The following is a 57,671-nucleotide window of genomic DNA, read 5'->3' on the forward strand; positions in this document are numbered from 1 at the left end:
ACCGCGCTCACCACCATCAGGGCGACCAGCAAGGAGGCGCTGGGCGAGGTGCGGCAGGTGCTGGGGTCGTTGCGTTCGCCGGGATCGGCCCCGAAGGCGCCCGCGCCGGGTCTGGACCGGGTGCCGGAACTCGCCCGCCAGGCCGCCTCCGCAGGCCTCGACGTGCGGGTGACCACCGAGGGTTCGCCCCGGCGGCTGGCGCCGGGCGCGGACCTCGCCGCGTTCCGCATCGTCCAGGAGGCGCTGACCAACATCGTCCGGCACTCCGGGGCCCGGTCCGCCCGCGTCCTGGTGGACCACCGGCCCGGCGCGCTGCGGCTCGTCGTGGACGACGACGGCCCGGCCACCGGGGACGGCGATTCCGGTGGCGGCAACGGCCTGATCGGGATGCGCGAGCGGGCGGCGGCGCTCGGGGGCACCGTCGAGGCGGGCCCGCGCGGCGACGGCGGATTCCGGGTGGTCGCCACCCTGCCGCTCCCGGACGCCGGCGCGACGGCCGGGCCGAACGAAGGCGCTACGACAGACGAAGGCGTTACGGCGGAGGAAGGCGCTACGACGGGGAAAGGCGTCTCGGCGAATGAAGGCGCTACGACGAACGACGGCGCGGCGACGAACCAAGCGGCGCCAGGGGAAGCGCCGGCAGGAGAAGGCGAGCGATGATCAGGGCGCTGCTGGCCGACGACCAGTTGCTCGTGCGTGCCGGATTCCGGGCGCTGCTGGACGCGCAGCCGGACATCGAGGTGGTCGGTGAGGCGGCGGACGGTGCGGAGGCGCTGCGTCAGACCGTGCGGCTGAGGCCCGACGTCGTGCTGATGGACATCCGCATGCCGGTGCTGGACGGTCTCGCGGCGACCCGGCGTGTCACCGGTGACCCGCACCTCGGAGACGTCAAGGTCGTCATCCTCACGACCTTCGAGCTCGACGAGTACGTCTTCGAGGCCATCCGTTCCGGCGCCTCGGGCTTCCTGGTGAAGGACACGGAACCGGACGAACTGCTGCGCGCGGTGCGGGCCGTGGTGTCGGGCGACGCGCTGCTGTCGCCGGGGGTGACGCGCAGGCTGATCGCGGAGTTCGCCGCGCGTTCCAAGGAGCCCGCCGCCGCCGTAGCGCTCGATCAGCTCACCGAACGCGAACGGGAGGTGATGGCGCTGGTCGGCATCGGGCTGTCCAACGACGAGATCGCCCGCCGCCTGGTCGTCAGCCCGCTCACCGCCAAGACCCACGTCAGCCGTGCGATGGTCAAGCTCGGGGCCCGGGATCGTGCCCAACTCGTCGTGCTGGCCTACGAGTCGGGGCTGGTGCGGCCGGGATGGCTCGGCTGAGGCGGCGGCGCCGGTCGTAGCGCCACAGTACGGAGACGACCCGGGCCAGGCCGGTCGTGCAGCCGGTGACCGTCGCCGTCGTCCACCACACCGCCGCCGCGTGCCCGTGCGCCCGGCCCAGCAGGACCGGCGCCGACAGGGCGAGCACGACCAGCGTGCCGAGCAGTGCGCCGGTGAGGAGGGCGAACGCGATCTCCACCGTCGTGCCGTCGCGCTCGGCCGCGTTCCCCGAGCGCGTGGCCGCGTTCCCCCTGTCCGTCATGGGGGCACCGTGCCAGACGGCGGGGCACGCAGCGCCGTCGCAGGGCCGGATTCCGGCCACGGGAGGGGCCGCCGGGGCCGACACGCCGAGCACTGGCCACGCGGGCCCGGACGCGTGCGTCGACGTGGGCTTTGTCGGCCGGAACCAGGTCCACCTGTCGACCCTGTTTTGTTCACCCCTGGTACAAAGTAAGAATAGGACCGTGACGCAGACTCGCACCAGGCTTGAGAGGGGACGTGCGGCGCTCGGCCCCGCGCTGACGCTCGTGCACACCGGCAGTGCCCCCACCCGCGCGGTGCTCACCGCCGAACTGGGGGTGACCCGGGCCACCGCAGGCGCGGTCGCGGCCGAGCTGGAACTGCTGGGACTGATCCGGGTGGACACCCGGCCCGGCGTCGCGGCCGGCACCCAGGGGCGGCCCTCGCACCGGCTGACCGTCGACCCCGACGGGCCGGTCGTGCTGGCCGCGCAGGTGCACGCGGACGGCTTCCGGGCCGCGCTGGTCGGGCTCGGCGGCTCCATCGTGGCGACCACGCCCGGCTGCATGACGGTGCCCGCCGACCCCGCCCACGTGCTGGGACTCGTCGTGGCGGCCGGCGCCGACCTGCTGAAGTCGACCGGGCGCGTCTGCCTGGGCGCCGGGCTCGCCGTGCCGTCCGCGGTCGCCGAGCCCGAGGGCACCGCGCTCAACCCGCTGCACCTGGCCTGGCCCGCCGGCGCGCCGGTGCGCGAGGTCTTCGCCGAGCAGGTCCGCGCGCACGGAGTGACGGGGCCGGGCGGCGCCCCGGTGGCCTCCTTCGTCGGCAACGACGTCAACGTCGCGGCGCTGGCCGAACACCGGCACGGCGCCGGGCGGGGCGCGCAGCACCTGCTCGTCGTCGCGACCGGACATCGTGGTGTCGGCGGCGCGCTGGTGCTCGACGGCCGCCTGCACACCGGCAGTTCGGGTCTCGCCCTCGAAGTCGGCCACCTCACCGTCAACCCCGAGGGCGGGCGGCCGTGTCACTGCGGCAGCCGGGGCTGCCTGGACGTCGAGGTGGACCCGCTGGCCTTCCTGGAGGCGGCGGGGCGCGTGCCGGGTCCCGAGGTCTCGCTCCTCGACCAGTCGACGGCGCTGCTGCGCGAGGAGTACGCCGACCCCTCGGTGCGGGTGGCGGCCGAGACGCTCATCGACCGCCTGGGGCTGGGACTGGCCGGGCTGGTCAACGTGCTCAACCCGGACCGGATCGCTCTCGGCGGCCTGCACCGCCGCCTGTTCGAGGCCGATCCCGAGCGGCTGCGTGCGGTGGTCGCCGACCGCAGCCTCTGGGGACGCAGCGGCTCGGTGCCGATCATGGCGTGCGGCCTGGACCACAACAGCCTCGTCGGAGCCGCCGAACTGGCCTGGCAGCCGGTGCTCGACGACCCACTGGGCGCCCTGTCGGCCTGAGGCCGGCCACGGACGCGTCCTCGCGTCCGGCGCGTACTCCCCGAGGGGTACTCCGGGTCGCGCCGTGCGTACGACGACTTCGCGGCCGTGCGGCGCGACGCTCGAAGTGTCCGGAAAGGGACCTGGCACATCGAGGAGTTGACCGGAATGAACACGTTGGCGTCGTGGGGTCACGGCGGACCCGGACCGTGGATCCTGCTGGTCCCGCTGCTGTGGGCGGCGGTCGTCGTGGGCATCGTGACCGTGGTGCGGCGCGTCGCCTGGCGCGGTCGCGGCCCCTGGGAGCGCGGCGGCCCCTGGGACCGACGTCCGCACATGGTGCGGCCCGACGAGCAGTCGCCGCTGACGGTGCTCGGACGCCGGTTCGCGGCGGGGGAGATCGACGAGGACGAGTACTGGCGCAGGCTGTCCGTGCTCGACCCGGAGTTCGGCACGCATCGAGGCGAGGACCGCTGAACCGGGGCCGCGATCAGGCGAGTTGACGACGGCAGCGCCGACAGGCGGGCCGGGGGCGCGCCGTCCCGCGTCCGAACGGCCGGGCGAGGCTCTGCGAACGGACCCGGTGAGGCCGTGTGAGCGGCCCGGTGGGGAGCCCTCGGCCGGTAACGGGCCATCGGGGCTCCCCGGCCGGTGAGGCGTGGAGGCGTGGAAACGCGGAGGCGTGGAAACGTGGTGAGGCTCGTGGTGCTCCCCCCCGGTCGCGATCGCCGTCCGTCAGGCGGTGGCGATCGCGACCGGCTGCGGCCTCGCGTCCAGCGCGATCGGGTGGGGCGTCGGCACCGGTGCGGGGGCGGTGCGGGCGGGCACGGCGACGGGCGTCGGCGCGGTCACCGGCTCGCGGAGGGTGAACCACACGACCTTGCCGTCACCGTTCTCACCGGGCCGGGTGCCCCAGCCGTCGCTGAGCGCGGCGAGCATCGCCAGCCCGCGGCCACAGGTGTCCATCGCGTCGGTGCGCAGCCCGATCCGCGGCGGGCGCGGGTCGTGGTCGGAGACCGAGACGGTCAGGCGCCCTTCCCCGTAGGACAGTTCGACCGTGCAGTGCTTGTCCGGCTGGGCGTGGCGGTGGACGTTGGCCAGCAGTTCGGTGATGCCCAGCAGCGCGGTGTCGATGATCGGGTCGAGCTGCCAGTAGCGAAGCTGCGCAGAGACGATTCTGCGGACCTGCCCGATCCGGTGCGGCAAGGCCTCGAGTTGCAAGGCGCACTGTCGGGTTCGCTGGGTGGTGATCACGGCTGCGACTCCCTCCGCGGTGGGGCCGACCTGTTCCGGGACCGTGCCCCGTACCGCTCGATTGGGAAAGCCTGTGCGGTAGACACTGAGAGTGACAGGATCTGTACTCCGTGTGTGTGACCAGGTTGGCCCCGGTGACCGCATTCCGCAACTCCCGGCACGCCAGTCCCTTCGGTTTCGGCTCCGTACGGGTGGGCGACCGGCGGGATTCAGCCTCGTCCGCCTCCCGGCGCCCGCCGCGTCGCACGCTCCCGCGCACTGGCGAGGACGCCCAGCAGACGTGCCTCGGCGTCGGCCGCCACGTCCCCCTCCGCGTCCCTTCGCGCGTCAGCGTCCGCCCGCGCCGCAGGTTCCGCTCCGAGCCAGAACGCCTCCGCCGCCTGCGCGTTCACCCCCCCGTCCCACCCCGCGTCCCCGTCGAGGCGCAGTGCGTAGCGGCGGCCTGCGAGCGCCACTCTGGCCCGGCCGCGCGGGCCGTACCACCGCGGGGCGCTCGCCTGGACGTCGGTCAGCGGGGCGCTGTCGATCTCGCGGCCCCGGCTGGTCAGCAACGCCAGCCTGCCGTCCCGCACCACGACCGCGCCCGCCCGGGTCAGGGAACGCGGCCCTCTGCTGATCCGCACCCCGCTCGCGCTGAACTCCGGCTGCGTCACGGCACACCCCCTCAGGCGGTTCGCGTCCTGCGGCAGTCTGCCCCCGTCGGCGGGAGCGCACCAGGGCGCACGCCGGATCGCGACGCGCCCATTGACCAGGGGCTGCCTATGATCGTGCCAACCCCGGCGATCCGGCCGGGCCTGACCTGCCGGGGGACGATCGGGAGGCGGAACGCATGGACACCGTCGAACAGGCCGGTGCGAACGGCCGGACGGACCCCGGGGCACCGCTGCCCACCCTGGACGTCGACCGGTCCGACCCGGGCCACCGGACCTGGCTGAAGGAGGCCGTCCGCCGGGTGCAGGCGGACGCCAACCGCAGCGCCGACACCCATCTGCTGCGCTTTCCGCTGCCCGAGCACTGGGGCATCGACCTGTACCTGAAGGACGAATCGACCCATCCGACCGGCTCCCTGAAGCACCGGTTGGCCCGCTCGCTGTTCCTGTACGGGCTGTGCAACGGGTGGATCAGGCCGGGCAAGCCGGTGATCGAGGCGTCCAGCGGCTCCACCGCCGTCTCCGAGGCGTACTTCGCGCACCTGATCGGAGTCCCCTTCATCGCGGTGATGCCCCGCACGACCAGCCGGGAGAAACAGCGGCTCATCGAGTTCCAGGGCGGACGCTGCCACCTGGTGGACGACGCGCGGACCATCTACGAGGTCTCCGCCCGGCTCGCGCGGGAGACCGGCGGCCACTACATGGACCAGTTCACCTACGCCGAACGGGCGACGGACTGGCGGGGCAACAACAACATCGCCGAGTCGATCTACCAGCAGCTGCGCAGGGAACGCCATCCGGAACCGGCGTGGATCGTCGCCACCGCGGGCACCGGGGGCACCTCGGCCACCATCGGCCGCTACGTCCACTACCAGCAGTACGACACCCGCATCTGCGTCGCCGACCCGGAGAACTCGTGCTTCTTCGACGGCTGGGTCAGCGGTGACGCCGACGTCGACTGCGAGCGCGGCTCACGCATCGAGGGCATCGGGCGGCCCCGGATGGAGCCGAGCTTCGTACCGGGTGCCATCGACCGCATGATGAAGGTGCCCGACGCGGCCTCGGTCGCGGCGGTGCGCGCGCTGGAGCACGCGATCGGGCGCAAGGCGGGCGGCTCGACCGGCACCGGGCTGTGGGCCGCGCTGCGGGTCGTCGCCGAGATGCTGGCGCAGTCGCGGACGGGCAGCGTGGTGACGTTGCTGTGCGATCCGGGCGACCGCTACCTGGACAAGTACTACTCCGACGAGTGGCTGGCCGCCGAGGGGCTGGACATCACGCCGTACGCGGCCACCATCGACACCTTCCTGGCCACCGGGAGCTGGCCGGCCTGACGCCGGGGCACCCGCCGGCGGGCACCCGCCGGCGGATCAGGCCGTGACCCGTCCGGTCAGGCGCGCGTCGAGGGCCCGGGCCGCCTGGTGGAAGGAACGGCCCATCGCGGCGCGGCCGGCGTGCAGCAGCACCCGCACCGGGGCCGCGCCGTCCGCCGCGAAGGTCCACCGCAACCGGGTGCCGCCCGAGGGCAGCGCCGTCAGCAGCCACTCCTCGGCCATCGCCGTCAGACCGGGCACGTTGACGGTGTCCACGCGGTACGCGTACCGCTCGTCGGGATCGCAGGCGAGCACCGTCTCGGTGAAGCGGACCCCGCCCACCAGCGCGATCCGGCGCCCCGCGTCGACCGGACGGGCGGAGGCCACCGCGCCGAACCAGTCGGGCCAGCCCGCGGTGTCCTTCGCCAACGCGTGGAAGACGTCCGCCGCGGGCGCGGCCAGACCGGCCGCGTAGTGGTGGCGGACCGGGGCCGAGGCGATGAAGTCGAGCTCGACGGGCCGCAGGCGTCGCACCATCGACAACAACCTCCAGGGCGGAAAGACGGCGGTGACCCGCCGTACGATACCTGACGTACTGTCACCTGTCAGGGGCGCCGCGTGACCGGATCAGGCCCGCGACGCGGACCGGGGGTCGTCCGCCACGACCAGGTCCGTCAGGTGCTCGGCGATCTCCGCGCGCAGCCCCTGGGGTATGCCCGAATCGGTCACCCAGGTGGAGACCTCCTCCAGCGAGGCGAACGAACTCAGGCCCACCGTGCCCCACTTGGTGTGGTCCGCGATCACCACGACCCGCCGCGCCGAGCGCACGAACTGCCGGTTGGTCTCCGCCTCCGCCAGGTTCGGCGTGGACAGCCCCGCCTCCACCGACATGCCGTGCACGCCGAGGAAGAGCAGGTCGAAGTGGAGCGAGCGGATCGCCCGGTCCGCCACCGGCCCCACCAGCGAGTCGGAGGGCGTGCGCACCCCGCCGGTCAGCACCACCGTCGCGGCGCCCGGCCGGCCGGTGGACTGCGCGCTCGCCCCGGCCCGCCGCTGACCGGAGTGGAAGACGTCCGCCACCCGCACCGAGTTGGTCACCACGGTCAGGTCGGGCACGTCCAGAAGATGGTGGGCGAGGGCGTAGGTCGTGGTGCCGCCGGACAGCGCGATGGCGCTGCCGGGGGCCACCATCGCGGCGGCCGTGCGCGCGATGGCCTCCTTGGCGCCCTGTTCCAGGCCCGACTTCGCCTCGAACCCCGGCTCGTGGGTGCTGGCCTCGGCGACCGGGACCGCGCCGCCGTGCACCTTCTCCACCACGCCCTGGTGGGCGAGGGCGTCCAGGTCGCGGCGGACGGTCATGTCGGAGACGTTGAGCTTGCGGGTCAGTTCGTTGACCCGGACGCCGCCGCGTCGCCTGACCTCGTCGAGGATCAGGGCGCGCCGCTGCTCGGCCAGGAGGTTCTGGTTGTCGCCCACCCGTGCCCCGTCCTTCCTCACGACCCCACGACTGCCCGCACCGGTGACGCCCCGGTGTCCGTACCCGGTGACACCCCGGTGGTTCCGGACATCTTCCCACGCGGGAGGCGGTTCGCACGGTGCCGGGCGCACACCGGTGGGATTCCCGTACGGCACCGGTACGCGCCCGGCACGCGGGATTCAGGACAGTTCCGGCAGATCCCCCGGGTAGAGCAACTGGAGGTCCTCGTGGGTCGGCGCGGCCAGCTGGGCGACCCGGCCCGCGTGCCGCTCCACCATCGCCTCGAAGGTCAGCCGCGCGGTGCGGCCGTTGCCGAACGAGGGGCCCTTGGGCAGCGCGGTGAAGTACGTCAGCAGCGCCTCGCCCGCGCCCTCGCCGAGCCGGTACTCGTGCTCAACGGCCTGCGCCTCGACGATCCGCAGCAACTCCCGCGGGCTGTAGTCGCCGAAGGTGATGGTGCGTGAGAAACGTGACGCCACCCCGGGGTTGGAGGCCAGGAACCGCTCCATCTCCGCGGTGTACCCGGCGACGATCACCACCACCGCGTCGCGCTGGTCCTCCATCAGCTTCACCAGGGTGTCGATCGCCTCCCGGCCGAAGTCGCGGCCGGAGTCCTCGGGCGCCAGCGCGTAGGCCTCGTCGATGAACAGCACGCCGCCACGGGCCCGTTCGAACGCCTCCTGCGTCCTGATCGCGGTCGAGCCGATGTGCTCGCCGACCAGGTCGACCCGGGAGACCTCGACCAGATGGCCGGTCCCCAGCACCCCGAGCGCCGCGAGGATCTCCCCGTACAGCCGGGCCACCGTGGTCTTGCCGGTGCCCGGGGAGCCGGTGAAGACCAAGTGGCGGCGGAGCGAGGGCGCCTTCAGGCCCGCCTCCTGACGGCGCCTGCCGACCGCAATCAGGTCGATCAGCGCGCGCACCTCCCGCTTGACGCTCTCCAGCCCCACCAGGGCGTCCAGTTCGCCCAGCACCGTGTCCGCGTCGCGACCGGCGACGGGCGCGGGGGCGGCGGGGGGCTCCTCGCCCCGGCGCGGTCCCGGGACACCGCCGAGCAGGCCGTACGACTGGACGGCGGGCGCCGTGGCCGTGGCGGTCGCGGTCGCCGGGTGGGGCGGCAGCCCGGCGGCGGAACCGGACGCGGTGGCGGGCGGGAGCGCGCCGGAGGCGCGGTGCTCGGCGCTCTCGTCGCTGGTGCACTCCTCGACCAGCGGCCCCGGCTCGGCGAACTCGTAACCGCCGCGCCCGCAGCGCTCGGTGCGGCAGCGGGTCAGCGTGGTGCGGCAGCCGTCGATGACGTGGAAGCCGTAGCCGCGGCTGCCGGTGACCCGGCAGGCGGTGAACGTGCCGCGGGCGCCCGCCGAGACGTAGAAGCCCGACTCGCCCGCGTTCTCCACCACGCAGCGCTCTATGGCCGGATCGGCGCCCTTGGTGACGATGACGCCGGTGGCCGTCGAGTCGATGGTGCACGACGCCAGCGTGCCGCCGCTGCCGTGGTCGCGGAACCAGGCGCCGGTCGCCGCCTCCCTGATCCGGCAGTCGTCCAGCTCCACGGTGGCGCCGTCGCTGACCGAGACAGCGGTGTTGCGCACCTGGGATATGTCGCTGTCGAGCACGTCGGCGCGCGAACCCCGGTCCAGCACGAACAGCGCGTCGGGCACGTCGTGCACCCGGCAGGAGTCCAGCACGGCGGCGGCGCCGTCGCTGATCCACACCGCCGGGTAGTCGCCCGTGCTCTCGTGGATCTCGCACTGGTTGGCGTCGGCACGGGTGCCCGGGTCCCACACCGACAGGCCGTTGCGGCCGAAGCGGCGCACCGTCGAGCGGGTCAGCGTGAGCACGGAGCGGGACCGCAGGTCGATCGCGTTCTCCGGCACGTCGTGGATGTCGCAGTCGGCCAGCGACAGGACCGCGTCGGTGTCCAGCGTGACGCCGTCGCCGGTGGTGCGGTGCACCCGGCAGTCGGTGAGCTGGCCCGCCGCACGCGACGCCACCCGCACCCCGGTGCCGTTGATCTCGTAGACCTCGCAGCCGATCGCCTCGGCCGCGGTGCCCTCGCCGGTCAGCTCCAGGCCCGCGCGGCCCGCGTGGTGGATGCGACAGCGCTCCAGACGCGGCGCCGCGCCCCCGCGGGCGGCGAACCCCGACTGGCCCGCCGAGACCACCTCGCACTCCTCGAACAGCCCGCCGGAGCCGTCCAGCACGCTCACCCCGAGGCCCGCCGGATTGTCCACCGTGCAGCGGCGCACCGTGGGCCGGGCGCCGTCGCGCACCTCTATGCCGACCGCGGAACGGGTCACCACCCGCAGGTCGGTCAGCTCCGGCGCGCACCCCTCGACCAGCAGAGCGGGGACGGAGGTGTCCTGGCCCTCGACGCGCAGGTCCTGCACGACGGCGTCGGCGCGCACGGTCAGCGCGACCCCGCCGGGCGGCGCGATGCGCACCGAGCCGGGGCCCTCCGCGCCGCGCAGCGTGACGGCGCGCTCCACCACGAGGTTCTCCCGGTACGTGCCGGGGACGATCGCGACCACGTCGCCGTCGCCCGCCGCCTCCAGGGCCGCGGCGAGGGATTCGTACTCGCCGGTGCGGCGCCGCCACCGCGAAGAGCCGGTGTGCGTCACCTGAGCCACGCCCTGTGCCATGGTGCTGTTGCGCCCCCACCTCGTACCGCTGCGGACCGGGGGACCACGGTAGCGTGCGTGGCGGCCGGGGCCGCACCCGTGACCTCAGGAACCCGTACAGATGGGGGAGTTCGGGCGGCCGGGACCGGATCGCGCGGCCGACGGGGCCCACGAGGCCGCGGACCGTCCCGGCTCCTTCTCAGCCCTCGGCCCCCGCCCGGCCCCAGTCCTGGCTGACCCGCGCCCACTCGCGTTCCCACTCGGCCAGCCGGGCCCGCATCATCCGCCAGCCGATCACCCGGCGCACCGCGAACGCCAGCGCCGTGACCGCCGCCGCGGCGGCCAGCCCTGCGGCCACCGCGTTGGTGACGGCCGTCATGGTGTCCATCGGGCGGTCGGCCAGACGGCCCGCGTCGTCGGCCCACAGGGTGATCGCCGCGCCGGGCGGACGGCCGCCGACCAGCCGTACGGTGGCGTCGTGCACCGAGCCGTCCGGCATGGTCCAGCGCACGACGGCGATCCGGGACACCGACTGGCCGGTCGCCGGATCGGTGTCGGCCGCGGGCGGCGTGCGGCGGGCACTGCTCAGCACGGTGGCGCGCACCTCGTGCCGGTGGGCCTGCTCGACGGCGACCTGGTGGCGCAGTTGCGAGCCGACCGTGCCGCCCGCCGCGAGACCGGCGGCCGGCGCTCCCACCGCGACCACGGCCAAGGTGGCCAGTCCCGCCCACGCTTCGACGACGTCGCCCCGGCGCCGCAGCGGATTGGCCCGCCACCGCCACAGTCCTGGTACCGCTCGCATCGCACCACACCCCTTCACCCGGTCCAAGTACCGCGCACGGCACGAGGCATGCACGAGAGCGGGCCGGAATCGGACGGAATCCGGCACGCGTCACCCCGACGTGGCACCGGACGCCGGCAGGGTCACTCGGTCAAGCAGTCCCTCGGTCGCTCGAGGGCCTCGGTCACTCAAGAACGGAGAACGTGTCACCCACGCGCAGTGTTCCGGTCGAGCACGGTATGAGTTTGACCCCGAACATCAGTCCGTCACCGATCCTGCGGTGCCTGGCGAGGGTGCGCAGCGGCTCCCTGCCGCGCGCCGCCGTCGCCTGGTCGGTGGTGGTGATCACGCAGCGGGCGCAGGGCTTCGCGACCCGGAAGACCACCTCCCCGATCCGCACCACGCGCCAGCCGTCCTCCGCCCACGCCCCGGTCCCGTCGATGACGGCGTTCGGCCGGAACCGATCCATCGGCAGCGGTCCCTCCTGCACCCGGTCGCCCTCCGCGACAAGGGAGTTGAGGGCGCCGAGGGAGGCGGAGGCGGCCAGCAGCAGTGGATGGCTGTCGGCCAGGCTCACCGTCTCGCCGGGCAGCGAGTACTCCGGCTCGATCGGACGGCGCCGGGCCGGGTCGTCCAGATAGGCCAACCGTGCCCGGACGCCCAGGAATGCGGAGAACCAGGCGCCCGCCTCGGCCCCGGCCGCGACCACGTCCACCGGATCACCGAAGATCCGCGCCGGCTCCGCGTCGCCGGCCGCCGGGGCGGCGACCGTCAGCTCCTCCATCCCCTCCGCGTCGAGCGTGATCCCGCCGTGCGCCGCGCCGCCCCCGGTCGCCGGGCGGGCGCGCGCCAACGCCAGCCGTGGCTGCTCGCGTTGGGTGATCGCCCGGCCGTCCTTGTCGACCACCAGCCATCTGCGGTCCCCGGCGAGCCCCCACGGCTCCACGGCCGCCTCGCCGGGCGCCGGTCCCTGGACCGACTTGACCGGATAGATGTGCAGTGCGCTCAGCCGCGCCGTCGTCATGCGGCCATGGTGCCAGCACAGCGCCGTTCAGCGGTCGTCACGCACGGTGAAACGTGCCGCTCACCGTGGTGTCCGCCCCGCGCTCGGCTCAGTAGCCCTGCCCCTGGTACGGGCGGCGGTACGGGTCGTCGCCGTAGCCCTGGTAGGTGCCGGGGGCCGGCTGGCGCGGCGGGACCGCCTGACGCGGCGGGACGGGCCGGGGCGGCACCGGCCGCGCCGCCTCGTAGCCCGTGCCGCCGCCCTGGTAGGGCGCCTGGCCGGGGGGCGGGTAGCCGTTGGCGTAACCGCGCGGGGCACTCGCCTGCTGCGGGATGTACGCGGCGGCGGGCGCGGACTGCGCCGGGTAGGCCGCGGCCGGGTACGCGGACGGCAACTGGCCGGTGTACGTGCCCTGGTGCGGTGTGTGGTGGGAGGGACCCGAGGGGAGCGCCGGGAGCGCCGGCAGCGCGGGGAGCGAGCTGCCGGTGTCGTACGGCGAAGGAACCCGGATCGGAGCGATCTGAGGGGTGCCCCGCTCCGCGACCAGGCTGTCGTAGATGGGGGTGTCCGGGAAGGCCGACGAGGCGTAGTAGCCGCCGCCGTAGGTGCCGCGGGGGGTGGTCATGCTGCATAAGTTAAGCCCACGATGTGCTGTTAGGGGAGCCCGATAAGCGGGTTGTTTATGGCGTCCGGTGCGCACTGCGATACCCAATCGATGCGAATCCACGAAAATCGGTCGCCGCACGCCGTTTCGATCGTGTAAAGGCTGAGCCTCCGCTGTGTTCGATCATGGGAAAAAGCCCGTGTGGGAGGGGGGTTACCGACAGCTGACGGGCCGTCGGGCAGTGCCGGGTGCGGTACGAAGGCGGGGCCGTCCCGCGCGGGCGTGTTCCGTCCCGGGACACGTGGGGCCTAGGTTGGGCGTACGGCACGCGGCGGGCACCGGGCACGAGGGGGAGCGATGTCGATGAACAAGGGCGCCAACACGCCGGTCACGGCGTCGGGCGTATGGATCGAGGTCGGCCGGGCGGCCGGTCCCGGGCTGCCGGAGGCGGACGCCGCGGCGCTGCTGCTGGCGGACGGCCGCGTGCGCCACGACGGCGACGTGGTCCTGCGGCACCGCCCGGCGCACGCCTCCGGCGCGGTGCGCCACGAGGACAGGCGGACCGGGGCCGGGTCCGTGGCCGACGTGTTCGCGGTGGACCTGGGCGCGGTGGAGCCCGGCGTCGAACGGATCGTGCTGGCGGCCACCGCCGACGGCGGGTCCTTCGCGAGGGTGCCAGGGCTGTACGTCAGGTTGACGGACGCGGCGGGCGGCGCCGAGATCGCCCGTTACGACAGCGCCGACGCGACGGTGGAGACCGCGCTGGTGCTGGGGGAGCTGTACCGCAGGAACGGGCAGTGGAAGTTCCGCGCGGTCGGGCAGGGCTACGCGAACGGACTTACTGGGCTCGGCGAGCACTTCGGCGTCTCGCCGGCCGCCGTGCGCCCGGCGCCCGCGGCCACCGCCCCGGTCCCGCCCGCACCTCAGCCCTCCCCGGCCCCGGCCGCTCAACGGCCCGCCCCCGCCCCGCCGACGCCCCAGCCCGCCCCGGTCCCGTCCGCGCCGCGAGCCACTCCCGTCAGGCTCTCGAAGGTCACCCTGACGAAGGACGCCCCCTCCGTCTCGTTGACCAAACAGGGCGGGATCTCCGGGGTGATGAGGGTGAACCTCAGCTGGCGGGCCGCCCCGGCCCGGGGATGGCTGCGCAAGGCCGGCGCGGGCGGCTCCGGCGTCGACCTCGACCTGTGCGCCCTGTTCGAACTGCGCGACGGAACCAAAGGCGTCGTGCAGGCGCTCGGCAACGCCTTCGGCACGCTGGACCGCCCGCCGTACATCCACCTCGACGGCGACGACCGAACCGGCGGCACGAGCGGCGAGAACCTCACCGTCAACCTCGACCACAGCGCCGCGTTCCGCCGCATCCTGATCTTCGTCACCGTCTACGAGGGGGCCCGCAGCTTCGCCGGGCTGCACGCCACGACCACGCTGACACCACAGCACGGCGCCCCGGTGGAGTTCTTCCTCGACGAGTGCACCGTCCCCTCCACCGTCTGCGCGCTCGCCCTGATCACCAACGAGGGCGGTGAACTCGTCGTGCGGCGCGAGGCGCGCTACCTGGTCCCGGCCCGCGGCGTCAGCCCCCAGCGCACCGTCGACCAGGCCTACGGGTGGGGCATGCGCTGGAGCCCGGGCCGCAAGTGAACCAGCCGCGGCCTCAAGGGCGTTCGGCCGTCACCTGGCCTTCCCGCTCCGGCTTGGCGTACGTGCGGCCCTTCCAGGCCGCGCCGCGACCCCGGTAGTGCTGCACGGCCGAGTCCGCCGTCATCGCCGCGTACAGCGACGCGGTGAACGGCAGCAGCGGCGCGAGCCACAGCGGCTGGCGGTAGTAGCGCAGCATCGGCATGTACGTGCCCGCCATCACCGCCCACGCCGCCGCGCCCACGGCGCACAGCGCCCAGCGCCCGGCGACCGCGCCCGCGATCGCCGCGACCGGCGGCACCACGTAGACCAGGGCCAGCCCGAGCAGCGTCCCCAGCAGCAGCGCCGGGTTGTGCCGCAACTGGGCGTACGCGCTGCGCGAGACCATCCGCCACAGCTGGGCCAGCCGCGGATACGGCCGCACGCTGTCCACCCGCTCCGCCAGCCCCAGCCACACCGTGCCACCGGACCGCTTGACGGCCCGGGCCAGCGCCACGTCGTCGATGACCGCCTGCCGGATCGAGTCCGGCAGCCCGGCCCGCTCGGCGGCGGCACGCCGGACCAGCACGCAGCCCCCGGCCGCCGCGGCGGTCCGCCCGCGCGGCCTGGCGATCCAGCGGAACGGGTACAGCTGAGCGAAGAAGTAGACGAAGGCGGGCACGATCAGCCGCTCCCACGCCGTCGCCACCCGCAGCCGCGCCATCTGCGAGACCACGTCCATCCCGCTGCCGTGCGCGGCGGCCACCAGCTCCCGCAGGGAATCCGGCTCGTGGGCGATGTCGGCGTCGGTCAGCAGCAGGTACTCCGGCGCGGACGCGGCCGTGGCGGCGGCCACCCCGTGCCGCACCGCCCACAGCTTCCCCGTCCAGCCCGCGGGCGGTTCTCCCGGCGAGGTGACCGTCAGCGGCAGCCCGCCGCGTTCGGCGGACAGCGCGCGGGCCAGCTCACCGGTGCCGTCCGAGCTGCCGTCGTCCACCAGGAACACCTCGGCGCGCCCCGGATACTCCTGCGCCAGCAGCGACGGCAGGCTCACCGGCAGCACCTCGGCCTCGTCCCGGGCGGGCACCACCACCGCCACGGACGGCCACTGACGGGGTACCGCGCCGGGCGGCAGCCGCACGTCGGTGCGCCAGAACATCCCCTGCGCCAGCAGCAGCCACACCCAGCTCAGCAGCGACACGACAGCGATCACGGTCAAAGCGCTCACCGGCGCAGTCTGCCCCACCCGGCGCCCGCCGGAACCGCGGCCCACCGCGAACGCGTCCACGCCGGCAGGAAACGATCACGGTAAAGTTGCGCGGGCGGTCCACGAGACGCCCGTACGTAACCGAACCACCCCGGTACGTGCGCGCCGCCGGACATGAGCGGACGCGGACGCGCCGGCGCAGCACCGGAAGGGCACGCCAGTGAAGATCGCGCTCATGGACTCGGGCATCGGCCTGCTGGCCGCGGCCGCCGCGCTGCGGGCCGCGCGTCCCGACGTCGATCTCGTGCTGTCCAGCGACCCGGCCGGCATGCCCTGGGGCCCGCGTACCCCGCAGGACCTCACCGCCCGCGCGCTCGCCTGCGCCGAGGCCGCCGCCGCGCACCGCCCGGACGCGCTGGTCGTCGCCTGCAACACGGCCTCGGTGCACGCCCTGGAGGCGCTGCGCGCCCGTCTGGAGCCGTCCATTCCGGTGATCGGCACGGTGCCCGCCATCAAGCCCGCCGCCGTCGCGGGCGGCCCGGTGGCGATCTGGGCCACCCCGGCCACCACCGGCAGCCCCTACCAGCGGCGCCTGATCGCGGAGTTCGCCGACGGCGTCCAGGTCACCGAGGTGGCCTGCCCCGGCCTCGCCGACGCCCTGGAGCGCGCCGACGACGCGGCGATCGACGCGGCCGTGGCCGCCGCCGCCGAGCGCACCCCCGCCGACGTGCGCACCGTCGTCCTGGGCTGCACCCACTACGAGCTGATCGCCGACCGCATCCGCGCCGCCGTCCGGCGCCCCGGCGCCCCGGCGGTCGCGCTGCACGGCTCGGCGGCCGCGGTCGCCGCCCAGGCCCTGCGCCGCACCGGCGCCGACGCCCGGCCCGACGCGGAGCCGACCGGGGGCCTGACCGTCCTGCTCGGCGGTGAGCCCGGCGAACTGCCCGCCGCCGCCCTGGCCTACCCGCAGGGCCGCGCGCTGGCGGGCCCGCAGGCGTCCGTCGCGGCCGAGGCGCGCTGAGCGCCCCGGGGGCGACGCCCGCCGCGGTGCACCCGGCCGCCGCACACCGAGTGCCGCCGGGTGGTCCCGCGAGTACGCTCCCAGGCATGGAGGACTCCAGCGGCGGCCCCCGCGACGCGGTGGGCGCGACGACACCTGTGTCCGCGGCCGAGGTGTGGACCGGACGCGCCAGCAATCGCGCGCAGTGGCTTCTGGCCGTCGCCGGGGCCGGATGCCTGGCGCTCGGCATCGAACTGGCCGTCGACTCGTCCTGGGCCTCCGGGCTCACCGCACTGGTGATGTCGGTCGTCGGCTGCCTGGCCGCGGGTGTCCTGGTGCTCTTCGGAACCCTCGCCTTCACCCATGTGCGGGTACGCGTCGACGGCGACTGCGTCGAGGTGCGTTGCGGCCACATCGGGGTGCCGCGCCGCCGCATCCCGCTGGACCAGGTGGACTCCGCGCGGCTCGCGCCGTGGATCAGCCCGCGCAACTGGGGCGGCTGGGGCTACCGGTGGCGGCCGGAGATGGGCACCGCCGTCATCGTCCGGCGCGGCCCCGGCCTCGTGGTGGACCTGGGTGGCGGACGGCTGTTCACGGTGACCGTGGACGACCCGGAAGGCGCGGTACGGGCGATCCGCGACCGGCTGCGCGCCACGGGAACCCGCGGAGCGCGACGGGCGCTCGGCGACGTGTGAGGCGCGACCGGGTTCCAGGCGTGAGGTGAGCGGCCGCGACCGCCGCTCCGGCGAGGCGCCCGGCGGGGGGTCGTAGGGTCGGCGTGTGGCGATTCCCGAATTTCTGCGCGACCTGCGGGAGACCGTGGGCCAACGCCTGCTGTGCCTGCCCGGCGTCAACGCGGTCGTTCTCGACGACCAGCAACGGGTGCTCCTGGTGCGCCGCTCCGACGACGGCCGGTGGACCATCGTCGGCGGCATACCGGAGCCGGGCGAGCAGCCGGCGCAGGCCATGGTCCGCGAGATCCACGAGGAGACCGCCGTGCGCGCGGTGGTCGAGCGGGTGGTGGCGGTCTACGCCGAGCCGCCCATCACCTATCCGCACGGCGACCAGGTGCAGTTCATGTCGACCACTTTCCGCTGCCGCGCGGTCGGCGGCGAGGCGCGGGTGAACGACGACGAGTCCACCGAGGTCGGCTGGTTCGCCCTGGACGAGCTGCCGCCGCTGAGCGCCCAGTGCGTGGCGCGCATCAAGCTGGCGCTCGCCGGCGGCCCGACATGGTTCGAGGAACCCTCGCTGCCGCCCGGGTGATCAGCCGCCCGCCCGGGCTCCCGCCCCGCCCCCGAGCGGCCTACGCTGCCGTCATGACCCCTGACCGGCGCAGCCCGTACGCACCGCACTCCGTCGACCTCGACCTCGGCGGGCGCGCCGCCGTGGTCACCGGCGCCGCCTCCGGCATCGGCCGGGCCTGCGCGCTGCGGCTCGCCGCCGCCGGGGCCGAGGTGCGGGCGGCCGACCGAGACGCGGACGGCCTGGCCACGCTCGCCGACGAGGCCGCGGAGCTGGACGGAACGCTCCTGCCGGTCACCGTGGACCTCACCGACCTCGACGCCGCGGAGCGCACCGGCGCCGGCGCCGACGTCCTGGTGAACAACGCGGGCGTCCAACTGGTGCGCCCGATCGAGCAGTTCCCGCCCGAGACGTTCTCGCTGATCCTGCGGCTCATGCTGGAAGCGCCGTTCCGCCTGGTGCGCGGGGCGCTGCCGGGGATGTACGAGCGCGGCTGGGGCCGGGTGGTGAACGTCTCCTCCGTGCACGGGCTGGTCGCCTCCCCGTACAAGTCGGCCTACGTCGCCGCCAAGCACGGCCTCGAAGGGCTCTCCAAGGTCATCGCCCTGGAAGGCGCGGAGCACGGCGTGACCTCCAACTGCGTCAACCCCGCCTACGTGCGCACCCCGCTGGTGGAGAAGCAGATCGCCGACCAGGCCGAGGTGCACGGCATCGCCCCGGAGCGCGTGGTGTCCGAGGTGATGCTCGCCGAGGCCGCGGTCAAGCGGCTGGTGGAACCGGAGGAGGTCGCCGAGCTGGTCGCCTACCTGTGTGCCCCGCACTCCTCGTTCGTCACCGGCGCCTCCCTCACGCTGGACGGCGGCTGGACCGCGCGCTGAGCCGCGGCTTCCCGGCGGTCAGGTCTTCCGGTACGAGTACGCGTCCGACGCCGCCGAGGCCACCGCCTCCACGTCCGCCCCGGTCGAGGCGGTCACCACGGCGGCCACCGCGCCCTCCACGAACGGGGCGTCCACCAGCCGCGCCCCGGAGGGAAGTTCGTCGTCCTCCAGCAGCGCCTTGACGGTCAGCACCGCGCTGCCCAGGTCGGCGATGAGCACGACGCCCGACCCCGCGTCGACCTGCCGCGCGGCCTGCGTGATCAGCTCGGAACTGGTGCCGATCCGACCGTCCGCCGTGCCGCCCGCCGCGCGGATCGCCACCGACGCGGTGCCGCCCGCGAGCTGCACCGCCATCGCGGCCACCGACTCGGCGACCGGGGCGCTGTGCGAGACCAGCACCACCCCGACCCCGCCGGGCGCGCCGTCCGCGTCGCCGCCGTCCCGGGCGCTCACGCCGTACCGCCCTCGGCCGCCTCGGCCAGCGCGGTGACCAGCAGCGCCGACGAGGTCGCCCCCGGATCCTGGTGACCGACGCTGCGTTCGCCGAGGTAGCTGGCGCGGCCCTTGCGCGCGAGCATCGGTACCGTCGCCTCGGCCCCCTCGTCGGCCGCGATCCTGGCCGCCCCCAGCGCCGCCACCAGCCCGGCACCGGAGTCCAGCGAGAACCCCATGGCGTCGACCGCAGGGAAGAGCGCGTCCAGCATCGTCTTGTCGCCCGCCGACGCACCGCCCAGCCGCGCGACACCCTCCAGGCCGGCACGCAGCGCGGCGCACAACTCCTCCGGCGTCGCGGTCTCCGCGTCGCCCAGCTGCTTGCCCGCCCCGCGCAGCAGCGTCCCGTACAGCGGCCCCGACGCGCCGCCGACCGAACCGATCAACTGGCGGCCGACCAGCGCCAGGACCCGGCCGGGGGTGCCGGGCGGGTCCTTCTCCACGGCGGCCGACGCGGCGTTGAAGCCGCGCCGCAGGTTCGTGCCGTGGTCGGCGTCACCGATCGCGGAGTCCAGCTCGGTGAGCCGGTCCGCCTCACGCTCGACGGCCGCGGTGGCCAGGGCGAGCCAGCGGCGGGCGTACGCGGCGTCGACCACCGGATCGGTAGCGCCGGACGCGGGTGCGGATGCGTTCATGGGGGTGGCGTTCCTCCTCGTACGACGAACAACGATGAATCACGACGAATGCGGCAACTCGGGTCACACCGGACGGCTGCCGGTCGGGACGGCCGGGTCAGCAGCCCCAGCGCAGGCCCGGGGTGCGCACCGGCGCGTCCCACAGGCGCAGCAACTCGTCGTCCACCCGGCACAGGGTGAGCGAGCAGCCCGCCATGTCCAGCGAGGTGACGTAGTTGCCGACCAGGGTCCGCACCACCGGCACCCTCCGCTCGCCGAGCGCACGGTGCACCTCGGCGTTGAAGCCGTACAGCTCCAGCAGCGGGGTACCGCCCATGCCGTTGACCAGCGCCAGCACCGGGCCGTCCGGGCGCAGGTCCTCCACCACCGCGTCGACGGCGGCGTCGGCGATCTCGCGGGAGGTCATCATGGCGCGCCGCTCGCGGCCCGGCTCGCCGTGGATGCCGATGCCCAGCTCCAGCTCGCCCGGGGGCAGGTCGAAGGTGGGCGTGCCCTTGGCGGGGGTGGTGCAGGCGCTGAGCGCGACGCCGAAGCTGCGGGAGTTGTCGTTCACCTGACGGGCGATCGCGGCCACCCGGTCCAGCGGGGCGCCCTCCTCGGCGGCGGCGCCGGCCAGCTTCTCCACGAACAGCGTGCCGCCGGTGCCCCGGCGGCCCGCGGTGTAGAGGCTGTCGGTGACCGCGACGTCGTCGTTGACGAGCACCGTGGTGACCTGCACGCCCTCGTCACCGGCGAGTTCGGCGGCCATCTCGAAGTTGAGCACGTCGCCCGTGTAGTTCTTGATGATGAACAGCACGCCCGCACCGCTGTCCACGGCCGCCGCGGCGCGCGCCATCTGGTCGGGCACGGGAGAGGTGAACACCTCGCCGGGACAGGCCGCGTCCAGCATGCCGGGCCCGACGAAGCCGCCGTGCAGCGGCTCGTGGCCGCTGCCGCCGCCCGACACCAGGCCGACCTTGCCCGCGACGGGCGCGTCGCGCCGCACCACGACCCGGTTGTCGACGTCCACGTTCAGATCGGGATGGGCGGCAGCCAGTCCGCGCAGTCCATCGGCGACCACGGTCTCCGGCACATTGATCAACATCTTCATGTGATCCTCCACGCGGCTGTGAGGAGCGGCCATAGCCGGCTCCCCTCCAGCCTAGAGCCCCGGGCCCGGGTCGGCCCCGTCAACCAAGCTCCCGCGCAGGCCGGCGCCCCTGTGCGACCGCCCGGGCACCCAGGGTGGCTCCGGGGCCCGGCGGCGTCCCCCCTCGCGCCCGGTGGGGTATGTCCCGCAGCGGCCTCGGCAGGACCGGGGCGCGCCACTACCGTGGGGAGCGCGGCGCTTCGAGGGAGGCCCCCATGCGTGACGCGGACCCCGGCCTGTTCGGACCGGACTCGGTGACGTGGCAGCTGCACGGCGATCCCATGATGTGGGTGGCGGGGGTGCGCGCCCTGTACCTCCAGGCGCTGCACCCGCGCGCGGTCCGCGGCGTCCTGCAGAACTCCGACTTTCGCGCCGACCCCTGGGGACGGCTGATGCGGACCGCCGACTACGTGGGCGTCATCACGTACGGCACGACGCTCCAGGCCGAGCGCGCCGCCGCCCGCATCCGGGGCGTCCACCGCAGGCTGACCGGCACCGATCCGGACACCGGCGCGCGCTTCGCGGTGGACGCGCCGGACCTGCTGCTGTGGGTGCACTGCGCGGAGATCGACTCCTACCTCGACGTCGCGCGGCGCTCAGGCTTCCCGCTCACGCCCGGCCAGGCCGACACCTACGTCGCGGAACAGCGGGAGGCGGCCCGCCTGGTGGGCCTCGACCCGGCCGACGTGCCGGGCGACACCGGGCAACTGGCCGCCTACTTCGACAAGGTGCGGTCCGAACTCGACGCGACCCGCGAGGCGTTCGAGGTCTTCGCCTTCATCCAGTCGCCGCCGGTACGGGCTCTCCTCGCCCCGGCCCGCGACGTCCTGTGGCGCCGGGCCGCCCTGCTCGCCTACGACAGCCTGCCGCCGTTCGCCCGCGAGTTGTACGGCCGCCCCGCCCCCGCCGAGGCGGCGGTGGACCGAGCACTGCGCGCCACCGGCGCCGGACTGCGGGCGATCCCCGCCGCGTTGCGCTGGCAACTGCCGCCCGCCCGCATCGTCAAGGCGGTCGGACGGCTGGGCCCCGGCACCCACCCCTCCGCGTACCGGCTGCGCCAGGGGCGTACGGTGACGCGGCCCGCGCCCTGACGCGCCGTGCCGGTCGGACGGGTGCCCGGGCCATACTGGAACGCGCGGGTGGGGACCGACCGGACGGGAGCGACGGTTCGCGATGGGGGAGCACCGGCTGATCCGGGGGCGCTACCTGCTGATCGAGCGGATCGGCCGGGGCGGCATGGGCGAGGTGTGGCGCGGCCGCGACGAGGAACTGGGCCGCCGGGTGGCGGTCAAGTGCCTGCGCTCGGGCACCGGCGGCGACACGCGGCGGGCACAGGTGATGCGGGAGCGGTTCCGGCGTGAGGCCAGGGTCGCGGCGAGCCTTCAGCACCGGGGCATCACCGTGGTGCACGACTTCGGCGCCGACGACGGACTGCTCTACCTCGTCATGGAACTGCTCGACGGCCGCAACCTCGCCCAGGTGCTGCGCGACGGCCGGCGCGCCCCGCTGCCGCTGCCCGAACTGCTGGACGTCGCCGAGCAGGTGGCGGCGGCCCTCGCGTACACCCACGCGCAAGGGGTCGTCCACCGCGACCTCAAGCCCGCCAACATCGTGCGCTCCGGCGACGGCACCGTGAAGATCTGCGACTTCGGCATCGCCCGGCTCGGCCGCGACATCGGCTTCACCTCCCAACTCACCGGCACCGGCGTGGCCATGGGCACCCCGCACTACATGTCGCCCGAGCAGATCGCGGGCACCGAGGTGGACCACCGGGGCGACCTGTACTCCTTCGGCTGCGTCCTGTACGAACTGGCCACCGGCAGGCCGCCGTTCGACTTCGACGACGCGTGGGCGGTCATCGTGCGGCACCGGGACACCCCGCCCGAGCCCCCGCGCCTGCTGCGCCCCGACCTGCCCGACGCACTCGACCGGCTGATCCTGGACCTGCTGGCCAAGTCCCCCGACGACCGTCCGCGCGACGCGGCGGCGGTGGTCGGACGGCTGGCCCTGGCGCGGGCCGGCGCGTCCCGGCTGCCGATGTGGGCCCGGGAGATGACGGCGGGCCCCCGCGCCCGGGAACCCGGCAGCCGCAGGCGGCGGCCCGTGGGCCGTTCCACCCCGCCCGCCGGCTCGCCGCCGGTCATCCACGCGCTCGCCGACGCGGGACGCAGACTCGGCCCCTCCCACCCGGAGACCCGCGGTCATCGCGACCGCCTGCTGGGCGAGTTGCCGCCGTTCTACGCGTACTACGTGGAGTACGTCATGAGACACGGCACTGAGCCGCCGGCCCCCGCGTACGGGGAGCGGCGCGCGGAGCGAGTCCTCGCCCCGCGCGCCCAGGTGACGTGAGCGGTCCTGATCGTCACGGCGGGGGTACGAGGGGAGCCAACGCGGCGGGCGGCGCCGCGCCGGCGGCGGTCGAGCCGAGCCGTCCTGTTCCCCAACGCCCTGCCGTGAGCGTGTCCGAGATCGGATGGTGACGACCGATCCGAGCGGCTTCGGACCAGGGGTGACCAAGTGCCGCCAACGCGTGCCGGAGGTGCTCGGTCACGCTTACGGGTTGTCCCCCGCGGCCCGCGGGCCGCGGCTGATGGGGGCCGGGCGGTCGGGGCGCCGGGTGCTCCGCGCGGACGGGCTGTCGGGGGTGGTCCGGGCTCGCTAGGCTGGGCGGACGACAACGCCGGGAGGAGAGCGGACGTGGCCGAAAGCACCATCGGACAGCCCGTGGCCAACGGGAAGAAACCGCAGCTCGATCTGACGGGAGCGGAGTGGCTGTCCAGCAGCCAGGGGACCGGCGACGTGCAGATCGCCTTCGTGGAGGGCTACATCGCGATGCGTGACGGCCGCCAGCCGGACGGCCCCGCGCTGATCTTCACCCCGGCCGAGTGGCGCGCCTTCGTCCTCGGCGCCCGCGACGGCGAGTTCGACCTCACCTGACCCGCCCCACCTCCGGCAGCTCCCCTCCCACGGGGACGGCGAGCTGCCGGACGGACCCGGGCGACCGCATGGCCAGGACAGTTCGGCCGGGACGTGTCGCGAGTTCCCGGCTCATCGCTTCGCCGCCCTGCCCATCAGGTACGGGATCACCCGGTGGTGGACCGGGGCCACGGCCGCCCACACGTGGCGGGCGAAGGGGCGCTCGTAGCTGACCAGGGTCGCCCAGGTGACCGCGTCCGCGTCCACCAGTACGACGTTGCGCGCGCGGATCAGCGGTGAGGGCGCGCTGAGGGTGAACGGGTTCCTGGCCGTGACGCGCCAGCCCAGTACGTGGCCGGGCGAGCCCGAGGGGCCAAGCCGCAGGCGCAGTCCCAGTCGCCAGCCGGTCGTCATGAGCCACCGCATCACCGCGGGAGCCCTCCTCGAAGACCGCACGGGCCCACTGCTCGGCGGAGCGCGAGTCCCCGGGCGCGACCGGCACGGTGAACGCCGAACCGTACTGCGGCGGGGCACCGTCCTCCTCGGTCACGAGGGCCGTCAGGTCACGCGGAACGACCGTGCGGCGGGCGCGGGGAAGGCGGCTCATGGGGCGCCTCCCGGGACAGGCCGAACGCGGAAGGTCCGCGGCGGCAACCGGCAAGCGCCGAGGCCGAGTTCGGGCCGGCCCGCGACGCAGGTTCACGTGTCACCTCTATGATCGCCGCACGAGAGCGCCTGTCGTTCCGGGCGGGCGGCGGACTGCGGCAAGGCCGCCACCGCGGCGTCGTGACCGTTCGGACCCGGGCCGCGGCCGGGCGCGGGGGACCGTACGATATGCGCATGTCCTTCCTCCGCCGCCGCAGCGCAGCCACGCCGACCGGTCCGGACTTCGACGTCCTGGCCATGGATCCGGGCGACTGGCCGGGGAACCTGGGCGCCGGACTGATCCCCGGTCCCGACGGCAGCTGCCAGGGCATCTTCCTGCGCTACGACCTGTTCGGCGGCCGTGGCCCCGCGATGCTGATCGGCAACCTCCCCGAGGGCTCGCCGGCCCGCGAACCGGGCGAGGGCGAGGTGCCGTTCGAGGTGGCGCAGCTGCTGCTGGCCCTCGGCAACGACGAGCCGGTGCACGAGGTGGAGCGCGAGGACATCCCGGTCATGCACGGCGACGGCCTGCTGATCGTCCGCCGCATCAAGGTCAGCGAGGGCCGCGTCGCCTGCGCCCAGTTCGACCGCGACGACGGCGTCCAGGTGACCATCGCCACCTGGGACCGGCCGATCACCGACGACCTGTACCAGCTGCTCAAGCCGCTCCCGGCGGAGATGTTCCAGCAGGGCTGAGCCCCCGTGCGTCAGCGTCGCGCGCCGGACGGGCCGACCGTCACGTCGTCCGCCTCGACGAAGGCGACACGGTGGCCGAACTGGATCTCGTAGTACGTCTGCGAGCCCTTCACCCAGCGCTGCCCGGTCCGGTCGAAGGTGCGCGAGTAGAAGAACTCCCCGCGGGTGCGGCCGCCGACCGCGTACGCCTGCCCTGCGGGGATGCCGTACGGGAGCGGGGTGAGCGGCTGCACCGGCACGCCCTTCGGGTACGCGGAGGCCTCCGGGTAGGCCCGGCCGTAGACCGGGATCGCGGCGAGGCCAGGACGCGGGGTGACCACGAGGCCGCGCGCGTTGAGGGCGGTCGGCGCCGACGCCGGGTCGTGGAACCACGCCTTCTGCCCCAGGTACCAGATCGCCGTCCAGTCGCCTTGCCGACCGGCGACCGCGAACCGCTGACCCGTCGAGGCCCGCGCGCCGGTGTCGTTGACCCCGGTCGTGGTCACGGCGTCCGGGTGCAGACCGGGGTCAGTGACCAGCGCGGCCCGCTCGCTCGGCGCCGTGTACAGCCGCACCGCGTCGGAGCCGTGCGCGGCGCAGGACGCGCCCGGCGTGACGCAGCCGGTGTACGAGGGGCGGTTGCCGGAGTAGGGCGGGTCGATGGTGACCAGGCCGCCGTTCCGGCCGGGCGCCGCCGTGAACGGCGCGCCCAGCAGTTCGAAGTAGTGCGCCCAGTCCCAGTACGGCCCGGGGTCGGTGTGCATCGCCGCCACCGTCGCGGGTGTCATCGCGGGCACGTTGTCGTGGCCGAGGATGTGCTGCCGGTCCAGCGGCACGTGGTAGCGCGCCGACAGGTAGCGCACCAGCCGGGCCGACGCGCGGTACATCGCCTCGGTGTACCAGGAGCCCGGATCGGCGAGGAAGCCCTCGTGCTCCACGCCGAGGGACTTGCTGTTGATGTACCAGTTGCCCGCGTGCCAGCCGACGTCCTTCGTGGCCATGTGCTGCGCGACGTGGCCGTCCGCCGCGCGCACGGTGTAGTGCCAGCCCAGGTACTCGGGGTCGCGGACGGTCTTGAGGGTCACCGCCCAGTCGCCCTCGGTGTCGTGGATGACGATGTAGTCGACCGAGGAGTCGGCGGGCCGGTCGGCCAGGTCGTGGTTGCCGTAGTCCGACGGCCCCGGGCCGTAGTGCGTGTACGGCGCGGGCACCCACTCGCAGGCCACCGTCGGCGGACACTCGGTGTGCCGGGTGTCGGCGGTGCGCAGGCCCAGCGCCCTCGCCTGCGCGGCGTCGGGCCGTTCCGAGGGGTCAGCGGCCAGCGTGACGCGCTGGCCGCTGTCGGTGGTGCGGGACATGCCCGTCCTGATCGTCTCGAAGACGTCGGCGGCGAAGTCGGCCGCGCTCGCGGTGTCGTCGGCCCCGCTGTAGCGGGCGACCGCGCCGAACCAGTCGGCCGGGTCGGCGCTCAGCGGACGGCCCAGGGCCCGCTGCGCCGCGGCCAGCAGGGCGGCGCCGCCCGCCACGTTGGCGGCGGGGTCGGTGCGCAGCCGCGGGGTGCTCAGCCCGGTCAGCGCGGCGGCCCGGGCCGCGGTCTCCAGCGCGGCCGGCGTCGTGCCCGGTGCCAGGGACGCGGGCAGCGCGCGGGGTTCGCCGGACTCGACGGCCTCCGGGGTCGGCACGGCACGGCCGTCCAGCGCGGTGGCCGCGTCGGTCAGGTGCATGGGGCCGTAGCCGCCGGTGACGCTCGGGTGGCCGCCGTGGGTGTCCCAGCGCGACTCCAGGTACGCCACCCCGAGCAGCACGGACAGCGGCACGTGATAGCGGGTGGCCGCCGAGGCGAACGCGCCCTGGAGCACGGCGGAGTCCGCTCGCGCGCCGACCGGGGCCGGCGGTCCGGACGCGGCGGCCTGCGGCGCGGTCGCCAGCACCGGGAGCGCCGTCGCGGCGGCGGTGACCGCGGCGACCAGCGGCAGGCGCGCGCGGCGCGGGGGACGGGGCGTGCGGGACGCGCAGATCGATCGCACAGCGGCCTCCGTGAGTGTGCCGGGTGGGGCGGGACGTGCGCGACCACAGAGGTACTGATTGCCTGACGCTACGTCAAACACCCGGAATATCGGCGTTTCCGCACGTCAGCGCCCGCCCCGCGCTCAACGGGTGCCCACCGCGGCGCGCACGGCGCGGCGTGCCATGCCGCAGTCGTCGTGCAGCCTGCGCAGCAGCAGCCGCTGCTCCTCGCCTGCCTCGATCGCGGCCGTGGTCACCGGTCCCGTGCCCTGGAGGGAGCGCTGGAGCGCCGTCTCGTACCGCCGGATCTCCCGCGTCAATACGATCATCAGATTCACCAGGAAGGCGTCACGCGCGGCCGGGCCGTCCTTCTGCGCCAGCTGGCTGATCTGCCGCCGCGCCAGCGGGTCCGCGCCCAGCACCGACCACAGCACGGCGAGGTCGTACCCCGGCAGGTACCAGCCCGCGGTCTCCCAGTCCACCAGCGCCGGGCCGGTCGGAGACAGCAGCACGTTGGACAGCAGCGCGTCGCCGTGACAGAACTGCAGCTCGCAGTGGCCGAGGATCTCGCCGCCCAGACCGCGCAGCAGCTTGCGCAGGTCGTCCCGGTCCCGGTCGGTGAAAAGGCCCAGCTGGTGGAAGCGGGAGATCTGCTCCGCGTACCGCAGCGGACGGCCGAAGACGCCGGGGGGCGGCTGCCACATGTTGATCCGGCACAGGGCGCCGAGCGCCGCCTTGATGTCCGCCCGGGGCGGCGCCTCCACCGGATGCCGGGGGACCGCCGCGACCCGTCCGGGCAGCCGTTCCAGCACCAGCGTGCAGGTCTCCGGGTCGGCCGCCACCAGACGCGGCACCCGGGTGGGCGGCCGGTGCCGGACGAAGGCCCGGTAGGCCGCTATTTCGTGCCGCAGGTTCTCCGCCCACACCGGGGAGTGGTCCAGCAGGCACTTGGCGACCGCGGGGGCACGGCCCGCCGCGCCCACCAGCAGGACCGACCGGCCGCTGCGCCGCAGCACCTGCGCGGGGCTGAACTCCGGACAGATCCGCTGCACGGCCGCGATCGCGGTGCGCAACTGCGCGCCCTGCGGGCCGGTCACGTCGAGCCTCCCGCTGAGCGGGTGCCCGGCGCCCGGCGGGGTGGCGCGCGGTCGCGGCACCGGGCGCCCGGCGGCCGCGGCGGGCGGCAGGGGCCGGCTCGCCCCGGCGGCGCGGCCCGCGTCCAGGAACGGTTCTGCGGGCAGCCCCCGGGGGCGGGCGATCAGGCCGGTGGCGCGGTGCGCGGCCGGCCGGGGAGGTGCGGACACGGAGGACGATGCTGAGTACATGGGTTGCTGACAGATCCCTTCGTGTGCCGGAGGTGCTTCTGGCTGGTACGCGGAGCGGCCCGGCGGGCCGCTCCGCGTACTCCCGGCCGGCCGGCGCGACCGGTACGACCGGCGGCCCCGGCCGGTGACCGCACCCTGGGGAATGCGGCCGCCGGCCGGAGCCGCCCGGTGTACCGGGCGCCCTTGTCCGCCGGCGGTCGGGGAGCCGACCGCCACCGGGCCGGGGTGGCGCGTTCCTACCTGACACCAGCGCGCGGGTGGCAGACCATCTGGCGAACCCTGGCGAACCCTGGCGAATGCTCGCGACGGCCGGATCAGGCCATTAGTGTCAACTCTGCCGAGGAACCTGGGGGCTTGACGTGACCAAGGAAGCCAACACCCGGCTCGCGGACCTGTTCGGCCTCACCGGCTGGTCCAAGGGCGAGCTGGCGAGGATGGTCAACCGGCAGGCGGCGGCCATGGGCCATCCGCAGCTGTCGACCGACACCTCACGGGTGCGCCGCTGGATCGAGACCGGCGAGACGCCGCGCGATCCCGTGCCCAAAGTGCTGGCCGCCCTGTTCACCGAGCGTCTCGGTCGTGTCGTGACCATCGAGGACCTCGGGTTCGGCCGGCGACGGCGAACGGCCAGGAAGCAGGCCGAGGACGGCCTGCCGTGGCCACCGGAGCGAACCGCCGCGGTCCTCACCGAATTCACGGGAATGGACCTCATGCTCAACCGACGCGGTCTGATGGGCGCGGGCGCCGCGCTCGCCGCCGGCTCCGCCCTCAGCTCTGCCATGTACGACTGGCTGCACTCCGACCCGGCCCTGGCGGCCGACGCCCCCGCCCTCGACGACCCCCTGCACCCGGCGAACGCCTCGGCCGCCGGATTCGACCGCTACGAGGCCGCGCCGGTGGGCTCCGACGAGATCGAGGCGCTGGAACACTCCGTCGAGGTCTTCCGCGCCTGGGACGCCTCCCGCGGCGGCGGCCTGCAACGCAAGGCGGTCGTCGGGCAGTTGAACGAGGTCGGCGGCATGCTCGCCTACCGCCACCCGGCGCACCTGCAACGCAGGCTGTGGGGCGTGGCCGCCAACCTGGCCGTGCTGGCGGGCTGGATGTCGCACGACGTCGGTCTGGAGCCCACCGCGCAGAAGTACTTCGTCATCGCCGCGCACGCGGCCAGGGAAGGCGGCGACCGGCCCCGCGCGGGCGAGGCGCTGTCCCGGGCCGCCCGGCAGATGATCCACCTGGGCCGCCCCGACGACGCGCTGGACCTGATGAAGCTGGCCAAGACCGGCTCGGGCGAGCAGACCCTGCCGCGTACCCGGGCGATGCTCCACACCATCGAGGCGTGGGCGCAGGCGTCCAAGGGCCGGGGGCAGGCCATGCGCCGCACGCTCGGCGAGGCGGAGGAGCTGTTCACCGCCGACAAGGGCGACGTGCCGCCGCCCAGTTGGATGCAGAACTTCGACGAGGCCGACCTGCACGGCATGCAGGCGCTCGCCTACCGCACCCTCGCCGAGCACGACCCGTCCGCCGCCGTCCCCGCCCAGCGGCACGCCCAACTCGCCCTACAGCTACGCAACTCGGGCCACGAGCGGTCGAAGATCTTCGACTACATCTCCATGGCGTCGGCCTGCTTCATCGCCGACGATCCCGAACAGGCCGACCGGTACGCCCGGTTGGCGCTGCTGACCATCGGCCAGACGTCGTCGCACCGCACCTGGGACCGGCTGCGCGAGATGTACCGGCTGACCGGGCGGTACGCGGAGTACAACGGCATCCAGGACCTGCGGGACGAGATCCGGCTGGCGCTGCCCAGGAAGGGGGCGACGCCGAACGCCGCGTCACGGCAGGTGTGACCGGGGGCGCCCGGCGGCGGCCACGGCACCGGGCGGGTGCCACGGCGCCGGCCGTCGCTACGCGATCCGCGCGACGAGCACGCACGCGTCGTCGTCGCGTTCAGGTGAGCCGAGTTCCTCGACGATGGCGCGCACGCAGTCCTGCGCGCTGCGGGCCTCGGCGAAACGGGGGGCCAGGGCCAGCAGCCGGTCGGTTCCGCAGACGTCGTCCCCGGCCCTGCGCGGCACCAGGCCGTCCGTGTGCAGCACCAGCAGATCACCGGCGTGCAACCGCTCCACCCGCTGTCCGTACGCGGCCCGTTGGGTCGCGCCCAGCAGCACCCCCTCCGGTGGCTCCAGGGCGCGGCCTGCACCGTCCCGGAACAGCAGCGGAGCGGGGTGCCCGGCCTGCGACCAGGTCAGCAGTCGTTCACCCGACTCGTAGCGGCAGCACAGCGCGCTGCCCAGGGCGGGCTGGGCCGAGCGGTCGATCAGCTGGTTGAGCCGGGCCAGCAAGGGGCCGGGCTCCAGGCCGGCGAGTGCCATGCCGCGCACCGCGCCCAGCATCATCGCCATCCCCGAAGTGGCGGCCACGCCGTGGCCGGTGAGATCGCCGACCGTCAACAGCGTGGTGCCGTCCGGGAGTTGCATGGCGTCGTACCAGTCGCCGCCGATCAGCGCGCTGGTGCCGCACGGCAGGTAGTGGGCGGCGAGGTCGAGGGCGGGCGCGGCGCCGGACGGCAGCAGTGCCGAGCCACGCCACGGCGGCAGCACGGCCTCCTGCAACTCGACCGCGAGCCGGTGTTCGGTGCGGGCGACCTGCTGCTCGCGGCGCAGTGAGGCACGGGTCTCGCGCACCGTGCGCTGGCTGCGGCGCAGTTCGCTGACGTCGCGCAGCACCGCCCACATCGAGGCGGTGGCGCCGTCCGCGTCCAGCACCGGTTCACCCACCATGTGCACCGTGCGCACCGAGCCGTCCGGGCGCACGATGCGGAACTCCCCGTCGAGCGGCCTGCCGTCGACCAGGCAGGCGGTGACCATCGCGGTCATCGCCTCCTGGTCCTCGGTGAACAGCCAGGACGGAAGCTCGTCCAGCGTCAGCGGACCGTCCTGCCGGGTCCGCCCGAAGATCCGGAACAGCTCGTCGGACCACTCCACCTCGTCGGTGAGCAGATTCCACTCCGCGCTGCCCGCCCGGCCCAGCGCACGCACACCGGAGGGCGCGGGCGGCGGCTGCTCCCCGGGCTCCGGGTAGGCCGCGCCCTCGGCCGCCTCGTCGTCCCGCAGGCCCTCCTTCAACTGGCCGAGGTGGTCGCCCAGATCGTCCAGGTGGTGCGCCGCCAGGTCGCACAGTGCCCGCTGCCAGCGCCCCAGCGCGTCGTCGCCCTCCCCGGCCGTCCCCGGCCGCGCGTCACGGCGTACGGCGTCGAGCTGGCCGCGGAGCCGGCGGGCCTGGGAGATGAGGGAGTCGACTCCGCCGGGGCGCGGCGCGGGCGCGGCGTGATCCTCATGCAGGTGGGACGGCATGACTGTCTCCGGAAGGTGCTCGGGCTCCGGCGCCCTGCGGGGGCGCGGGACGGCAATCGGGCCAGTGACGACTGTTGCACACAGCGCGATGGTCCGTAAGGGTTTCCGCGATACCCGTTCCGGTGGTGCTCCTGGCATATCCGGCCCCACGACGGCTCGAAGGCGACCCGGGGGAGGAGGACGCCAGGTTGACGCGGGGTTGACGCTCGCCGGACACGGAGAGCGACAGCCGGCGGGGGCGGAACCGGGCGCCCGGGCGTTTCATGGCGTTTCGCCGCCCGTCCGCGCGTTCGACGCTCACTCACGGCACCGGAGGCTCGGGGCGCCCTCGTACCCGCCCCGATGACCGCCGTACGCCCCCGCGTGGCCGGAGGACCACCGCCGGGGCGGCCACCAGCGGCTACGGCCGGTATGCTGCGGCGCGCTCGCGCACCCGCGTCGCGGAAGCGGTCCCAGGCCGCCGACGCCGACACCGCACGGCATACAGCCCGCGTCCAGCGGTAAGGATGCGGGAGTCGGCAGCGGAAATCCCGTTGCACCGTAACCCTCCGCACCGGATGCTGACCTCATGTTCGACCCAGACATAGCGCCCAGTGGCACCCTTCTCGGCCTCCTCCAGCGGGGGCGCGGGGACGGGACCCTGCACGCCCTCGCGGAACAGCGCGGCGAGGCACTCGCCGCGCTGGAGAGGTGCGTCCTGAGCGACCCCCGCCGCGACTGGCAGGTCGAGTCGCGGTCCTTGTACTACGCCCGCCTGTACTCCGAGCTCGAGGGCGGACTCGACGGGATCGAACAGCATCTCTTCCACCCCGATGACCTCCTGGACACCGACGAGCAGCGCACCGGCCTCGCCCTGTCCGTCCTGGGCCACCTCGCCGGGTACGGGCGCCGTGACGCGCTGCGGCTGCTGCGCGACTACGCGGCGCGCGGCGGCAACTGGGAGTGGGCGCTCGACGAGCTGGCGCTGCGGGCCGACGACGCGACCCTGCGCGCCCTGGCCCCCGCCGTCCTCGGCCGTTTCCCCGGGGACGCCGAGGGCGACGCCGCGTTGGCCAGGGCCGTGCGCGAGGCGTACGAGCCGCGGCCCTGGCGGCTGTGGGCCGAGGACCCGGTGCACGGCGAGCGCGTGCGGGCCGCCCGGGAACGCGGATCGTTCGACCGCTGGCAGCGGCAGATGCGCCCGGCCGGGCCCACGCCCGGCTGGAGCGTCCGCGACGTCCTGCGGTGGGCGCAGGAGGGACTCGACGGCCACCCCACGCAAGCCCGCGACGCCCCCGCCGCACGCTGCCTGGCCGCGGTGGCCGGGCCCGAGCACCGCGGCGAGCTGCTGGACGCCGCGCGCCGAGGCCCCGAGGCGGCCCGCGCCGCCGCCCTGCGCCACCTCGCCGACCGCCAGGATCCAGACGTCCTCGCGCTGATCGAGGCGGCGAGCGCCGATCCCTCTCCGGTGGTCGCCCGCGCCGCGCTGGAGTCGTTCTCCCGGATGCGCAGCGTCGCCGCCCTGGACCGCGCCCGAGCCTGGGCCGGACGCGACGACGACCTGGGCGCCGCCGCCGCCCGGATGCTCGCGCTCCTCGGCGGCCCCGAGGACACCGCCCGGGTGCTGTCCGCCCTGCGCCGCGCCGTGCGCACGCACGGCGCTGACGCCGACGGCCTCGACGTGCTGATCGAGGGCGTCGGCAGGCTGTCGATCGGCTGCGCAGCCCCGGTGCTGCGACACGTCTACCGCGAGACCGCCTCCTCCCACCTGCGCGGCTGCGCCGCCCGCGCGCTGGCCGCCACCGATCCGGCGTTCGCCCAGGGCTTCGCCATCGAGTGCCTGTGGGACTGCGAGGAGACCACCCGCGAACTCGCCGCCCGGCACGCCACCACCGGGGACGTGCGCGTCCTGGCGCGGCTGCGCAGCCTGGCCGCAGACCCGGCCGAGGAGGCCGAGGTGCAGACGGCGGTACGCGGCAGGCTCAGCACGCCGGAGCCGCTGACCTGAGGCGACCGGGCCGCCGCGGGCCGCCGGATTCGGGCGCCCGGGTGGCGCCGGGCAGCGACGAGCCGGGCCGGACCACCGCTGCCAGAATGGAGGGGTGACCGGGCTCTGGGAGTTCTGGATCGACCGCGGCGGCACGTTCACCGACGTCGTGGCCGCGCGGCCGGACGGCCGGGTGGGGAGCGCCAAGCTCCTCAGCCACGACCCGGGCAGGCGCCGGGACGCCGCCGTGGCGGGGATCCGGCTCGCGCTGGGCCTCGCCGAGGACGAACCGGTGCCCGCGGAGCGGATCGACGTCGTCAAGATGGGCACCACGGTGGCCACCAACGCCCTGCTGGAACGCGCGGGCGAGCCGACCGCCCTGGTGATCACCGAGGGCTTCCGCGACGCGTTGCGCATCGCCTACCAGAACCGCCCCCGCCTTTTCGACCGCCGCATCCTGCTGCCCGAAGCGGTCTACGACCGGGTGGTCGAGGTCCCCGAACGCGTCGGCGCGCACGGCGAGGCGGTCCGCCCGCTCGACCTGGAGGCCGTGCGCGAAGCCCTGTCCGCCGTGCGCCGCGACGGCATCGACAGTGTCGCCGTCGTGCTGCTGCACGGCTACCGCCACACGGAGCACGAACACGCGGTGGCCGAGGTGGCCAGGCAGCTGGGATTCCGTCAGATCAGCTGCTCGCACGAGGTCAGCCCGCTGATCAAGCTCGTCCCGCGCGGCGACACCACCGTCGTCGACGCCTACCTCTCGCCGATCCTGCGCCGCTACGTCGAAGGCGTGGCGGCCGAACTCGCCGATGTACGGCTGATGTTCATGCAGTCCAACGGCGGCCTGCGGGAGGCCGAGCACTTCCGGGGCAAGGACGCGGTGCTGTCCGGGCCCGCGGGCGGCGTCGTCGGCATGGTCCGCACCGCGGCGCAGGCCGGGTACGACCGGGTGATCGGCTTCGACATGGGCGGCACCTCCACCGACGTCTCGCACTACGCGGGCGCGTTCGAACGCTCCCTGGGCACCGAGGTCGCCGGGGTGCGGATGCGGGTGCCCATGATGAACATCCACACCGTCGCCGCGGGTGGCGGCTCGGTGCTGCACTTCGACGGCGCCCGCTACCGCGTCGGCCCCGACTCGGCGGGCGCGGTGCCGGGCCCGGCCTGCTACCGGCGCGGCGGCCCGCTGACCGTCACCGACGCCAACGTGATGCTCGGCCGCGTCCAGCCGGCGCACTTCCCCGCGGTGTTCGGCCCCGGCGGGGACGAGCCGCTGGACGCCGGGGTGGTCCGCGAGCGGTTCGCCGCGCTGGCCGAGGAGACCGCGAGGGCCACCGGCGACCGGCGCGGGCCCGAGCAGGTCGCCGCGGGGTTCCTGGAGATCGCCGTGCTCGGCATGGCCAACGCGGTCAAGAAGATCTCCGTGCAACGCGGTTACGACATCACCCGCTACGCCCTCGTCGGCTTCGGCGGCGCGGGCGGCCAGCACGCCTGCGCCGTCGCCGACGCGCTGGGCGTCGACACCGTGCTCGTACCGCCGCTGGCCGGCGTGCTGTCCGCGTACGGGATCGGGCTGGCCGACGCCACCGCGATGCGCGAGCGGTCCGTCGAGGCGCCGCTCGACGAGCCCACGATGCGTCAGGTGCGTGAGCTGTGCGGCGAGTTGGACCGGCGCACCCGGGAGCAGTTGCGTGCCGACCACGTGCCCGGGACGTCGGTGAGCACGACGGCACGCGTGCTGCTGCGGTACGAGGGGACCGATTCCAGCCTGCCGGTGACGCTGGACGACATCGCCGGGATGACCCGCGCCTTCGAGGACGCCCATCGGGCGCGCTACGCCTTCACCATGGACAAGCCGCTGGTCGTCGAGTCGGTCACGGTGGAGGCCACCGGCGCGGCGGGCCGCCAGGCCGCCGCAGACCTGGCGGGAGATCAATCACCTGGCGGAGCAGGCCCGTTGGAGACCGTCAAGGTCTTCGCCGAGGACCGCTGGCAGGACGCCGCACTGTACCGGCGGGCCGCCCTGCGCCCGGGCGAGGTGGTGACGGGGCCCGCGATCGTCGCCGAACCGGACGCCACCACCGTCGTGGACCCCGGCTGGCAGGTCCGGGTCGCCGACAGCGGCCACCTGGTGCTGACCCGTGCCCGCCCGCGCCCGAAGGCGGTCGCCGTCGGCACCGAGGCCGACCCGGTCACCCTGGAGGTCTTCAACAACCTCTTCATGGCGATCGCCGAGCAGATGGGCGTGCGGCTGGAGAACACCGCGCACTCGGTCAACATCAAGGAACGCCTCGACTTCTCCTGCGCGCTGTTCGACGCCCGCGGCAACCTCATCGCCAACGCCCCGCACATCCCCGTCCACCTCGGTTCGATGGGGGAGTCCATCAAGGAGGTGCTGCGGCGGCGGGACGCCGAATCGCTGCGGCCGGGCGACGTCTACGCGGTCAACGACCCGTACCACGGCGGCACCCACCTGCCGGACGTGACCGTGGTGACCCCGGTCTTCGACGACGCAGGGCGCGAACTGCTCTTCCTCGTCGCCTCGCGCGGCCACCACGCCGAGATCGGCGGCATCACCCCGGGCTCGATGCCCGCGTTCAGCACGACCGTGCACGAGGAGGGCGTGCTGTTCGACAACTGGCTGCTGGTGCGCGACGGCCGGCTGCGCGAGGCGGAGACCCTGGAACTGCTGACCGGCGCGCGGTACCCCTCCCGCGATCCGCGCGCCAATCTCACCGACCTGCGCGCCCAGATCGCCGCCAACACCAAGGGCGTCCACGAACTGCGGCGCATGGTGGAGCAGTTCGGGCTCGACGTGGTGCGCGCGTACATGCGGCACGTGCAGGACAACGCCGAGGAGTCGGTGCGCCGCATCGTCGCCGGGCTGGACGACGGCTCGTACACCTACGAGACCGACAACGGCGCCGTCATCGCGGTGCGCGTGACGGTGGACCGCGCCGAACGCTCCGCCGTCATCGACTTCGCCGGGACCTCGCCGCAGCAGCCGGGCAACCTCAACGCGCCGACGGCCGTGGTGATGGCGGCCGTGCTCTACGTCTTCCGCACCCTGGTCGCCGACGACATCCCGCTCAACAGCGGCTGCCTGAAGCCGATCGAGGTCCGGGTGCCCAAGGGCTCGATGCTGGCGCCCACGTATCCCGCCGCCACCGTCGCGGGCAACGTCGAGACCTCGCAGGCGGTCACCGGCGCCCTGTACGCGGCGCTGGGCGTGCAGGCGGAGGGGTCGGGCACCATGAACAACGTCACCTTCGGCAACGACCGCGTGCAGTACTACGAGACGGTGGCGAGCGGCTCCGGCGCGGGCGACGGCTTCGACGGCGCGGACGCGGTGCAGACCCACATGACCAACTCCCGCCTGACCGACCCCGAAGTACTGGAGTGGCGCTACCCGGTGCGGGTGGACGGCTTCGCCGTGCGGGACGGCAGCGGGGGAGCGGGCCGGTGGCACGGCGGGCGCGGGGTGGTGCGCCGCATCCGTTTCCTGGAGCCGATGACGGTGGCCCTGCTGACCGGCCACCGCAGGGTCCCGCCCTACGGCATGGCGGGCGGCGCCCCCGGCGCGCTGGGCGAGAACGCGGTCGAGTACGCGGAGGGCGGCGCACGGACCCTGCGCGGCTGCGACACCGCCGACGTGGACGTCGACGACGTGCTGGTGGTGCGTACCCCGGGCGGCGGCGGTTACGGGCCGCCCAGCGGCACGAACCGAACGGGCGTGCCCGGCACGGCCTGGGCCGCGGGCGGCAGGGAGGACTCCGGCACCACGCCGATCACCGGGTAGCCGCCGGTCGTGGGGTGGTCGGCCAGGAACAGGATCGGGCGCCCGTGCGGCGGCACCTGGAGCGCCCCCAACGCCATTCCCTCGCTGGGCAGTTCGCCCTCGCGGGCGCGCGGCAGGGCCGGGCCCTCGGTGCGCAGGCCGATCCGGTTGCTCGCGCTGGAGACGCGGTAGTCCCCGGTGGCCAGCACCCGCAGGGCCGCGGGCGCGAACCAGTCGGCCCGGGGACCCGGCAGCAGCGGCAGCACCAACTCCTCGGGCGGCCCGGGCAGCGGCACCCGCTCCGGGCGCGCCGCCGCGCGGCTCGGCTCGCCCAGCGGCAGCACGTCGCCGTCGCGCAGTGGAGCGGGCCCCAGCCCGGACAGCAGGTCGGCCGACCTGCTGCCCAGGACGCGCGGTACGGCGACGCCGCCCGCGAAGGCGACGTAGGAGCGGACCCCGTGGGTCGCCGGGCCCGCTTCGAGCACCGCGCCCGCCGGGAGCCGCACCGGCTCGCCCCACGCCGCCGGGCGCCCGTCGACGCGCACCGGGCAGGGGGCGCCCGTGACGGCCACGACGACCTCGCGGTCCGCCCGCAGCGCGCAGCCGGTGACCGTGGTCTCCAGCGTCGCCGCGTCCGGCGGGTTGCCGACGAGGCGGTTGGCGGCGCGGTGGGCGGGCGGGTCGAGCGCGCCCGCGGCCGGAACGCCGAGGTGCGCGTGGCCGGGACGGCCGAGATCCTGCGGGGTGGTCAGGGCTCCCGCCCGTACCACCGTGAGCCGTGCGCCGGTCATCGGCCGCCCTCCGGTACGAAGCGCACCGTGGTCCCGGGCGTGAGCAGGGCGGCGGGCTCGCGCGCCGGGTCCCACAGCGCGGCGTCCGTCGTCCCGATGACCTGCCAGCCGCCGGGGGAGGAGCGCGGGTAGACGCCGGTGTACGGACCGGCCAGGCCGACCGAGCCGCTGGGGACGCTGGTTCGCGGCACCTCGCGTCGCGGCACGTGGCGGTGTTCGGGCAGCCCGGTCAGATAGCCGAAGCCGGGCGCGAACCCGCAGAAGGCGACCCGGAACTCGGTGGCGGCGTGCTCCCGCGCCACCTCCCGCTCGGTCACGCCCCACCGCGCGGCCACCGCCGCGAGGTCGGGCCCGTCGTAGCGGATCGGCAGTTCGACGACGCGCCGGGTGGACGGCCCGCGCGGCGGAATCCGCCAGGTGGCCAACTCGGCCGCGAAGGAGGCGGGTCGGTCGAGTCCGGTGAGCAGGATCGTGCGCGCGGCCGGAACGATCTCGCGGACGGCGGGCACAGCGTGAAGGCCCCCGTCGTGACCGTCGGACGGCGGGGTCGCCGACCGGCCGGTGCGGCGCAGGAGTTCCGCGTAGAGCGCCTCGACAGCCGCGCCGTCCGGCAGTTCGACCAGCAGCCCGTTGTCGCCGACCGGCAGCATCCGCATGCGCCCGCCGGACGGTTGCGTGGCGGCTTCCGCGGGGAGCAGGGTGGTCACGCGAAGGCCGCCACCGGTACGCCGGCCGCCTCCAGCCCGGCGCGTACCCGCCGCACGAGACCGACCGCGCCGGGGGTGTCGCCGTGCAGGCACAACGACCGCGCCTCGACCGCGACCGTCCCCCCGTCCACCGACGTCACCTCCTGGCGCGTCGCCAGCCGCACCGAGCGGCGCACGACCGCGTCCGGGTCGATGACCACGGCGTCCGGCCAGGTGCGCGGCGCCAGGGCGCCGTCGCGGGTGTAGGCGCGGTCGGCGAACGCCTCGGCGACGACCGGCAGCCCCGCGCGTTCCGCCGCGGCGTGCAGCCGGGATCCGGGCAGGCCCAGGACGGGCAGCGCGCCCCCGGCCAGCCGGACGCCCGCGACGACCGCCTCCGCCTGCTCCTCGTCGTGGACGGCGCGGTTGTAGAGCGCGCCATGCGGTTTGACGTAGCTCACCGCCGAGCCGGCCGCCCGCGCGAAGACCTCCAACGCGCCGATCTGGTAGGCGACTTCGGCCGCCAGTTCGTCCGGCGGCACGTCCATCGCCCGGCGGCCGAAGCCCGCAAGGTCGCGGTAGGACACCTGCGCGCCGATCCGCACCCCGCGCGCCGCGGCCAGTTCGCAGACCCGGCGCATGGTGCGCGGGTCCCCGGCATGGAAGCCGCAGGCGACGTTGGCGCTGGTGACCACGGTGAGCAACCGCTCGTCGTCGGTGAGGGTCCAGCGGCCGAAGCCCTCGCCGAGATCGGCGTTGAGGTCGATCGGCGCTGCGTTCTGCGCGTCGTCGGTCATCGCCGTAACGTAAGGGATCGTTGAACAATCCGGCAAGAGGGGCGCTTGGCCCGGTCCCGGCGGCCGGTGTTGACTGCCTCCGCGAGCCGCCGGCCGGCGACCCGCGGCTAATCCGGCGGAACAGGGCGGAGAGGACGACGTGAACGGTGCGGAGCGGGGGCTGTACGAGGTGGCTGGCCTGGAGACCGACCGGGCACTGCTCGGGCGCACCAGTACGGCGGAGCGGGTGGCCGACATCCTGCGCGACCGGATCGCGGAGGGCTACTTCCCGCCCGGCACCCGGCTGTCGGAGGAGAGCATCGGCGGTGCGCTCGGCGTCTCGCGCAACACCCTGCGCGAGGCGTTCCGGCTGCTGACCCACGAACGGCTGCTGGTGCACCAGCTCAACCGCGGCGTCTTCGTCCGGGTCATCAGCGTCGCCGACCTGGACGACATCTACCGGGTACGGCGCCTCGTGGAGTGCGCCGCGCTGCGCACGGCCGACCTGAAGCGGCCCGGGGCGCTGGATGCGGTCGAGGCGGCGGTCGCGGCAGGCGAACGGGCCGCGGCGCAGCGGTCCTGGCAGGAGCTGTCCACCGCCAACATCCGCTTCCACCAGGCCCTCGTCGCCCTGGCCGGCAGCCCCCGCACCGACGAGCTGATGCGCGGCGTACTCGCCGAACTGCGGCTGGTCTTCCACGTGATGGACGACCCGCGCCGCTTCCACGAGCCGTACCTGACCCGCAACCGCCGCATCCTCGAAGCGCTCGCCGACGGCGAGGCGGCCCGCGCGCAGGACCTCCTGTCCGCCTACCTGGACGACTCCCAACGGCAGTTGTCGGGCGCTTACGCGGAACTGCTCGGAGCAGAGCACGAGGCGTAGGAGTGGGCGCTCCGGGCAGCGGAGGCGGGCGCCACCGGACGAATTCCCGGACGCCAACCCATTGTGGGATCGTTGAACAATCCCCTAGCCTCCGATGCACTCTCCTCGCGAGCCACGTGAGGTCCCGCGCACGGAAGGCGGCGGACGCATGCTCGCTCTGCTCGGCGTGCTCGTGGTGGTCGTCGGATTCGCCACGAAACGCAATCCCCTCCTGGTGGTCGGCGTGGCGGGCATCGTCACCGGACTGCTCGGCGGCCTGTCGCCGCGCGCGGTGCTGGCCGCCTTCGGCACCGGCTTCGCCGACAGCCGCTCGGTGACCGTCTTCGCCATCACCCTGCCGGTGATCGGCCTGCTGGAGCGGTACGGACTGCGGGAACAGGGCCGCGCCCTGGTCGCCCGCTTCACCCGGCTGACCACCGGGCGCTTCCTCGCGCTCTACCTGATCCTGCGTCAACTCACGGCCGCGGTCGGCTTGGTGAGCCTGGGCGGGCCCGCGCAGACGGTGCGGCCGGTGGTCGCCCCGATGGCCGAGGGCGCCGCGGAACGCCGGTACGGCACGCTGCCCGCCCGGACCCGGGAGCGCGTCAGGTCGTTCGCCGCCAGCGCAGACAACGTCGGGCTGTTCTTCGGCGAGGACTGCTTCCTCGCGGTCGGCTCCATCCTGCTGATCACCGGCTTCGTCAACACCACGTACCACACCCATCTGGAGCCGCTGGACCTCGCGTTGTGGGCGATGCCCACCGCGGCCTGCGCCTTCCTGCTGCACGGTGCGCGACTGCTGCGCCTGGACCGTACGCTGGAGCGCGAACTCGGCGGCCGGGACCTGGGCGCGCAGCGCGCACGGACCGAGGAGGCGGCGGCGTGATCAGGGCCGAGTGGTTCTACTGGCTGGTCGGCGCGGTCTTCCTGGCCATGGCCGCCCAGATGCTCACCGACCGCAGCAACCCCAGGCGCTTCGGCACCGCCGCGTTCTGGGGCCTGATCGGGGCCGGGTTCGTCTACAGCACGTGGGTCGCCGACAAGCGCGCACCGGCGGAACCGCTGGGCGCGGCCGTGCTGGTGGCGGTCTGCCTGGCCGGGTTCGGCCTGACCGGGCGCGGGGAGGTCCGCACCACATCTCCCGCGGAGCGCGCCGCCTCCGCCGCGCGGTTCGGCAACCGGCTCTTCGTCCCGGCCCTGACGATCCCCGTGGTCGCCATGGCCTGCGCGGTCGGCGTCAAGAAGATCGCCCTCGGCGGCACCCCGGTCCTGCAATCAGGCAGCGAGACCATCCTGGGCCTGGGCATCGGCGCGATCGTCGCCCTGGCCGTGGCGATGGTGATGCTGCGCGAGCGGCGGCCCGCCGTACCGCTGCACGCCGGGCGCGGCATGCTGGAGGCGATGGGGTGGGCCCTGCTGCTGCCCCAACTGCTCGCCGTACTCGGCGAGATCTTCCAGCAGGCGGGCGTGGGCACCGCCGTCGGCAAGGTCACCGAGCACGTGCTGCCGCACGGCCAGACGTACACCGCCGTCGTGGTCTACTGCGTGGGCATGGCCCTGTTCACCGTCATCATGGGCAACGGCTTCGCCGCCTTCCCGGTCATGACGGCGGCCGTGGGCTGGCCGGTCCTGATCGAGCAGGCGCACGGCAAACCGGCGGTCGTGCTGGCGGCGGGCATGCTCGCCGGGTTCTGCGGCACCCTGTGCACGCCGATGGCCGCCAACTTCAACATCGTCCCGGCCACCCTGCTGGAGCTGAAGGACCAGTACGGGCCGATCAAGGCCCAACTGCCCACCGCCGCTGGGCTGCTGGTGTGCAACATCGTCATCATCTCGGTCTTCGCGTTCTGACGCCCCCGGCGGCCGACCCGCCCTTCGTGCTCCGACCGCCCCTTTCACGCCGTCCAAGGAGGAACCCCGTGATCCCCGTCCTGCTCACCGGCTTCGAGCCGTTCGGCGGCGACACCGTCAACCCGTCCTGGCAGGCGGTCTCCGCCGTCGCGGCCCTCCCGCCGGACGGACTCGACGTCACGGCCGTCCGCCTCAGCTGCGTCTTCGGGACCGCGCTCGACGAACTGCGGGCCGCGGTCGAGCGGGTGGACCCCGCGCTCGTCGTCTGCGTCGGCCAGGCGGGCGGACGGCCCGACCTCACCGTGGAACGCGTCGCCGTGAACCTGGACGACGCGCGCATACCGGACAACGAGGGCGGGCAGCCGCTCGACCAGCCGGTGGTCCCCGGCGGCCCGGCCGCCTACTTCGCCACGCTGCCGGTCAAGGCATGCGTACTGGCGGCGCGCTCGGCCGGGGTTCCCGCTTCGGTGTCGTACAGCGCGGGCACGTTCGTGTGCAACCACGTCTTCTACGGGCTGGCCCACCTCATCGCCACCGAACGCCCCCGGCTGCGCGGCGGCTTCGTCCACCTGCCGTACACCCCCGACCAGGTCACCCAGGGCGGCGCCCCGTCGATGCCGGTGGACCTCGCCGCCGAGGGCCTGCGCGCGGTGCTGACCGCGGCCGCCTCCCGCACCGACGACATCGCCCTGGCGGGCGGCACCCTGCACTGACCGCGGCGCCCGGCCCGCACGCGCCCGGCCCGCGCGTCCCAAGGCCCGCGTGAACCGCGCCGTCGGGACCGCGCGAACCGTGCCGTTTCGAGCGTTGTCGGTGGGACCGCCTAATCTGTCCGTCGTGACTGCGTCCACCGCGGAGAGCCTGCCGCACCAGATGACCTCGGTCCCGCGCCCCGTCGCGCCGGGACCAGCGGCCGACGAGGGCCTGGCCCGTCGGCTGAAGGCGCTGGCCTGCACCGCTCCGCTGCACGACCTGGACGTGCGCAAGGCGAACCTCGCCGGCGAGTACTCGACGTACGCGATGGCCGAGGTCGCCCTCGCCGCCATCGACCTGGTCACGCTGACCATGGACTTCGACACCGGCGCCGACCACGAGCAGATAGTCGCCCGCCTCCAGCCCCGGGTCGCCGCCCAGACGCCGGGCCGCCCCGCCGCGGAACACGAACGCGTCGCCCGCTGGGTCCTGGAGAACCTGATCAACGTCGGCAGCGTCGACCGCGGCTTCCGCGCCGTCTACGGCACGTTCGGCACCGACGGCGCCTACGTGCGCCGCGACTACGACTTCAAGCTGATCGAGGAGGTCCCGGGGCCCGGCGGCAGCGTCTACCTGCGCACCACCGACGAGGCGGTCAACGTCCTGGTCGGAGCCCTGGACACCGACGTCACCAGCGCCCAGATCGCCGCCGAGGTCAAGCTCGAGGTGCTGATCAACCGCGGCCGCCTCGCCGACGCCCAGCTCGCCGCCGAGCAGGCCCGCTACCGCACCGTGCAGTACGCGGAGACCCTGCGCCGCGCCCTGGAGGCGACCCGGCGCGACGTGCGGGCCGTCGACTGGCTGCGCACCGTCCCCGACATGATCAACGAGGCGCTCGACCACGTGGCCGACCGCTACCGCCACGAGAACGCGATCCTCACCAACATCCGCAAGGCCCGCGACGAGGCCACCGAGCCCGATCACAAGCGCCGCGCCGCCGAGCTCGTCGACATCGTCAAGGACTGCATCCGCCGCCACACCCAGCTGCAGTCCCGGCTGCTGGAGGCCGGGCCGCTCTTCCGCGCCGAGCAGGACCGGCAGGCCTTCGCCACCCCGCCCGCGCGCGCCGGGCTCGACCTGTACGGCCAGCTGATCGCCCCCGTGCTGCCGTTGCCGGTCGAGCGCGCGGTCCGCGTCACCGACGCCTTCTTCGCCCGAGGCACCGGCCAGCGCACCCCGCCCGCCGTCCGCGTCGGCGACCTCGTGGACGCGCTGCTCACGCCTCCGGTCGAACGCGAGCACCTCGGCGCCGAGATGCCGGAACCGGACCTGGTGGCGACCCCGGAGGACAGCCGCTTCAGCGACGAACAGCTCGAAGCCGCCCTGGAGTTGCTCGACCTGCCGCACGACGCGCCGCGCAGGCTCTCCGGCCTGCTCGCCGAGGCCCGCCGCCGCGACCCCGACAGCGAACTGCCGTATCTGGTGGCCCTGCTCGCGGTGCACGCCGCGAGCCCGCCGGTCGGCACCGCGTACCGGCAGGGCGAGCGCAGGCTGCTCTTCGCCGTCGACGACGGCACACCGCTGGACGACCCGGAGTTCGGCGGCGCCGACCTGATCGTCGGTGCGGCCCTGCTGGACGCCGCCGGCATGGCCGCAGAACGCACGGCGGGGGAACGTACGGCAGGAGAGCGCACGGCGGGACAGGGCGCGGGCGACCGCGCCGGGACACCGCGGGCGGCGTCGGCGCGGCGCACCGCGACGACCGCGAAGCAGGAGGAAGACCCCAGGTGAGCGAGGCAGAGTACCCGGCGGACCGGGAGCCGGAGCAGTCCCGCCCCCCGGCGGCCGTCACCCCGGCCGACGCCGCCGACGCCGCGCGGCTCGTCGCCTTCGGCCTCCAGCCCAAGCTGCTGCCCGCCCGGGACGCCGAGTACGCCGAGCTGATCCGGCGCCACCGCGAGGACCCGGCCTTCGCCCGGCTCGCCGACGCGGTCGCGGCCGGACTCGGCCTGATCGTGCTGGAGGTCTCGCCACGCGCCGGCATGGCGGTGGCCGCCGCCGAGGACTCGGTGTTCGCCGTCCGCATGGGCGACTACTCGCGGCGCGCCGCCTCCGACTCCACCGACCGCTTCCTGCACGGGCTGGCCCACCTCGCGGTCGCCGCCATGGCCTTCCCGCGCCCCGCCGACCTGGCCGACGACGGCTACATCGGCCGCATCACCGTCAACGGCGTGGACGCCTTCGTCCGGCAGGCCTGCCGCAGACTGGAGGAGCGCGCCGAGGAGGCCGGGGAGAACACCGACCCGGCCACCGACGCGCCCGGCCTGGAGGCCGCCTGGCGGGTCTACGCGCGGCGCAGCGCCACCGGCGCCACCAAGGACGCCCGCAGACTGGCCGGTTCGACCACCGGCATCGTCGGCAAGGCGGTGAGCTTCCTGGTCGACTCCGGCTTCCTGCAACGCACCGGCGACGAGTCCGGAGGCACGTACCGCACCACCGCCCGCTACCAGCTCCAGGTGCGCGACCTGGCCGGCAGCGCCGCCATGGCCGAACTGCTGGAGCTGGGCGTGGTCCCGGTCGGCGACGGCTCGGCGACCCTGCTGCCGCCCGACGACGGGGCCGACCTCGACCTGGTCGCCGACGCGGGCCTGCCGTTCCACTCCTGACACCCCTGGCCTCCCCGACGCCGCCCGCGTCGCACCGCGCCCGCACCGAACCCCTCACGCACCACGACAACGAGAGCCGCCATGTACGAGCTGTCCCGGGTCCGCCTCTACTCCATCGGACCGGCAGGCGCGCGCTACGCCGACACCGTGCTGGACCTGCGGGGTGTCGGCGACCCGGTGCCGCGACCCGCGCCCGCGCAGGCGGAGTTCTTCGAGGACGAGCCGGTCGGTCCGCCGCGCCGCCCCGCGCCCGCGGGCGTGCTGTTCCTGGAGAACGGCGGCGGCAAGTCGGTGCTGCTGAAGCTGATCTTCTCGGTGATGCTGCCCGGCCACCGCAACACCCTCGGCGGCGCCAGCTCCGGTGTGCTGCGCAAGTTCCTGCTCGCCGACGACTGCGGCCACGTGGCACTGGAGTGGCAGCACACCGTCACCGGTGAACTCGTCGTCGTCGGCAAGGTCAGCGAATGGCGCGGCCGCCAGGTCTCCTCCGACCCGCGGAAGTTCGCCGAGGCCTGGTACTCCTTCCGGCCGGGCCCCGGCCTGTCGCTGGACTCGCTGCCGGTCGCCGAGGCCGCCACCGTCCGCCCGGCCGCCGAGGGCGTCTCCGGGGTCCGCGGGCGCCGCCGCACCATGAAGGGGTTCCGGGACGCGCTCACGGACGCGGGCAAGGCGTACCCGCACCTGGAGGTCGTCTGGGAGGAGATCCACGACCGCTGGAACGAGCACCTGGGCGACCTGGGCCTCGACCCCGAACTCTTCCGCTACCAGCGGGAGATGAACGCCGACGAGGGCGAGGCCGCCGGCCTGTTCGCGGTCAAGAAGGACTCCGACTTCACCGACCTGCTGCTGCGCGCGGTCACCGACACCCGCGACACCGACGGGCTCGCCGACCTCGTGCACGGCTTCGCCGGCAAACTGGGCCGCCGCGCCGAACTCACCGCAGAACGCGACTTCACCGCGGGCTCGCTGGAGCACCTGGAACGCATCACCGACGTCACGCAGCAGCGCGACCGCGCCCGCTCGGTGCACGCCCGTTCCGAACAGCGCACCCGCGAGCTGGCCCGCCGGCTCTCGGCCCGCGCCGCCGTGGAACGAGGCCGCGGCGCCGACCTGGACCGGCGGGTCACCGACGCGGCGCAAGAAGTCACCGCCGCCTCCGCCGCCCGTGCCCGCACCGCCGCGGTCAGCGCCGAACTCGCCTACCGGCACGCGTCGTTGAGCCTGGCGGCGGCCGAGAGGGACGCCGCGGCCCTGCGCCGGGAGCTGGTCGACGCCCGCACCCTGCACTCCGCCTGGCAGGCCGCCGAGACCGTGCTGCGCCACCGGGCCGCCGCCGACCGCTCCGCCCGGGTGGCCGCCGCCATCCGCGAGGCCGAACGCGACGCGGCGCCCGCGCTGGCCGCCCGTGCCAAGGCCGCCACCGACCTGGTGCGCGCCCTGTCCGCCGCCGCCGACCGCGCGGAGCGGCACGCGGACGAGGAGGAGGAGCGCAGCGTCACCCTCCAGTCCGAGTCCGACAGTGCCCACCGCGACGCCACCGCCGCCGCGACCGCCGCCCAGCGCGCCCGCAGCGAGATGGGGCACCTCCAGCAGCGGCTGGCCGAGGTCGAGCAGGAGACCGCCGAGGCGGTGCGGGCCGGCTGGCTGGACGACGCCGCGCCCGACGCCGACCCCGCGCGCGCCGCGCTGGAGGCCAGCGACGCGGAGAAGACAGCGGTAGCCGCCTGGGAGACCACCCGTGACGCCGCCCGCGCCGCCACAAAGCAGGCCAAGGAGGCCGCCGCCGAGGAGAGCCGCGCCGAACTCGCCGCCCACCGCGCCGCCGACGCACTGGCCGCAGCCGAGACCGCGCACGCCGCCGAGCGGCGCGCCGCCGAGGCGCTGACCGGCGCCGACCGGCTCGCCGAACTGCTGAGCCTGCCGCCCGCCGCCCGCCCCGCCCCGGACATCCCCGCGCCACGCGGCGACTCGCCCGAGCCCACGGCTGACGAAGCGACGACCCGGCCGCCCGCGGCCGCCGGGCGCCGCCGCACCGCGGAAGGGCCGCTCACCGTGGAGGAGTTGGACCGCTGCGCGCAGACCCTGGGCGAACTGCTCGGCGGCAGCGTGGCCGCCGCCGAGCGCCAGCTGTTCGAACTGCGTACCCGTGCCGCCGACGACTCGCGCATCCTCGCCGCCCTCGGTGACGGCGGACTGCTGCCCCCCGGCCCCGACGTGCTCGCGACCGTCGAGTACCTCGGCGAGCACGGCGTACCCGCGCTGCCCGGCTGGCGCTACCTCGCCCAGGCGGTCGACCCGGCCGACCACGCCGCCGTGCTGGCCGCCCGGCCCGAGCTGGTCGACGGCGTCGTGGTCACCGACCCCGGCACCTACCAGCGGGCCCGCGAGATCCTGGCCCAGGCCGCGCTGCTGCCCAGGTCCACCGTCGCGGTCGGCACCTCGGCCGCCCTCCTCGCCCCGCCCCCCGGCGACTCGCCCGCCGACGTCTTCCTCGTGCCGCCGAATCCGGCCATGCACGACGAACAGGCCGCCGACGGCGAACGGCAGGCGCTGCGCACACGTGCCGCGCGCCGCGACGAGGAGATCCGGGAACTGGCCGCGCGCCTCGGCCACGACCGCGAACTCGCCGCCCGGCTCGGCTCGTGGCGCTCCTCCTGCCCGCCCGGCCGCCTCGACCAGCTGGCCGCCGCCGTGACCGGAGCCCGCGAGGCGCAGTACGCCGCGCGGCAGACGCTCACCGACGCCCGCGCCCGGCGCGCAGAGGCCGACGAGGCGGCCGCCGCGGCCACCGCCGCCGAGGCCGAACGCCAGGACGCCGCACAGCGCGCCCGCCGCCGCGCCGACGCGCTCGCCGGTCTGGCGTTCCGGCTGCGCGAGCGGGCCGGCTGGCAGCGCAGGACCCGCGAACTCGCCGAGGAGGCCGCCGAGGCGTCCGAGCGCGCCGAGGCGTGCCTGACCAGGGCCCGCTCCTGTGACGAGGACCGCCGCGCCGCCCAGCGCGCCGCCGACGACGCCCGCCGCACCGTACGGGCGCTGCGCGCCGAGCGTGCCGAGATCGCCGGGGCACCGGAGGGCGAGCCCGAGGACGGCGCCCCGGTCGACGCCCCGCTGCCTGCCCTGCGCGAGGCGTACCGGGCGGCCTCCCAGGTGTACGAGAAGGTCGGCGTCGGCGCGGACCTGCGGGCCGAACAGGCCCGCGCCGAGAGCGAGGAGAGCGCCACCCTCGCCGAACTCGACCGCCTCACCAACAAGGTCCGCACCCGCGCCGCCCAGCTGCTCGAAGGCCCGGACGGCGCGGACGGCCCGTCCCGGCAGGCCGCAGCCGCCCGGGCCGAGGCGCTGGTGCAGCGGATCGAGGCCCGCGCCGGCGCCGCCAGCGAACACCTGGGCAGGCTGCGCGGCGAGGCCGAACGCCTGGCCCCGGCCGACGGCGAGGCGCACGCCGAGCTGCCCGCGGACCTGGTGCCCGAGGACGCGGAGCGGGCGCAGGCCCTGCTGCGCACCGTCGGCACCGAACTGGCCGCCCGAAACGAGGCGCTGGAGCAGGCCCGCGAGCGGCACACGCACCTGCAGTACGCCCACCACGCCGCGCAGGACGCGGCCGGCGCGTTCGAGGAGACCGCGGCCCTCCTGCGCGACCTGCTGCGGGACACCGCGCAGGAGGGCGCCGACACCGAGCCGCCCGAGCCCTACCCGGGCAGCCCCGAGGAGGCTCGGCAGGCCGCGGCGGAGGCCCGCCGCTCGCTGCGCGGCTGCGCCGCCGACCTGTCCGCCGCCGAGGCCCAACTGCGCGAGGCGTGCGACCAGTTGGTGCGGCACGCCAACGCCTCCCGCTACGAGCAGGTGCGCACCCCGGCCCGTCAGCAGATCCGCGACCTGCCCGGCTCCGCGCTGCCCGAGCACGCCGCCGCCTGGGCCGCGGCGTTCGCGCCCCGGCTGCGCGTCCTGACCGACGAGCTGGCGCAGCTGGAACGCAACCGCGACAGCATCGTGGACCGGCTGCGCGGTCTGGTCGAGGCGTCGCTCGCCACGCTGCGCTCGGCGCAGCGCCTGTCCCGGCTCCCCGAGGGCCTGGGGGAGTGGTCGGGGCAGGAGTTCCTGCGCATCCGCTTCGAGGACCCCGACCACGCGCACCTGGTCGAACGGCTCGGTGAGGTCATCGACGAGGCCACGAAGGCCGCCGTGCGCAAGAACTCCGACCTGCGCAGGGACGGCATGACGCTGCTGCTGCGCGGGGTGGCCGCGGCCCTGGAGCCGCGCGGCGTGGCCGTCGAGATCCTCAAGCCGGACGCCGTGCTGCGTGCCGAGCGGGTGCCGGTCGGCCAGATGGGCGACGTCTTCTCCGGCGGCCAGTTGCTGACCGCCGCCATCGCGCTGTACTGCACGATGGCGGCGCTGCGCAGCAACGACAGCGGGCGCGACCGGCAGCGCCACGCGGGCACGCTCTTCCTGGACAACCCCATCGGCCGGGCCAACGCCACCTACCTGCTGGAGCTGCAACGCGCGGTGGCCGACGCGCTGGGCGTGCAGCTGATCTACACCACCGGGCTGTTCGACACCACGGCGCTGGCCGAATTCCCCCTCGTCGTACGGCTGCGCAACGACGCGGACCTGCGCGCGGGCCTGAAGTACATCAGTGTCGAGGAGCACCTGCGCCCCGGGCTGCCGCAGCCCGACCCGGACGGCGAGCCGGTGCACGGGGAGATCACCGCGACCCGGATGTTCCGCAGGCCCGCGGAGGCCACCGGATGAGCAACGGCCACCGGGCAGACGCAGACCACCGGACGACGGGGACGGCGTCGGCGGTGGCCGGGACGGCGACCGGCCGGGGCAGGCCGGGCGAGCGGTGTCAGGTGGCCGGCGCCGCGGACTTCCCGACGTCCCGTGGCCGCTCGGACGCTCGCGCCGCCCGGGCCGACCGGCGCTCCCGGCGGCGTTCGCGGCGCAGCGCGCGGGCGGCGCTGCTGGGGCTGGAGACCACGCCGTGCCGCTGGTTCCACACCTGGCGGGTCACCCACACGTCCACCACCGCCCAGGTGGAGACGACCGTGGACAGCACGGTGGCGAGCAGCGCGGGGGCGGCGACCCAGGTGCCCGCGAGCGTGCCGAGCATGGCGACCATCGCCTCGATGAGGGTGACGGAGGCTATGAGGGCCGCACGGACCGCGGCGGCGCGCACCGGGTCGGGCATTCTCGCGGTGCCCACCGGGTGTTCGGTCCACAGCCCGGCACCCGCCTCGCGTGCCTGCGTCCGTCCCCGCGCCGGCGCCTGACAGGCCGAATCCCCGGCGTCGTGGGCGGCGGTGCCGCCGCGGAGCGTGCTGAGGCGCGACTCGGTGTCCATGGTGCTGCGCTCCCCTCGGGGATACGGACCGATATGTTCCGTTGGTGGACCGCCCGGCTGACGGGTGACTGCCCGGTTTCCGGCCGGCTATTCCGGAAGATCCTCCCGTACTGACGCACGATCGGCGAGCCGTTCCGGTTCCCGCACGGGGGTATGTTTTCAGCCACTCGGCGCCCCGCAGATCATAGAGCGGGCCGGGCCTGGTCGCGGTCCGTCACATGGTAAAGGCCGCTATCTCTGCGTGAATCGTGACATTGCGGCCCAGTCATGTGCCTCAAGTGCATGGACTTGCATTCGAGTTGGTCACCCGGCAGTAGTAGGCTCGCGCCGTTTGACGGTTCCACCGCCCCTGTCGGGGCCGACGTTGGGGAGGCCATGCGCTTTCGCGGTAAACCGATCCGCCGGAAGATCGTGGCGCTGTTGCTGGTGCCCTTGGTGTCGCTGATCGCGCTCTGGGCGTTCGCCGCCGAGATCTCGGTCGGTGGAGTGGTCCGCCTGATGGACGTCGCGCACGTGACCGACCGCGTCGGCTACCCGGTCGAGGACACCATCGAGGCGCTGTCCACCGAGCGCAAGGACGCCATGGTCTACCTGGCCGGCCCGCACGACGCGGGTGCCCTGGCCGACCTGCGCGCCGCCGAGCAGCACACCGACGACGCCATCGCGGTGGTGCGGGCCAACAGCCGCTCCCAGCACATCCCCCAGCAGCTCGACTCCGACTCGCGTCGGCGCCTCGACGCGCTGCTCGCACAGGCCGCGCAGTTGCAGGGCCTGCGCTCCCAGGTGGCCTCGGGCAAGCTGTCACCGTCCGCCGCGTACGCCTCGTACAACGGCGTCATCGACCCGTACTTCACCTTCTTCCTGGGCCTGAACCCGTTGCAGAACGTGCAACTCGACCGCCAGTCACGGGTGCTGAGCCAGCTGTCGATGGCCCGCGAGGCGGTCAGCCGGGAGGACTCCCTGTACTCGGCCGCGTTGGTCGCCGGCCGGATGACGCGCGCCGACCAACGCGCCTTCTCCGACGCGGTGTCCGAGCAGCGCCTGATCTACGCGACCTACCCGCAGCTGCTCACCGCCTCCGACGCCGCGCTCTTCGACGACTACTGGCGCTCCAGCACCGGACAGGCGCTCCACGACGACGAGGAACGCGTCCTCGACGCCGAACCGGCCGACGCGACCCACCAGGTGAACGCCGCCGACTGGCGCACCACGGCCTCCTCCGTGCTGTCCGACCTGTCGTCGCTGGACCGGCAGGCCGGCGACGACTACAAGCAGCGCGTGCACCCCTACGCCATCGGCGTCCTGGTCCGCGCCGGCGTCGCGGGCGGCTTCGGCCTGCTGGCCGTCGTCATCTCCGTCGTCGTCTCCTTCCGCGTCGGCCGCGGCCTGGCCCGTGACCTGTCCGCGCTGCGCAAGGAGGCCCAGGAGGCGTCCGGCACGCGGCTGCCACGCGTCATGCGGCGGCTGGCCGCGGGCGAGGACGTCGACGTCGAGGCCGAAGTGCCGCGCCTGGAGTACCCGGACGACGAGATGGGCGCCGTCGGCAAGGCCCTGAACACCCTTCAGCGCGCGGCGGTCGAGGCCGCCGTGCGCCAGGCCGACATGCGCCGCGGCGTCTCCGACGTCTTCGTCAACCTCGCCCGCCGCAACCAGGTCCTGCTGCACCGCCAGCTCACCCTGCTCGACGCGATGGAGCGCCGCACCGAGGCCGGTGTGGAACTCGCCGACCTGTTCAAGCTCGACCACATGACCACCCGCATGCGGCGGCACGCCGAGGGCCTGGTCATCCTCTCCGGCGCCGCCCCCTCCCGGCAGTGGCGCAAGCCCGTGCCGTTGATGGACGTGGTGCGCGCTGCCGTCGCCGAGGTCGAGGACTACGAACGCATCGAGGTGCGACGGCTGCCCCGGCTCGCGGTGGCCGGCCCCGCGGTCGCCGACCTCACCCACCTGCTGGCCGAACTCGTCGAGAACGCCACGGTGTTCTCGCCCCCGCACACCACCGTCCAGGTGCACGGGCAGCAGGTCGCCAACGGCTACGTGCTGGAGATCGACGATCGCGGTCTCGGGATGTCCCCGGAGGCGCTGCTCGACGCCAACCTGCGCCTCGCCGAGACCCCCGAGTTCGAACTGTCGGACACCGACCGCCTCGGCCTGTTCGTCGTCAGCCGTCTCGCCCAGCGGCAGGGCGTGCGGGTCTCACTGCGCCCGTCGCCCTACGGAGGCACCACCGCGGTCGTCCTCGTGCCGACCGCCCTGCTGACCGAGACCGGCGACGACGCGGCCACCGGCGAGCAGGCCCTCCCCGACGGCGCCGCGCGCACCGCGAGCCAGGTCGGCCCGGCCGCGGGTGACGCCGACGGCATGCCGGACGAGATCGCGCTGCCCGCAAGGAGCGGCGGGACCGCCGGGGCCGAAGCCACCGGAGCGTCGCGCGAGGCGTTCCGCGAGTGGGGCATGCTGCCCGGCTCGCCCGACGACGCGGACGCCTTCGGCGACGACGTCCACGCCCGCGAGGCGGAAGACGACGACACCGGTGGCGCACGGCTGCCGCGCCGCCGCCCACCGCGCACCGCCCGCCGGTTCGACCGGCCCGACGCCGATGACGCCGACGACGGCCTCACCGAGCAGCACCAGCAGGCACGGGCCGACGACGCGAACGTGCCGGCCCCGCGCGCCGAGCGCCACGGCGACGGCCATCCCGCGCCACCCGCCCCGGACGACGCACCGCTGCCGCGCCGCAGGAGGCGCGTGCCGGCCCAGGCGAGCAGGCCCCGCGCCGGCGCGGACCGGCCGGCCCCCGGCCAGGGCACCGCGGCACCGGCCGCCGGCGGTCTGCCCAAGCGGGTGCGGCAGGCCAGCCTCGCCCCGCAACTGCGCGCCGACGACACCACGCAGACCCGGCAGCCGCCGCCCCCGCAACCGGCGGCCCAGGACCGCGACGCCGACGAACTGCGGTCCCGCATGGCCTCGTTGCAGCGCGGCTGGCAACGCGGCCGGGCCGAGGCCGACGAGGACGCGCCGCAGACCGGCGCACCGAGCACCACAGGCACCACAGGCACCACACCCGACCGTGCGGGCGCCCCCGGCGACCCCGGCGGTGACGCGACAGGAACGACATCGGAGGGGGACGGTCGATGACCGCGCCAACGGGCCCGAAGGGCGAACTGAACTGGCTGCTGGACGATCTGGTCGACAGGGTGGCCAGCATCCGCAAGGCGCTGGTGCTCTCCGGCGACGGGCTGGCCACCGGCGCCTCCAAGGACCTAACCCGTGAGGACTCCGAGCACCTGGCCGCGGTCGCCTCGGGCTTCCACAGCCTCGCCAAGGGCGTGGGACGCCACTTCGAGGCCGGACAGGTCCGGCAGACCATGGTCGAGCTGGACCAGGCGTTCCTCTTCGTCACCGCGGCGGGCGACGGCAGCTGCCTCGCCGTGCTCACCGACGCCGACTCCGACGTGGGCCAGGTGGCCTACGAGATGGCGCTGCTGGTCAAGCGGGTCGGCGCCCACCTCGGCACCGCGCCGCGCGTCACCGGCTGACGAAGCGCCATGACCGAAGCGGACCGATGGTACGACGACGCGGCGGGGCCGGTGGTACGGCCGTACGCCATGACGCGCGGCCGTACCACCCATGCCGCCGAGGACCGGCTCGACCTGATCGCGCTGGTGGTCACCGCGGACCGGTACGGGCAGAGCGACGACCTGGCGGCCACGGACCACGCGCTGGCTCCGGAGCACCTCGACATCCTCGAACTGTGCCGCCAGGAGCCCGTCTCGGTGGCCGAACTCGCCGCCGGGCTCGACCTTCCGGTCGGCGTGCTCAGGGTGCTCATCGGCGACCTGCTGGACGCGGGGTACGTCCACGTCACCCGTCCGGTGCCACCCGCCGAACTGCCGGACGCGGGACTGCTGCGCGAGGTGATCGACGGCCTGCGGGCCCTGTGACGCGACCTACGCGACCTGAGAGCGGCGTGCGGCGGGACCGATGGTCCCGCCGCACGCCGCTCTCGTCGCCTCGCGTTCAACAAACGAAACCTTGAGCCGACTGCCGCCTTCCTGTGTTTCATCTCTTGACTGCCGTCACGCGACGGGGGAAGGTCATGCCGGGCGTCCGGCGATCCGTCAGGAGCCCGCGATCCGTGTTTCGACCGGCCGGTTCCCCATCCCGGAGGACAGCGTGCGAGACCACCCCTGTCGCGGCGGACGCAACCGTCGCCGCTCCCGCCCCGCCCGCCTCGCCGGCACCCTGCTGGCCGCGACCGCCCTGGTCGCCGCCGCCGTGCCGGCCGCCACCGCGAGCCCCGCGGGCGCGCACACCACCGCCTCGCCGCCGTACCTCGATCCGCGGCTGCCGGTGGACAAGCGGGTCGACGACCTGCTCGGGCGGATGACGTTGCAGGAGAAGGTCGGCCAGATGACGCAGGCCGAGCGGTCCGCGGTCACCTCCGACCCGACGCAGATCACCAGCCTCGGCCTGGGCTCGGTCCTGTCCGGCGGCGGCTCCGCCCCGACCCCCAACACCCCGTCCGCGTGGGCCGACATGGTGGACGGCTTCCAGAAGCAGGCCCTCGCCACCCGGCTGCACATCCCGCTGCTGTACGGCATCGACTCGGTGCACGGCGACAACAACCTGCTGGGCGCCACGATCTTCCCGCAGAACATCGGCATGGGCGCCACCCGCGACCCGGCGCTGGTGCGCGAGGAGGAGCACGTCACGGCCACCGAGACCCGGGCGACCGGACCCCAGTGGGTCTTCGCCGCCTGCGACTGCGTGGTGCGCGACGACCGCTGGGGGCGCACCTACGAGAGCTTCGGCGAGGACCCCGGACTCGTTGAAGAGATGGAGACGTCGATCGACGGCTTCCAGGGCACGGCACCGGGCGACCTGGCCCGCCCCGACCACGTCCTGGCCACCTCCAAGCACTTCGCGGGCGACGGCGACACCGCCTACGGCTCCTCCACCACCGGGACCTACACGCTCGACCAGGGCGTCGACATCACCGACTGGCCGCACTTCAGCCGGATCGACCTGGCGCCGTACGTCACCGCCGTCCAGGACCACCACGTCGGCGCCATCATGCCCTCGTACTCCAGCGTCGACTGGACCGAGGACGGCGTGGGCAACCCGGTCAAGATGAGCGCGAACAAGCAGCTGCTGACGGACGTGCTCAAGGAGAAGATCGGCTTCAAGGGTTTCCTGATCAGTGACTGGCAGGCCATCGAGCAACTGCCCGGCGACTACGCGACCGAGGTGCGCACCGCCGTCAACGCCGGTCTCGACATGTTCATGGAGCCGTACAACGCGGCCCAGTTCGAGCAGACGCTGCTCTCCGAGGTGCAGGCCGGGCGGGTTTCGATGTCACGCATCAACGACGCCGTCAGCCGCATCCTGCGCGCCAAGTTCGAACTCGGCCTCTTCGAGCACCCCTACACCGACCGCCGCAACATCGGCACCATCGGTTCGCCCGCCCACCGCGCGGTCGCCCGCCGGGCCGCCGCCGAGTCGCAGGTGCTGCTGAAGAACGCCGACCACGCCCTGCCGCTCAAGCCCGGTCAGCGCATCTACGTCGCGGGCGGCAACGCCGACGACATCGGCAACCAGGCCGGCGGCTGGACGCTGACCTGGCAGGGCTCCTCCGGCGACACCGTCCCCGGCACCACGATCCTCAAGGGCATCGAGCAGGACGACCCGAACGTCACGTTCAGCGAGGACGCCTCCAAGCCCATGAACGGCTACGACGTGGGCGTGGTCGTCGTCGGCGAGACACCCTACGCGGAGGGTGTCGGCGACGTCGGCAACGGCCACACCCTCAACCTGTCCGCCACCGACCAGGCCACCATCGACAAGGTCTGCGGCGCCATCAGGACGTGCGTGGTGCTCGACGTGGCCGGCCGCCCGCAGATCATCACCGACGAACTGCCCGAGGCCGACGCCTTCGTGGCGTCCTGGCTGCCCGGCAGCGAGGGCGAGGGCGTCGCCGACGTGCTCTTCGGCAAGCGGCCCTTCACCGGCAAGCTCCCGGTGAGCTGGCCGCGCAGCGAGTCCCAGGAGCCGATCAACGTCGGCGACCCGCACTACGACCCGCTCTTCCCGTACGGCTACGGCCTGACCACCCGCGCCGCCGGCCACTGAGCCTACGCCTGGGGTGATGCGGACCCGCACGAGGGGACGCATCACCCCAAAGCCGCACCGAACGCCCGGGCCGAGCCCGGGCGTTCGCCGTCCGGCGGCCAGGTCGTTACGCAACCGCTTCCTGAGGCACGGAAGTTGACCCGGACAACGTTGTAGGGTTCCTCGCTGTACTGACTTGCTGCCGCACTGCCTTACGGTCCGACGACCTGGGGATCCGCCGTAGGACGGGAGAAGAGATCGATGGCCTTCGGGCGCTCTGACCGGCGGCGCGTGCCCGCCGAGGAGCCGGTCGCGCTCAAGATGCTGGTGG

At 74.6% G+C, this 57,671-nt stretch carries 47 protein-coding genes and 3 pseudogenes (2 of these 50 only partly in view); 29 read left to right on the forward strand and 21 right to left on the reverse strand.

Annotation, left to right across the window (positions count from 1 at the left end):
• Both CK485_RS23280 and CK485_RS23285 read left to right on the forward strand, forming a co-directional pair.
• Positions 1 to 660, forward strand: partial view of a sensor histidine kinase gene (locus CK485_RS23280; RefSeq protein WP_109453809.1) — the end only. 795 nt of this gene lie to the left of the window's left edge; the window shows 660 of its 1,455 coding nt (coding positions 796-1,455); its start codon lies beyond the left edge, outside the window; the stop codon is at positions 658 to 660.
• A complete protein-coding gene (locus CK485_RS23285; protein WP_109453810.1) occupies positions 657 to 1,322 on the forward strand; it encodes a response regulator transcription factor in 666 nt (221 codons plus the stop codon). The genes CK485_RS23280 and CK485_RS23285 overlap by 4 nt, the downstream gene beginning before the upstream one ends.
• Here CK485_RS23285 and CK485_RS28570 read toward each other — a convergent pair.
• Complete coding sequence (locus CK485_RS28570) at positions 1,240 to 1,584, reverse strand: DUF6332 family protein (RefSeq protein WP_146214575.1); 345 nt, start codon at positions 1,582 to 1,584, stop codon at positions 1,240 to 1,242. The two genes, CK485_RS23285 and CK485_RS28570, sit on opposite strands and share 83 nt — an antisense overlap.
• 202 nt (positions 1,585 to 1,786) lie before the next feature.
• Here CK485_RS28570 and CK485_RS23290 point away from each other — a divergent pair, with 202 nt between their 5' ends.
• Together CK485_RS23290 and CK485_RS23295 are read left to right on the forward strand one after the other, a co-directional pair.
• Positions 1,787 to 3,013 (forward strand): ROK family protein, encoded by a 1,227-nt coding sequence (locus CK485_RS23290; protein WP_109453811.1) that lies wholly within the window; start codon positions 1,787 to 1,789, stop codon positions 3,011 to 3,013.
• Positions 3,014 to 3,160: 147 nt separating this feature from the next.
• Positions 3,161 to 3,469: an SHOCT domain-containing protein gene (locus CK485_RS23295; RefSeq protein WP_109453812.1), complete on the forward strand. Its 309-nt coding sequence runs from the start codon at positions 3,161 to 3,163 to the stop codon at positions 3,467 to 3,469.
• Positions 3,470 to 3,727: 258 nt separating this feature from the next.
• Here CK485_RS23295 and CK485_RS23300 read toward each other — a convergent pair whose 3' ends face one another.
• Positions 3,728 to 4,243 (reverse strand): ATP-binding protein, encoded by a 516-nt coding sequence (locus CK485_RS23300; RefSeq protein WP_199239519.1) that lies wholly within the window; start codon positions 4,241 to 4,243, stop codon positions 3,728 to 3,730.
• A gap of 425 nt (positions 4,244 to 4,668) precedes the next feature.
• Positions 4,669 to 4,899: pseudogene (locus CK485_RS29815) on the reverse strand (hypothetical protein); the annotation flags it as partial.
• Positions 4,900 to 5,075: 176 nt separating this feature from the next.
• Here CK485_RS29815 and CK485_RS23310 point away from each other — a divergent pair.
• Entirely contained in the window at positions 5,076 to 6,227 is a 1,152-nt protein-coding gene (locus tag CK485_RS23310) for a PLP-dependent cysteine synthase family protein (protein WP_109453814.1), read from the forward strand.
• Between the two features lie 36 nt (positions 6,228 to 6,263).
• On the opposite strand, the gene CK485_RS23315 is transcribed toward CK485_RS23310, so the two are convergent.
• From CK485_RS23315 to CK485_RS23340, 6 genes are all read right to left on the reverse strand, one after another.
• Positions 6,264 to 6,743, reverse strand: coding sequence for an SRPBCC family protein (locus tag CK485_RS23315; RefSeq protein WP_109453815.1), 480 nt, complete (start codon positions 6,741 to 6,743; stop codon positions 6,264 to 6,266).
• A 90-nt stretch (positions 6,744 to 6,833) separates the two neighbouring features.
• Positions 6,834 to 7,682: a DeoR/GlpR family DNA-binding transcription regulator gene (locus CK485_RS23320; RefSeq protein WP_109453816.1), complete on the reverse strand. Its 849-nt coding sequence runs from the start codon at positions 7,680 to 7,682 to the stop codon at positions 6,834 to 6,836.
• Positions 7,683 to 7,862: 180 nt separating this feature from the next.
• A complete protein-coding gene (locus tag CK485_RS23325) occupies positions 7,863 to 10,325 on the reverse strand; it encodes a right-handed parallel beta-helix repeat-containing protein (protein WP_109453817.1) in 2,463 nt (820 codons plus the stop codon).
• A 178-nt stretch (positions 10,326 to 10,503) separates the two neighbouring features.
• On the reverse strand, positions 10,504 to 11,106 hold the full coding sequence (locus CK485_RS23330; protein WP_109453818.1) for a hypothetical protein: 603 nt from the start codon (positions 11,104 to 11,106) through the stop codon (positions 10,504 to 10,506).
• Between the two features lie 163 nt (positions 11,107 to 11,269).
• Positions 11,270 to 12,109, reverse strand: a complete 840-nt coding sequence (locus tag CK485_RS23335; RefSeq protein ID WP_109453819.1) for an MOSC N-terminal beta barrel domain-containing protein — start codon at positions 12,107 to 12,109, stop codon at positions 11,270 to 11,272.
• A gap of 88 nt (positions 12,110 to 12,197) precedes the next feature.
• Positions 12,198 to 12,713, reverse strand: coding sequence for a DUF6643 family protein (locus tag CK485_RS23340; protein WP_109453820.1), 516 nt, complete (start codon positions 12,711 to 12,713; stop codon positions 12,198 to 12,200).
• A 336-nt stretch (positions 12,714 to 13,049) separates the two neighbouring features.
• Here CK485_RS23340 and CK485_RS23345 point away from each other — a divergent pair, with 336 nt between their 5' ends.
• Positions 13,050 to 14,333 (forward strand): TerD family protein, encoded by a 1,284-nt coding sequence (locus CK485_RS23345; protein ID WP_109453821.1) that lies wholly within the window; start codon positions 13,050 to 13,052, stop codon positions 14,331 to 14,333.
• Positions 14,334 to 14,346: 13 nt separating this feature from the next.
• Here CK485_RS23345 and CK485_RS23350 read toward each other — a convergent pair whose 3' ends face one another.
• Positions 14,347 to 15,537, reverse strand: a complete 1,191-nt coding sequence (locus CK485_RS23350; protein WP_109454365.1) for a glycosyltransferase — start codon at positions 15,535 to 15,537, stop codon at positions 14,347 to 14,349.
• A gap of 199 nt (positions 15,538 to 15,736) precedes the next feature.
• Between CK485_RS23350 and CK485_RS23355 the strand changes: the two genes are divergently transcribed.
• The 4 genes from CK485_RS23355 (at position 15,737) to CK485_RS23370 (ending at position 18,639) form a co-directional block, all read left to right on the forward strand.
• Positions 15,737 to 16,537 (forward strand): aspartate/glutamate racemase family protein, encoded by an 801-nt coding sequence (locus CK485_RS23355; RefSeq protein ID WP_109453822.1) that lies wholly within the window; start codon positions 15,737 to 15,739, stop codon positions 16,535 to 16,537.
• An 86-nt stretch (positions 16,538 to 16,623) separates the two neighbouring features.
• Positions 16,624 to 17,211, forward strand: coding sequence for a hypothetical protein (locus CK485_RS23360; RefSeq protein ID WP_199239484.1), 588 nt, complete (start codon positions 16,624 to 16,626; stop codon positions 17,209 to 17,211).
• A gap of 85 nt (positions 17,212 to 17,296) precedes the next feature.
• A complete protein-coding gene (locus CK485_RS23365) occupies positions 17,297 to 17,782 on the forward strand; it encodes an NUDIX domain-containing protein (RefSeq protein WP_109453823.1) in 486 nt (161 codons plus the stop codon).
• Between the two features lie 53 nt (positions 17,783 to 17,835).
• Positions 17,836 to 18,639 carry a 3-hydroxybutyrate dehydrogenase gene (locus CK485_RS23370; RefSeq protein WP_109453824.1) on the forward strand — a complete coding sequence of 268 codons (804 nt, stop codon included), beginning with the start codon at positions 17,836 to 17,838 and terminating at the stop codon, positions 18,637 to 18,639.
• Between the two features lie 18 nt (positions 18,640 to 18,657).
• On the opposite strand, the gene CK485_RS23375 is transcribed toward CK485_RS23370, so the two are convergent.
• The 3 genes from CK485_RS23375 to dhaK all read right to left on the reverse strand — a co-directional run bounded on the left by CK485_RS23375 (position 18,658) and on the right by dhaK (position 20,856).
• Positions 18,658 to 19,092, reverse strand: a complete 435-nt coding sequence (locus CK485_RS23375; protein WP_109453825.1) for a PTS fructose transporter subunit IIA — start codon at positions 19,090 to 19,092, stop codon at positions 18,658 to 18,660.
• Entirely contained in the window at positions 19,089 to 19,766 is a 678-nt protein-coding gene (dhaL, locus tag CK485_RS23380) for a dihydroxyacetone kinase subunit DhaL (RefSeq protein ID WP_109453826.1), read from the reverse strand. Before dhaL ends, CK485_RS23375 begins: the two co-directional genes overlap by 4 nt.
• A gap of 97 nt (positions 19,767 to 19,863) precedes the next feature.
• A complete protein-coding gene (dhaK, locus tag CK485_RS23385) occupies positions 19,864 to 20,856 on the reverse strand; it encodes a dihydroxyacetone kinase subunit DhaK (RefSeq protein ID WP_109453827.1) in 993 nt (330 codons plus the stop codon).
• A 254-nt stretch (positions 20,857 to 21,110) separates the two neighbouring features.
• On the opposite strand from dhaK, the gene CK485_RS23390 reads away from it, so the two are divergent.
• The 3 genes and pseudogenes from CK485_RS23390 (at position 21,111) to CK485_RS23400 (ending at position 23,832) form a co-directional block, all read left to right on the forward strand.
• Positions 21,111 to 21,986, forward strand: coding sequence for an oxygenase MpaB family protein (locus CK485_RS23390; protein WP_109453828.1), 876 nt, complete (start codon positions 21,111 to 21,113; stop codon positions 21,984 to 21,986).
• A gap of 82 nt (positions 21,987 to 22,068) precedes the next feature.
• Positions 22,069 to 22,968: pseudogene (locus CK485_RS23395) on the forward strand (serine/threonine-protein kinase); the annotation flags it as partial.
• A gap of 624 nt (positions 22,969 to 23,592) precedes the next feature.
• Positions 23,593 to 23,832, forward strand: a complete 240-nt coding sequence (locus CK485_RS23400; RefSeq protein WP_109453830.1) for a DUF397 domain-containing protein — start codon at positions 23,593 to 23,595, stop codon at positions 23,830 to 23,832.
• Between the two features lie 111 nt (positions 23,833 to 23,943).
• Here CK485_RS23400 and CK485_RS23405 read toward each other — a convergent pair whose 3' ends face one another.
• A complete protein-coding gene (locus CK485_RS23405; RefSeq protein WP_109453831.1) occupies positions 23,944 to 24,237 on the reverse strand; it encodes a hypothetical protein in 294 nt (97 codons plus the stop codon).
• 414 nt (positions 24,238 to 24,651) lie between these two features.
• On the opposite strand from CK485_RS23405, the gene CK485_RS23410 reads away from it, so the two are divergent.
• On the forward strand, positions 24,652 to 25,152 hold the full coding sequence (locus CK485_RS23410; protein WP_109454368.1) for a hypothetical protein: 501 nt from the start codon (positions 24,652 to 24,654) through the stop codon (positions 25,150 to 25,152).
• 11 nt (positions 25,153 to 25,163) lie between these two features.
• Here CK485_RS23410 and CK485_RS23415 read toward each other — a convergent pair whose 3' ends face one another.
• Positions 25,164 to 27,062, reverse strand: coding sequence for a peptidoglycan recognition family protein (locus CK485_RS23415; RefSeq protein WP_109454367.1), 1,899 nt, complete (start codon positions 27,060 to 27,062; stop codon positions 25,164 to 25,166).
• A gap of 219 nt (positions 27,063 to 27,281) precedes the next feature.
• Positions 27,282 to 28,463 (reverse strand): aminoglycoside phosphotransferase family protein, encoded by a 1,182-nt coding sequence (locus tag CK485_RS23420; protein WP_109453832.1) that lies wholly within the window; start codon positions 28,461 to 28,463, stop codon positions 27,282 to 27,284.
• A 359-nt stretch (positions 28,464 to 28,822) separates the two neighbouring features.
• Between CK485_RS23420 and CK485_RS23425 the strand changes: the two genes are divergently transcribed.
• Positions 28,823 to 30,310, forward strand: a complete 1,488-nt coding sequence (locus CK485_RS23425; protein ID WP_109453833.1) for a hypothetical protein — start codon at positions 28,823 to 28,825, stop codon at positions 30,308 to 30,310.
• Positions 30,311 to 30,367: 57 nt separating this feature from the next.
• On the opposite strand, the gene CK485_RS23430 is transcribed toward CK485_RS23425, so the two are convergent.
• The gene (locus tag CK485_RS23430; protein WP_109453834.1) at positions 30,368 to 31,816 is read right to left on the reverse strand and encodes a SpoIIE family protein phosphatase; all 1,449 of its coding nucleotides are present in this window, start codon (positions 31,814 to 31,816) and stop codon (positions 30,368 to 30,370) included.
• A gap of 568 nt (positions 31,817 to 32,384) precedes the next feature.
• Here CK485_RS23430 and CK485_RS23435 point away from each other — a divergent pair.
• On the forward strand, positions 32,385 to 33,803 hold the full coding sequence (locus CK485_RS23435) for a hypothetical protein (protein WP_109453835.1): 1,419 nt from the start codon (positions 32,385 to 32,387) through the stop codon (positions 33,801 to 33,803).
• Between the two features lie 94 nt (positions 33,804 to 33,897).
• Entirely contained in the window at positions 33,898 to 37,581 is a 3,684-nt protein-coding gene (locus CK485_RS23440) for a hydantoinase B/oxoprolinase family protein (protein WP_109453836.1), read from the forward strand.
• On the opposite strand, the gene CK485_RS23445 is transcribed toward CK485_RS23440, so the two are convergent.
• From CK485_RS23445 to CK485_RS23455, 3 genes are read right to left on the reverse strand one after another with little or no spacing between them, the layout of a single operon-like run.
• On the reverse strand, positions 37,482 to 38,351 hold the full coding sequence (locus tag CK485_RS23445; RefSeq protein ID WP_109453837.1) for a biotin-dependent carboxyltransferase family protein: 870 nt from the start codon (positions 38,349 to 38,351) through the stop codon (positions 37,482 to 37,484). The two genes, CK485_RS23440 and CK485_RS23445, sit on opposite strands and share 100 nt — an antisense overlap.
• On the reverse strand, positions 38,348 to 39,007 hold the full coding sequence (locus CK485_RS23450) for an allophanate hydrolase subunit 1 (protein ID WP_109454369.1): 660 nt from the start codon (positions 39,005 to 39,007) through the stop codon (positions 38,348 to 38,350). Before CK485_RS23450 ends, CK485_RS23445 begins: the two co-directional genes overlap by 4 nt.
• A gap of 47 nt (positions 39,008 to 39,054) precedes the next feature.
• The gene (locus tag CK485_RS23455; protein ID WP_109453838.1) at positions 39,055 to 39,834 is read right to left on the reverse strand and encodes a 5-oxoprolinase subunit PxpA; all 780 of its coding nucleotides are present in this window, start codon (positions 39,832 to 39,834) and stop codon (positions 39,055 to 39,057) included.
• Positions 39,835 to 39,973: 139 nt separating this feature from the next.
• On the opposite strand from CK485_RS23455, the gene CK485_RS23460 reads away from it, so the two are divergent.
• From CK485_RS23460 to CK485_RS23490, 7 genes are all read left to right on the forward strand, one after another.
• On the forward strand, positions 39,974 to 40,696 hold the full coding sequence (locus CK485_RS23460; protein ID WP_241968548.1) for a GntR family transcriptional regulator: 723 nt from the start codon (positions 39,974 to 39,976) through the stop codon (positions 40,694 to 40,696).
• A gap of 148 nt (positions 40,697 to 40,844) precedes the next feature.
• Complete coding sequence (locus CK485_RS23465) at positions 40,845 to 41,561, forward strand: DUF969 domain-containing protein (protein ID WP_109453839.1); 717 nt, start codon at positions 40,845 to 40,847, stop codon at positions 41,559 to 41,561.
• Complete coding sequence (locus tag CK485_RS23470) at positions 41,558 to 42,526, forward strand: DUF979 domain-containing protein (RefSeq protein WP_109453840.1); 969 nt, start codon at positions 41,558 to 41,560, stop codon at positions 42,524 to 42,526. The genes CK485_RS23465 and CK485_RS23470 overlap by 4 nt, the downstream gene beginning before the upstream one ends.
• A gap of 68 nt (positions 42,527 to 42,594) precedes the next feature.
• On the forward strand, positions 42,595 to 43,239 hold the full coding sequence (pcp, locus tag CK485_RS23475; protein WP_109453841.1) for a pyroglutamyl-peptidase I: 645 nt from the start codon (positions 42,595 to 42,597) through the stop codon (positions 43,237 to 43,239).
• A 160-nt stretch (positions 43,240 to 43,399) separates the two neighbouring features.
• Positions 43,400 to 45,010 (forward strand): hypothetical protein, encoded by a 1,611-nt coding sequence (locus CK485_RS23480; protein ID WP_241968602.1) that lies wholly within the window; start codon positions 43,400 to 43,402, stop codon positions 45,008 to 45,010.
• Complete coding sequence (locus CK485_RS23485; RefSeq protein WP_109453842.1) at positions 45,007 to 45,885, forward strand: hypothetical protein; 879 nt, start codon at positions 45,007 to 45,009, stop codon at positions 45,883 to 45,885. Before CK485_RS23480 ends, CK485_RS23485 begins: the two co-directional genes overlap by 4 nt.
• 81 nt (positions 45,886 to 45,966) lie before the next feature.
• Positions 45,967 to 50,637, forward strand: coding sequence for a hypothetical protein (locus CK485_RS23490; protein WP_109453843.1), 4,671 nt, complete (start codon positions 45,967 to 45,969; stop codon positions 50,635 to 50,637).
• 97 nt (positions 50,638 to 50,734) lie between these two features.
• Here the strand turns inward: CK485_RS23490 and CK485_RS23495 are convergent, their stop codons facing one another.
• Positions 50,735 to 51,229: a hypothetical protein gene (locus tag CK485_RS23495; protein ID WP_241968549.1), complete on the reverse strand. Its 495-nt coding sequence runs from the start codon at positions 51,227 to 51,229 to the stop codon at positions 50,735 to 50,737.
• 411 nt (positions 51,230 to 51,640) lie between these two features.
• Between CK485_RS23495 and CK485_RS23500 the strand changes: the two genes are divergently transcribed.
• From CK485_RS23500 to CK485_RS23520, 5 genes and pseudogenes are all read left to right on the forward strand, one after another.
• A complete protein-coding gene (locus CK485_RS23500) occupies positions 51,641 to 54,367 on the forward strand; it encodes a nitrate- and nitrite sensing domain-containing protein (protein WP_342673497.1) in 2,727 nt (908 codons plus the stop codon).
• The gene (locus CK485_RS23505; protein ID WP_109453845.1) at positions 54,364 to 54,768 is read left to right on the forward strand and encodes a roadblock/LC7 domain-containing protein; all 405 of its coding nucleotides are present in this window, start codon (positions 54,364 to 54,366) and stop codon (positions 54,766 to 54,768) included. The genes CK485_RS23500 and CK485_RS23505 overlap by 4 nt, the downstream gene beginning before the upstream one ends.
• Positions 54,769 to 54,777: 9 nt before the next feature.
• Positions 54,778 to 55,173 (forward strand): DUF742 domain-containing protein, encoded by a 396-nt coding sequence (locus CK485_RS23510; RefSeq protein ID WP_109453846.1) that lies wholly within the window; start codon positions 54,778 to 54,780, stop codon positions 55,171 to 55,173.
• Positions 55,174 to 55,558: 385 nt separating this feature from the next.
• A pseudogene (locus tag CK485_RS23515) lies at positions 55,559 to 57,343 on the forward strand (glycoside hydrolase family 3 N-terminal domain-containing protein); the annotation flags it as partial.
• Positions 57,344 to 57,601: 258 nt separating this feature from the next.
• Positions 57,602 to 57,671 carry the 5' end (the start) of an ATP/GTP-binding protein gene (locus tag CK485_RS23520; RefSeq protein WP_109453848.1) on the forward strand. 539 nt of this gene lie beyond the right edge of the window, so only the first 70 of its 609 coding nucleotides appear in the window; the start codon lies at positions 57,602 to 57,604; its stop codon lies off the right edge, out of view.

The organism is Streptomyces sp. ICBB 8177 (genome assembly GCF_003144095.1).
Taxonomy (GTDB): Bacteria; Actinomycetota; Actinomycetes; order Streptomycetales; family Streptomycetaceae; genus Streptantibioticus_D.

What these genes read in the sequence shown, in the direction of transcription:
- CK485_RS23285 (WP_109453810.1), top strand. Translation starts at nt 657, where the DNA reads ATGATCAGGGCGCTGCTGGCCGACGACCAGTTGCTCGTGCGTGCCGGA.
- CK485_RS28570 (WP_146214575.1), bottom strand. Translation starts at nt 1,584, where the DNA reads ATGACGGACAGGGGGAACGCGGCCACGCGCTCGGGGAACGCGGCCGAG.
- CK485_RS23295 (WP_109453812.1), top strand. Translation starts at nt 3,161, where the DNA reads ATGAACACGTTGGCGTCGTGGGGTCACGGCGGACCCGGACCGTGGATC.
- CK485_RS23310 (WP_109453814.1), top strand. Translation starts at nt 5,076, where the DNA reads ATGGACACCGTCGAACAGGCCGGTGCGAACGGCCGGACGGACCCCGGG.
- CK485_RS23315 (WP_109453815.1), bottom strand. Translation starts at nt 6,743, where the DNA reads ATGGTGCGACGCCTGCGGCCCGTCGAGCTCGACTTCATCGCCTCGGCC.
- CK485_RS23325 (WP_109453817.1), bottom strand. Translation starts at nt 10,325, where the DNA reads ATGGCACAGGGCGTGGCTCAGGTGACGCACACCGGCTCTTCGCGGTGG.
- CK485_RS23330 (WP_109453818.1), bottom strand. Translation starts at nt 11,106, where the DNA reads ATGCGAGCGGTACCAGGACTGTGGCGGTGGCGGGCCAATCCGCTGCGG.
- CK485_RS23335 (WP_109453819.1), bottom strand. Translation starts at nt 12,109, where the DNA reads ATGACGACGGCGCGGCTGAGCGCACTGCACATCTATCCGGTCAAGTCG.
- CK485_RS23340 (WP_109453820.1), bottom strand. Translation starts at nt 12,713, where the DNA reads ATGACCACCCCCCGCGGCACCTACGGCGGCGGCTACTACGCCTCGTCG.
- CK485_RS23345 (WP_109453821.1), top strand. Translation starts at nt 13,050, where the DNA reads ATGTCGATGAACAAGGGCGCCAACACGCCGGTCACGGCGTCGGGCGTA.
- CK485_RS23360 (WP_199239484.1), top strand. Translation starts at nt 16,624, where the DNA reads ATGGAGGACTCCAGCGGCGGCCCCCGCGACGCGGTGGGCGCGACGACA.
- CK485_RS23370 (WP_109453824.1), top strand. Translation starts at nt 17,836, where the DNA reads ATGACCCCTGACCGGCGCAGCCCGTACGCACCGCACTCCGTCGACCTC.
- dhaL (WP_109453826.1), bottom strand. Translation starts at nt 19,766, where the DNA reads ATGAACGCATCCGCACCCGCGTCCGGCGCTACCGATCCGGTGGTCGAC.
- dhaK (WP_109453827.1), bottom strand. Translation starts at nt 20,856, where the DNA reads ATGAAGATGTTGATCAATGTGCCGGAGACCGTGGTCGCCGATGGACTG.
- CK485_RS23390 (WP_109453828.1), top strand. Translation starts at nt 21,111, where the DNA reads ATGCGTGACGCGGACCCCGGCCTGTTCGGACCGGACTCGGTGACGTGG.
- CK485_RS23405 (WP_109453831.1), bottom strand. Translation starts at nt 24,237, where the DNA reads ATGCGGTGGCTCATGACGACCGGCTGGCGACTGGGACTGCGCCTGCGG.
- CK485_RS23410 (WP_109454368.1), top strand. Translation starts at nt 24,652, where the DNA reads ATGTCCTTCCTCCGCCGCCGCAGCGCAGCCACGCCGACCGGTCCGGAC.
- CK485_RS23420 (WP_109453832.1), bottom strand. Translation starts at nt 28,463, where the DNA reads ATGTACTCAGCATCGTCCTCCGTGTCCGCACCTCCCCGGCCGGCCGCG.
- CK485_RS23430 (WP_109453834.1), bottom strand. Translation starts at nt 31,816, where the DNA reads ATGCCGTCCCACCTGCATGAGGATCACGCCGCGCCCGCGCCGCGCCCC.
- CK485_RS23435 (WP_109453835.1), top strand. Translation starts at nt 32,385, where the DNA reads ATGTTCGACCCAGACATAGCGCCCAGTGGCACCCTTCTCGGCCTCCTC.
- CK485_RS23445 (WP_109453837.1), bottom strand. Translation starts at nt 38,351, where the DNA reads ATGACCGGCGCACGGCTCACGGTGGTACGGGCGGGAGCCCTGACCACC.
- CK485_RS23450 (WP_109454369.1), bottom strand. Translation starts at nt 39,007, where the DNA reads ATGCGGATGCTGCCGGTCGGCGACAACGGGCTGCTGGTCGAACTGCCG.
- CK485_RS23455 (WP_109453838.1), bottom strand. Translation starts at nt 39,834, where the DNA reads ATGACCGACGACGCGCAGAACGCAGCGCCGATCGACCTCAACGCCGAT.
- CK485_RS23465 (WP_109453839.1), top strand. Translation starts at nt 40,845, where the DNA reads ATGCTCGCTCTGCTCGGCGTGCTCGTGGTGGTCGTCGGATTCGCCACG.
- CK485_RS23480 (WP_241968602.1), top strand. Translation starts at nt 43,400, where the DNA reads ATGACCTCGGTCCCGCGCCCCGTCGCGCCGGGACCAGCGGCCGACGAG.
- CK485_RS23490 (WP_109453843.1), top strand. Translation starts at nt 45,967, where the DNA reads ATGTACGAGCTGTCCCGGGTCCGCCTCTACTCCATCGGACCGGCAGGC.
- CK485_RS23495 (WP_241968549.1), bottom strand. Translation starts at nt 51,229, where the DNA reads ATGGACACCGAGTCGCGCCTCAGCACGCTCCGCGGCGGCACCGCCGCC.
- CK485_RS23505 (WP_109453845.1), top strand. Translation starts at nt 54,364, where the DNA reads ATGACCGCGCCAACGGGCCCGAAGGGCGAACTGAACTGGCTGCTGGAC.
- CK485_RS23510 (WP_109453846.1), top strand. Translation starts at nt 54,778, where the DNA reads ATGACCGAAGCGGACCGATGGTACGACGACGCGGCGGGGCCGGTGGTA.